The 57,061-nt window shown below is 60.5% G+C and carries 49 protein-coding genes (1 of these 49 cut by a window edge); 28 read left to right on the top strand and 21 right to left on the bottom strand.

Annotated elements, in window-relative coordinates; translation table 11 throughout:
• Positions 1-350 precede the first annotated feature (350 nt).
• Complete coding sequence (gene porX, locus EI291_RS19320; protein WP_125423930.1) at positions 351-1,916, bottom strand: T9SS response regulator signal transducer PorX; 1,566 nt, start codon at positions 1,914-1,916, stop codon at positions 351-353.
• A gap of 350 nt (positions 1,917-2,266) precedes the next feature.
• Between porX and EI291_RS19325 the strand changes: the two genes are divergently transcribed.
• From EI291_RS19325 to EI291_RS19350, 6 genes are all read left to right on the top strand, one after another.
• Positions 2,267-3,496: an HD domain-containing protein gene (locus EI291_RS19325; protein WP_125423931.1), complete on the top strand. Its 1,230-nt coding sequence runs from the start codon at positions 2,267-2,269 to the stop codon at positions 3,494-3,496.
• A 112-nt stretch (positions 3,497-3,608) separates the two neighbouring features.
• On the top strand, positions 3,609-4,649 hold the full coding sequence (lpxD, locus tag EI291_RS19330; RefSeq protein ID WP_125423932.1) for a UDP-3-O-(3-hydroxymyristoyl)glucosamine N-acyltransferase: 1,041 nt from the start codon (positions 3,609-3,611) through the stop codon (positions 4,647-4,649).
• Between the two features lie 113 nt (positions 4,650-4,762).
• Positions 4,763-6,154: a bifunctional UDP-3-O-[3-hydroxymyristoyl] N-acetylglucosamine deacetylase/3-hydroxyacyl-ACP dehydratase gene (locus EI291_RS19335; protein WP_125423933.1), complete on the top strand. Its 1,392-nt coding sequence runs from the start codon at positions 4,763-4,765 to the stop codon at positions 6,152-6,154.
• 99 nt (positions 6,155-6,253) lie between these two features.
• A complete protein-coding gene (lpxA, locus tag EI291_RS19340; protein ID WP_125423934.1) occupies positions 6,254-7,054 on the top strand; it encodes an acyl-ACP--UDP-N-acetylglucosamine O-acyltransferase in 801 nt (266 codons plus the stop codon).
• Positions 7,055-7,159: 105 nt separating this feature from the next.
• A complete protein-coding gene (locus EI291_RS19345) occupies positions 7,160-7,792 on the top strand; it encodes an ABC transporter ATP-binding protein (protein ID WP_125423935.1) in 633 nt (210 codons plus the stop codon).
• Positions 7,793-8,004: 212 nt separating this feature from the next.
• Positions 8,005-8,364 (top strand): hypothetical protein, encoded by a 360-nt coding sequence (locus EI291_RS19350; RefSeq protein WP_125423936.1) that lies wholly within the window; start codon positions 8,005-8,007, stop codon positions 8,362-8,364.
• 218 nt (positions 8,365-8,582) lie between these two features.
• On the opposite strand, the gene EI291_RS19355 is transcribed toward EI291_RS19350, so the two are convergent.
• Positions 8,583-9,344 (bottom strand): DUF4197 domain-containing protein, encoded by a 762-nt coding sequence (locus tag EI291_RS19355; RefSeq protein WP_125423937.1) that lies wholly within the window; start codon positions 9,342-9,344, stop codon positions 8,583-8,585.
• A gap of 230 nt (positions 9,345-9,574) precedes the next feature.
• Positions 9,575-10,393: a DUF4197 domain-containing protein gene (locus EI291_RS19360; RefSeq protein ID WP_125423938.1), complete on the bottom strand. Its 819-nt coding sequence runs from the start codon at positions 10,391-10,393 to the stop codon at positions 9,575-9,577.
• Positions 10,394-10,492: 99 nt separating this feature from the next.
• Between EI291_RS19360 and EI291_RS19365 the strand changes: the two genes are divergently transcribed.
• The 3 genes from EI291_RS19365 to EI291_RS19375 all read left to right on the top strand — a co-directional run bounded on the left by EI291_RS19365 (position 10,493) and on the right by EI291_RS19375 (position 13,943).
• The gene (locus EI291_RS19365; RefSeq protein ID WP_125423939.1) at positions 10,493-11,764 is read left to right on the top strand and encodes a competence/damage-inducible protein A; all 1,272 of its coding nucleotides are present in this window, start codon (positions 10,493-10,495) and stop codon (positions 11,762-11,764) included.
• Positions 11,765-12,129: 365 nt separating this feature from the next.
• The gene (locus EI291_RS19370; protein WP_125423940.1) at positions 12,130-13,536 is read left to right on the top strand and encodes a dihydrolipoamide acetyltransferase family protein; all 1,407 of its coding nucleotides are present in this window, start codon (positions 12,130-12,132) and stop codon (positions 13,534-13,536) included.
• A 197-nt stretch (positions 13,537-13,733) separates the two neighbouring features.
• Positions 13,734-13,943, top strand: a complete 210-nt coding sequence (locus EI291_RS19375) for a hypothetical protein (protein ID WP_125423941.1) — start codon at positions 13,734-13,736, stop codon at positions 13,941-13,943.
• Positions 13,944-14,122: 179 nt separating this feature from the next.
• Here the strand turns inward: EI291_RS19375 and EI291_RS19380 are convergent, their stop codons facing one another.
• The 3 genes from EI291_RS19380 to EI291_RS19390 all read right to left on the bottom strand — a co-directional run bounded on the left by EI291_RS19380 (position 14,123) and on the right by EI291_RS19390 (position 22,155).
• The gene (locus EI291_RS19380) at positions 14,123-16,720 is read right to left on the bottom strand and encodes a TonB-dependent receptor domain-containing protein (RefSeq protein ID WP_125423942.1); all 2,598 of its coding nucleotides are present in this window, start codon (positions 16,718-16,720) and stop codon (positions 14,123-14,125) included.
• 399 nt (positions 16,721-17,119) lie between these two features.
• A complete protein-coding gene (locus tag EI291_RS19385; RefSeq protein ID WP_125424012.1) occupies positions 17,120-19,165 on the bottom strand; it encodes a S9 family peptidase in 2,046 nt (681 codons plus the stop codon).
• A gap of 359 nt (positions 19,166-19,524) precedes the next feature.
• Positions 19,525-22,155: a valine--tRNA ligase gene (locus EI291_RS19390; protein ID WP_125423943.1), complete on the bottom strand. Its 2,631-nt coding sequence runs from the start codon at positions 22,153-22,155 to the stop codon at positions 19,525-19,527.
• A gap of 277 nt (positions 22,156-22,432) precedes the next feature.
• Here EI291_RS19390 and EI291_RS19395 point away from each other — a divergent pair, with 277 nt between their 5' ends.
• From EI291_RS19395 to aat, 3 genes are all read left to right on the top strand, one after another.
• Positions 22,433-23,374 (top strand): carbon-nitrogen hydrolase family protein, encoded by a 942-nt coding sequence (locus EI291_RS19395; protein WP_125423944.1) that lies wholly within the window; start codon positions 22,433-22,435, stop codon positions 23,372-23,374.
• 90 nt (positions 23,375-23,464) lie between these two features.
• On the top strand, positions 23,465-24,628 hold the full coding sequence (locus EI291_RS19400; protein WP_125423945.1) for an N-acetyl sugar amidotransferase: 1,164 nt from the start codon (positions 23,465-23,467) through the stop codon (positions 24,626-24,628).
• Entirely contained in the window at positions 24,628-25,299 is a 672-nt protein-coding gene (aat, locus tag EI291_RS19405) for a leucyl/phenylalanyl-tRNA--protein transferase (RefSeq protein WP_125423946.1), read from the top strand. The genes EI291_RS19400 and aat overlap by 1 nt, the downstream gene beginning before the upstream one ends.
• A 230-nt stretch (positions 25,300-25,529) precedes the next feature.
• Here aat and EI291_RS19410 read toward each other — a convergent pair whose 3' ends face one another.
• Positions 25,530-25,880, bottom strand: coding sequence for a 4Fe-4S dicluster domain-containing protein (locus EI291_RS19410; RefSeq protein WP_125424013.1), 351 nt, complete (start codon positions 25,878-25,880; stop codon positions 25,530-25,532).
• 166 nt (positions 25,881-26,046) lie between these two features.
• On the opposite strand from EI291_RS19410, the gene EI291_RS19415 reads away from it, so the two are divergent.
• Positions 26,047-27,072 carry an acyl-CoA reductase gene (locus tag EI291_RS19415; RefSeq protein WP_125423947.1) on the top strand — a complete coding sequence of 342 codons (1,026 nt, stop codon included), beginning with the start codon at positions 26,047-26,049 and terminating at the stop codon, positions 27,070-27,072.
• 225 nt (positions 27,073-27,297) lie between these two features.
• Positions 27,298-27,609, top strand: coding sequence for a hypothetical protein (locus EI291_RS19420; protein ID WP_125423948.1), 312 nt, complete (start codon positions 27,298-27,300; stop codon positions 27,607-27,609).
• Positions 27,610-27,772: 163 nt separating this feature from the next.
• Here the strand turns inward: EI291_RS19420 and EI291_RS19425 are convergent, their stop codons facing one another.
• The 8 genes from EI291_RS19425 to EI291_RS19460 form a co-directional block, all read right to left on the bottom strand.
• Positions 27,773-28,645 (bottom strand): nucleoside phosphorylase, encoded by an 873-nt coding sequence (locus tag EI291_RS19425; RefSeq protein WP_125423949.1) that lies wholly within the window; start codon positions 28,643-28,645, stop codon positions 27,773-27,775.
• Between the two features lie 135 nt (positions 28,646-28,780).
• Positions 28,781-29,743 carry an oxygen-dependent tRNA uridine(34) hydroxylase TrhO gene (gene trhO, locus EI291_RS19430; RefSeq protein WP_125423950.1) on the bottom strand — a complete coding sequence of 321 codons (963 nt, stop codon included), beginning with the start codon at positions 29,741-29,743 and terminating at the stop codon, positions 28,781-28,783.
• 80 nt (positions 29,744-29,823) lie between these two features.
• Positions 29,824-30,456: a NeuD/PglB/VioB family sugar acetyltransferase gene (locus tag EI291_RS19435; protein ID WP_125423951.1), complete on the bottom strand. Its 633-nt coding sequence runs from the start codon at positions 30,454-30,456 to the stop codon at positions 29,824-29,826.
• Between the two features lie 106 nt (positions 30,457-30,562).
• Positions 30,563-31,834, bottom strand: coding sequence for a hypothetical protein (locus EI291_RS19440; RefSeq protein WP_125423952.1), 1,272 nt, complete (start codon positions 31,832-31,834; stop codon positions 30,563-30,565).
• 60 nt (positions 31,835-31,894) lie between these two features.
• Entirely contained in the window at positions 31,895-33,172 is a 1,278-nt protein-coding gene (locus tag EI291_RS19445; RefSeq protein WP_125423953.1) for a DUF2851 family protein, read from the bottom strand.
• Between the two features lie 157 nt (positions 33,173-33,329).
• Positions 33,330-33,974, bottom strand: a complete 645-nt coding sequence (locus EI291_RS19450; RefSeq protein ID WP_125423954.1) for a LolA family protein — start codon at positions 33,972-33,974, stop codon at positions 33,330-33,332.
• Positions 33,975-34,093: 119 nt separating this feature from the next.
• On the bottom strand, positions 34,094-37,054 hold the full coding sequence (locus tag EI291_RS19455; protein ID WP_125423955.1) for an FtsK/SpoIIIE family DNA translocase: 2,961 nt from the start codon (positions 37,052-37,054) through the stop codon (positions 34,094-34,096).
• Positions 37,055-37,208: 154 nt separating this feature from the next.
• A complete protein-coding gene (locus EI291_RS19460) occupies positions 37,209-38,945 on the bottom strand; it encodes a DUF6044 family protein (protein WP_125423956.1) in 1,737 nt (578 codons plus the stop codon).
• 115 nt (positions 38,946-39,060) lie between these two features.
• Here EI291_RS19460 and EI291_RS19465 point away from each other — a divergent pair, with 115 nt between their 5' ends.
• Positions 39,061-39,486, top strand: coding sequence for a hypothetical protein (locus EI291_RS19465; protein WP_125423957.1), 426 nt, complete (start codon positions 39,061-39,063; stop codon positions 39,484-39,486).
• A gap of 19 nt (positions 39,487-39,505) precedes the next feature.
• Here EI291_RS19465 and xerD read toward each other — a convergent pair whose 3' ends face one another.
• Positions 39,506-40,408, bottom strand: coding sequence for a site-specific tyrosine recombinase XerD (gene xerD, locus EI291_RS19470; protein WP_125423958.1), 903 nt, complete (start codon positions 40,406-40,408; stop codon positions 39,506-39,508).
• A 195-nt stretch (positions 40,409-40,603) separates the two neighbouring features.
• Here xerD and aroQ point away from each other — a divergent pair, with 195 nt between their 5' ends.
• From aroQ to EI291_RS19485, 3 genes are all read left to right on the top strand, one after another.
• Positions 40,604-41,050 (top strand): type II 3-dehydroquinate dehydratase, encoded by a 447-nt coding sequence (aroQ, locus tag EI291_RS19475; protein ID WP_125423959.1) that lies wholly within the window; start codon positions 40,604-40,606, stop codon positions 41,048-41,050.
• A gap of 155 nt (positions 41,051-41,205) precedes the next feature.
• A complete protein-coding gene (locus EI291_RS19480; protein ID WP_125423960.1) occupies positions 41,206-42,273 on the top strand; it encodes an aminotransferase class V-fold PLP-dependent enzyme in 1,068 nt (355 codons plus the stop codon).
• A gap of 97 nt (positions 42,274-42,370) precedes the next feature.
• A complete protein-coding gene (locus EI291_RS19485; protein WP_125423961.1) occupies positions 42,371-42,931 on the top strand; it encodes a MarC family protein in 561 nt (186 codons plus the stop codon).
• A 76-nt stretch (positions 42,932-43,007) separates the two neighbouring features.
• On the opposite strand, the gene EI291_RS19490 is transcribed toward EI291_RS19485, so the two are convergent.
• Positions 43,008-44,195, bottom strand: a complete 1,188-nt coding sequence (locus EI291_RS19490; RefSeq protein ID WP_125423962.1) for a cation:proton antiporter domain-containing protein — start codon at positions 44,193-44,195, stop codon at positions 43,008-43,010.
• A 109-nt stretch (positions 44,196-44,304) separates the two neighbouring features.
• Here EI291_RS19490 and EI291_RS19495 point away from each other — a divergent pair, with 109 nt between their 5' ends.
• Positions 44,305-45,543 (top strand): BaiN/RdsA family NAD(P)/FAD-dependent oxidoreductase, encoded by a 1,239-nt coding sequence (locus tag EI291_RS19495; RefSeq protein WP_125423963.1) that lies wholly within the window; start codon positions 44,305-44,307, stop codon positions 45,541-45,543.
• 18 nt (positions 45,544-45,561) lie between these two features.
• Here the strand turns inward: EI291_RS19495 and EI291_RS19500 are convergent, their stop codons facing one another.
• Positions 45,562-45,837: a hypothetical protein gene (locus tag EI291_RS19500; RefSeq protein ID WP_125423964.1), complete on the bottom strand. Its 276-nt coding sequence runs from the start codon at positions 45,835-45,837 to the stop codon at positions 45,562-45,564.
• A gap of 204 nt (positions 45,838-46,041) precedes the next feature.
• On the opposite strand from EI291_RS19500, the gene EI291_RS19505 reads away from it, so the two are divergent.
• Complete coding sequence (locus tag EI291_RS19505) at positions 46,042-47,493, top strand: diadenylate cyclase (protein ID WP_125423965.1); 1,452 nt, start codon at positions 46,042-46,044, stop codon at positions 47,491-47,493.
• A 110-nt stretch (positions 47,494-47,603) separates the two neighbouring features.
• Here the strand turns inward: EI291_RS19505 and EI291_RS19510 are convergent, their stop codons facing one another.
• Positions 47,604-48,593 carry an aldo/keto reductase gene (locus EI291_RS19510; protein ID WP_125423966.1) on the bottom strand — a complete coding sequence of 330 codons (990 nt, stop codon included), beginning with the start codon at positions 48,591-48,593 and terminating at the stop codon, positions 47,604-47,606.
• 99 nt (positions 48,594-48,692) lie between these two features.
• Here EI291_RS19510 and EI291_RS19515 point away from each other — a divergent pair, with 99 nt between their 5' ends.
• The 4 genes from EI291_RS19515 to EI291_RS19530 all read left to right on the top strand — a co-directional run bounded on the left by EI291_RS19515 (position 48,693) and on the right by EI291_RS19530 (position 50,770).
• Complete coding sequence (locus tag EI291_RS19515) at positions 48,693-49,163, top strand: DUF4112 domain-containing protein (protein WP_125423967.1); 471 nt, start codon at positions 48,693-48,695, stop codon at positions 49,161-49,163.
• Positions 49,164-49,245: 82 nt separating this feature from the next.
• Complete coding sequence (locus EI291_RS19520) at positions 49,246-49,653, top strand: hypothetical protein (RefSeq protein ID WP_125423968.1); 408 nt, start codon at positions 49,246-49,248, stop codon at positions 49,651-49,653.
• Positions 49,650-50,333, top strand: a complete 684-nt coding sequence (locus EI291_RS19525) for an SCO family protein (protein WP_240635606.1) — start codon at positions 49,650-49,652, stop codon at positions 50,331-50,333. Before EI291_RS19520 ends, EI291_RS19525 begins: the two co-directional genes overlap by 4 nt.
• Positions 50,334-50,386: 53 nt before the next feature.
• Positions 50,387-50,770, top strand: a complete 384-nt coding sequence (locus EI291_RS19530; protein ID WP_240635607.1) for a c-type cytochrome — start codon at positions 50,387-50,389, stop codon at positions 50,768-50,770.
• A 148-nt stretch (positions 50,771-50,918) separates the two neighbouring features.
• Here the strand turns inward: EI291_RS19530 and EI291_RS19535 are convergent, their stop codons facing one another.
• Positions 50,919-52,322, bottom strand: a complete 1,404-nt coding sequence (locus EI291_RS19535) for an alpha/beta hydrolase family protein (RefSeq protein WP_125423971.1) — start codon at positions 52,320-52,322, stop codon at positions 50,919-50,921.
• Between the two features lie 243 nt (positions 52,323-52,565).
• On the opposite strand from EI291_RS19535, the gene EI291_RS19540 reads away from it, so the two are divergent.
• The 3 genes from EI291_RS19540 to EI291_RS19550 all read left to right on the top strand — a co-directional run bounded on the left by EI291_RS19540 (position 52,566) and on the right by EI291_RS19550 (position 55,387).
• Entirely contained in the window at positions 52,566-53,585 is a 1,020-nt protein-coding gene (locus EI291_RS19540; RefSeq protein ID WP_125423972.1) for a sensor histidine kinase, read from the top strand.
• Complete coding sequence (locus EI291_RS19545; protein ID WP_125423973.1) at positions 53,582-54,307, top strand: LytR/AlgR family response regulator transcription factor; 726 nt, start codon at positions 53,582-53,584, stop codon at positions 54,305-54,307. The genes EI291_RS19540 and EI291_RS19545 overlap by 4 nt, the downstream gene beginning before the upstream one ends.
• Before the next feature lie 99 nt (positions 54,308-54,406).
• Entirely contained in the window at positions 54,407-55,387 is a 981-nt protein-coding gene (locus EI291_RS19550; RefSeq protein WP_125423974.1) for an enhanced serine sensitivity protein SseB, read from the top strand.
• Positions 55,388-55,512: 125 nt separating this feature from the next.
• Here EI291_RS19550 and EI291_RS19555 read toward each other — a convergent pair whose 3' ends face one another.
• Positions 55,513-56,049: a DUF2062 domain-containing protein gene (locus tag EI291_RS19555; protein ID WP_240635608.1), complete on the bottom strand. Its 537-nt coding sequence runs from the start codon at positions 56,047-56,049 to the stop codon at positions 55,513-55,515.
• 106 nt (positions 56,050-56,155) lie between these two features.
• Between EI291_RS19555 and EI291_RS19560 the strand changes: the two genes are divergently transcribed.
• Positions 56,156-57,061 carry the 5' portion of a YihY/virulence factor BrkB family protein gene (locus EI291_RS19560; protein ID WP_170172729.1) on the top strand. Its footprint extends 39 nt past the window's final position, so 906 of the gene's 945 nt are visible here — the first part of the coding sequence; the start codon lies at positions 56,156-56,158; its stop codon lies off the right edge, out of view.

Here is a 57,061-nt window from a genome sequence, read left to right on the forward strand (position 1 = left end):
CTGCCGGGCTCCGGGCTCAGTCAGCGCCTGCGCCACGCGCTGGCGCAAATCCATCGAATACGCTTGCATATACCTGCTTACGTACGCTAGGCGACGGCAGCTACACCGTTCATGAATCCGCTATAGTAAACGGCATCTTGCAGCCTGCGTCATTCCAGATACAGGATTTTCCATCAGATAGCATCTATCAGCTTCAGGTGATACAACCGAAAAAGGCTGCAAAGCTTTTTGGCCCGAATACTTGGAATGGAGTTGTCATTATTACTACACCCCGTGCCAGCGTAACCACCAGAAAACAGAGAAGGCCGGTCAACTGACCGGCCTTCTCTGTTTTGTAAGCTGCTACACATCTACCCTTTCGGGCTGAGCACCACGTACGGGATAATGCATTCCTCCAGGGAAATACCGCCGTGCTGGAACGTGTCCTTATAGTAGTTCACGTAGTAGTTGTAGTTGTTGGGGTAGGCGAAAAAGTAGTCGCCCACGGTGAATACGTAGGCGGTGCTCACGTTTTCGCGGGGCAGGAAGATGCGCTCCGGCTTGCGCACGGTGTACACGTCGCGGGAGTCATCGAAGCCCAGGTTCTTGCCGTGCTTGTAGCGCAGGTTGGTGTTCGTGTTCCGGTCGCCCACAATCTTGTAGGGCCGCTTCACCCGGATGGTGCCGTGGTCGGTGGTGATGATGAGCTTGCCCTTGCGCTCCGAAATCTGCTGGAGCATCTCGTACAGCGGCGAGTGCAGGAACCACGATTTGGTGATGCTGCGGTACGCCGACTCATCGGCCGCCAGCTCCCGGATCATGGCCATGTCGGTGCGGGCGTGGCTGAGCATGTCCACGAAGTTGTAGACGATGACGTTGCACTTGTAGTTGTTGTGCAGGTTGGCCATTTTGCCCAGCAGGTCTTTGCCGGCCTGCAGGTTGGTGACCTTGTTGTAGCTGAACTTGTGCTTCTGGTTGGCCTTCTGGAACATGATTTCCATGAACTCGGCCTCGTGCATGTTCTTGCCTTCGTCGTCGTCGTCCCACACCCACAGGTTGGGATACTTCTTCTGGATTTCGCCCGGCATCATGCCCGAGAAGATGGCATTGCGCGCGTAAGCCGTGGTGGTGGGCAGAATAGAATAGTAGGTTTCCTCCGAATCAACGGTGAACAGCTCGGCAATGATAGGCTCGAGTACCTTCCACTGGTCGTAGCGCAGGTTGTCGATGAGCAGGAAGTACACGGGCGTGTCGCCGGTATCCTTCAGCATCGGGAACACACGCTCCTTAAACAGCTGGTGCGACATGAGCGGGGCATCTTCGTCGCCGTTCACCCAGTCTTCGTAGTTCTCCGTGATAAAGCGGCCGAAATACGTGTTGGCCTCGTCCTTCTGCATGTTGAAGACTTCGGCCATGCTCTTGCCCTCCGTCTCGTTGATTTCCAGCTCCCAGTACACCAGCTTCTTGTACACATCAGCCCACTCCGAGGCCGACAGCCGGTCGGAGAGCTGCATGCCCAGCTGGCGGAAGTCGCGCTGGTAGCCGCTGTTGGTAGCTTCGCTGACGAGGCGCTTGTTGTCGAGCACCTTTTTCACCGACAGCAGAATCTGGTTCGGGTTGACGGGCTTGATGAGGTAGTCGGCAATTTTGGCCCCGATGGCCGATTCCATGATGTGCTCTTCCTCGCTCTTGGTAATCATGACCACGGGCACGGTGGGGCGCACGGCTTTGATTTCGGTGAGGGTTTCCAGGCCGGTCAGGCCGGGCATGTTCTCATCCAGAAATACGATGTCGTAGGTCTTTTCCTGAATTTCCTCAATGGCATCGGCCCCGGAGTTTACGCCGGTTACCTCGTAGCCTTTGTCTTTGAGAAACAGAATGTGGGGCTTCAGCAGGTCGATTTCATCATCGGCCCAGAGTATGCTGTATTGTTGCATAGGGGGAACTTGGGGTGTAGCACCGGGCACTACCCGGCGCGTCATTAAACGCACTTCACGAAATACAGATACCAGTTCCTGCGCAGTAGCTGCAAGTAGTGGCTGCAAAATGCAACTGAAGTTTCGTAAGTAGCTTTACTCCCAATCCGTAGTTTTTGATTTAAAAAATTCGCGCCGTCCTATACTTCGCCCCAACTCGGCGGTAAAGTAGCCGAAAAATGTCGACTTCACCGGGCGTTGATCCGGCCCTTAATCGGGGCGAACTGGTGTAGTAACAACACAGAACCTACTTTCCCGTTCCTTTTCGCTGGGTTTTGGCTGGTTTCCAGGCCCCGGTTTCTCTCCTTCTCATGAATAAAAAGAAAATCTTCAACGACCCGGTGTATGGCTTTGTCACCATCCCCACGGAGCTGTTGTTTGACCTGATTGAGCACACCTATTTCCAGCGCCTGCGCCGGATTCAGCAGCTGGGCCTCACCATGTTTGTGTACCCGGGGGCGCTGCACACGCGCTTTCACCACGCCCTGGGGGCCATGCACCTGATGACGCTGGCTTTGCGCACGCTCAAGGACAAAGGCGTGAAGATTTCGGCCAAGGAAGGTGAGGCCGCCATGGCGGCCATTCTGCTGCACGACATCGGCCACGGCCCCCTCTCCCACGCCCTGGAGCGCAGCATTTTTGATGATGTGCACCATGAAGCCATCAGTCTGCACCTCATGCGGAAGCTCAACGCCCAGTTTGGCGGAGCCCTCGATCTGGCAATTGCCATCTTTGAAGGCACCTACGACCGGCCGTTTTTCCACCAGCTGGTAAGCAGCCAGCTGGATATGGACCGGCTGGATTACCTGAACCGGGACTCGTTTTATACCGGCGTGCAGGAAGGCCGCCCCGGCGCCGACCGGCTGATTAAGATGCTGACGGTAGTGGACGAAAAACTGGTGTTGGAAGAAAAAGCGGTGTACAGCATTGAGAATTTTCTGGTAAGCCGCCGGCTGATGTACTGGCAGGTGTACCTGCACAAAACCGTTACATCGGCCGAGCAGATGGTGATTCGGATTATGGAGCGGGCCCGGGATTTGGTGCGGGCGGGCGTGCAGGTGCCAGCCTCCCCCAACCTGCACTTTTTCCTCTCGCGCAACGTCACGCAGCAGGAGTTCGAAAACGACGACCAGATTCTGCGCCGCTTCACCCGCCTCGACGATACCGACGTGTGGGGCGCAGTGAAGCTCTGGGCCGACCACCCCGACAAGGTGCTCAACTACCTGGCTCAAAGCCTGCTCGATAGGCACCTGTTCAAAATCACGCTCCAGACCGAGCCATTCGACGAGGAGTTTCAGCTGGGCATCGTGGACCTGATTGCCGAGCATTTCCGCCTGCCCCACGCCGATGCCGCCCAGCTCATGCTCACCGGCCGCATCAGCAACAACGCCTACGACATCGGCGGGCAGGACCCGATTGACGTGCTCACCAAAAGCGGCCGGGTAGTCAATGTGGCCGAAGCCTCCGACTTGCCCAACATCCGGGCCATCAGCCAGCGCGTGGAAAAGCACTACATCTGCTACCCGAAGGAGATTCTGTAAGCAGTGCTTAGTGCTTGGTGCTTAGTGCCTAGTTTGTTCGGCCAGACCTCCTTGCCCGATTCTAAGCACTAAGCACTAAGCACCAACCCCTATTATTTTCTACTTTTGCCCGATGGAATTTACCGTAGGCCAGATAGCAGAAGTGCTGCGCGGAGCAGTTGAAGGCGACGCCACTCAGCGCATTGACCGACTTGCCAAGATTGAAGAGGGCCAGGCCGGCTCCCTGTCGTTTCTGGCCAACCTCAAGTACGAGCACCACCTCTACACCACTGGGGCCACGGCCGTGATTGTGAGTCGCACCCTGGAGCTGCGCCAGCCCACTACAGCGGCCCTCATCCGGGTAGATGACCCCTATACCAGCTTCACCACGCTGCTGGAATTCTACCAGCAGGCCACGCGCACCGGCAAGCGCGGCGTGGAGGAGCCAGCCTACATGGCCGCCAGCGCCCGCATCGGCGAGAACCACTACCGCGGGGCCTTTTCCTACATCGGTGAGAACTGCGAAATTGGGCAGGACGTGGTGATTTTCCCCCACGTGTTCATCGGCGACCGGGTGAAGATTGGCGACGGCACCATTCTCTACGCCGGGGCTAAAATCTACGCCGAAACCGTCATCGGCAACCGCTGCACCATTCACGCCGGGGCCGTTATCGGCTCCGATGGCTTCGGCTTCGCGCCCCAGCCCGACGGCTCCTACCGCACCATTCCGCAGATTGGCAACGTGGTACTGCAGGACAACGTGAGCATCGGGGCCAACGCCACCATCGACTGCGCCACCATGGGCTCCACCGTCATCCGCGAGGGAGCCAAGATTGACAACCTCGTGCAGATTGCCCACAACGTAGAAATTGGCCGCCACACAGTAGTAGCGGCCCAGACGGGCATTTCGGGCTCCACCAAAATCGGTGACTTCTGCGTGCTGGCCGGCCAGACGGGCATTGCCGGCCACCTGAGCCTGGCCAACCGCACTACCGTTACGGCCCAGTCGGGCGTGGGCAAATCCATCAAGGAAGAAGGCATTCTGCTGCAGGGCTCCCCCGCCTTCCAGCTGCGCGACAGTCTGCGCGCCAACGCCATCTTCCGCCACCTGCCCGACCTGGAGCGCCGCCTTACTCAGCTGGAGCGTGCCCAAAGCGCAACGGAAAAGCCCTAGCTTTGCAGTCTATTTGAGTTGTCAGTTGCCAGTTGCCAGTTGTCAGGCCATCCTGTTTTCCCCCGATGACCTGACAACTGGCAACTGGCAACTGGCAACTGACAACTCAGAAAATGAACGACAAGCAACATACCATCAAGGCCCCCGTGACTGTGAGCGGCATCGGCCTGCACACGGGCGTACAGGCCACCATGACGTTTTGCCCGGCCCCTATCAACCACGGCTACAAGTTTCAGCGCGTGGATTTGCCCGGCCAGCCCATCGTGGATGCCGACGTGGACAACGTAGTGGACCTTTCCCGCGGCACCACCATCGAGCAGAACGGTGCCCGCATCAACACGGTGGAGCACACGCTGGCGGCCCTGGTAGGCTTGCAGATTGATAACGTGCTGATTCAGCTCGATGGCCCCGAGCCGCCCATCATGGACGGCAGCAGCTACGAGTTCATCAAACCTTTGATGGAAGCGGGCCTGGAGGAGCAGAACGCGCTGCGCAACTACTTTGAGATTCCCGACGAAATCCGCTACGTGGACAACGCCCGGGCCGTGGAAATTGCCGGCCTGCCGCTGAACTCCTACCGCCTCACGGTGATGGTGGACTACAACTCGCCGGTGCTGGGCTCCCAGCACGCCTCCCTCACCCACATCGACCAGTTCACCTCCGAAATTGCATCGTCGCGCACGTTCTGCTTTCTGCACGAGCTGGAGGCCCTCTACAAATCAAACCTCATCAAAGGCGGTGATTTGAGCAACGCCATTGTGGTGGTTGACCGCGTGGTGAGCGACGAGGAGCTGGACGAGCTGGCCACCATGCTGGGCAAGCCCAAGGTGGCCGTGAAGAAAGAAGGCATCCTCAACAACGTGGACCTGCGCTACAAGAACGAGCCCGCCCGCCACAAACTCCTCGATTTGGTAGGCGACCTGGCCCTGGTAGGCCGCCCGCTGAAGGGTCAGATTCTGGCCGCCCGGCCTGGCCACGCGGCCAACGTGGCATTTGCCAAGCGCATCAAGAAGAAGATGATGGAGGCCCACACCAGCCCGGTGCCGGTGTACGACCCCGCCCGCGAGCCGGTGATGGACATCAACAAGATTGCCGCCACCCTGCCCCACCGCTACCCCTTCCTGCTCATCGACAAAATCATCCATCTGGATGAAACCACGGTGACGGGCGTGAAAAACGTGACCTTCAACGAGCAGTTTTTCACCGGCCACTTCCCCGGCAACCCCGTGATGCCCGGCGTGTTGCAGATTGAGGCCATGGCCCAGACCGGCGGCATTCTGGTACTGAACACCGTGCCCGACCCCGAAAACTACTGGACGTATTTCCTGGGCATCGAAAACTGTCGCTTCCGGCGGATGGTTAAACCCGGCGACACGATTCTGTTCAAATGCGAGCTGACGGCCCCCATCAAGCGCGGCATCGCCAAAATGAGCGGAAAAGCCTTCGTCAACGGCAAAGTGGTCATGGAAGCCGAAATGTCGGCCAGCATCGTGAAAAAGAATTAAAAATTAAAAATGAAGAATTAAAAATGGCTCTTAATCAACTCGTTAAGCCCCATTTGCTTCAGCTTTTAATTCTTAATTTTTAATTTTTAATTGAAAAGAATGAACCAGCCGCTCGCCTATATTCACCCCGAAGCCAAGATTGCCCAGAACGTGGTAGTGGAACCCTTCACCACCATCGACAAGGATGTGGAAATCGGGGAAGGCACCTGGATTGGGCCCAACGTTACCATCATGGCGGGGGCGCGCATTGGCAAAAACTGCAAGATTTTCCCGGGGGCCGTTATTGCGGCCCAGCCCCAAGACCTGAAGTTTGCCGGCGAGAAAACCACCGTGCACATCGGCGACAACACCGTAATCCGGGAGTGCGTGACGGTGAACCGCGGTACCGTGGACAAGCTCAAAACCGTTATTGGGGCCAATTGCCTGCTGATGGCTTACGTGCACGTGGCCCACGACTGTGTAATTGGCGACAACTGCATTCTGGCCAACACGGTGCAGGTGGCGGGCCACGTGGAAATCGGGGATTACGCCATTGTGGGCGGGTCGTCGGCCATCCACCAGTTCGTGCACATCGGGGCCCACGCCATGATTTCGGGCGGCTCTCTGATCCGCAAGGATGTGCCGCCCTTCGTGAAGGCCGGCCGCGAGCCGCTCACCTACGTGGGTATTAACAGCATCGGGCTGCGCCGCCGCGGGTTCTCCGACCAGAAGATTGCCGAAATTCAGCAGCTCTACCGTCTGCTGTTCCTGAGCGGCCTTAACAACGCCGCCGCCCTCGACCAGATTGAGCTGGAGCTGGCCCCTTCCCCGGAGCGCGACGAGGTGGTGAACTTCATCCGCAACTCCGGCCGCGGCGTTATCAAAGGCTACTCCCGCGGCACCAGCGGCGGCGGGGAATAGGTTGTAGAAACAAGATTTTCAGAGCTTAGAGCTTGGCTTACGTTCTGCACAACGTGCACCAGAACATGAGCTAAGCTCTAAGCTCTTCTTTCTAAGCTCTAAAAAATGCAGATTACCGCCACGGGCCTGAGCAAGCGGTTTGCCCGGGAATGGATTTTCCGGGACCTGACGCACACGTTTCGGGCGGGTACAGCCACGGCCATTCTGGGGCCCAACGGTGCGGGCAAAAGCACGCTGCTCAACACACTGTCGGGCCAGCTGCTGCCCACGGCGGGTACCCTGGTGTACGAGCTGCAGGGGCAGGCTGTTGCCGTTGAGGATGTGCCCGCTCGCCTAGCTTACGCCGCGCCCTACCTGGAGCTGATTGAGGAGCTGACCCTCACCGAGCTGATCCGGTTTCATACCCGCTTTAAGCCGCTGCGGCCGGGCCTCTCGGCCGAGGAGCTGATTACGCTGATGTACCTGGAGAAATCCCGCCACAAGCTGGTGCGCGACTTTTCCAGCGGCATGAAGCAGCGACTCAAGCTGGCCCTGGCCCTCTACGCCGACGCCCCCCTGCTACTGCTCGACGAGCCCACCACCAACCTCGACCGGACCGGCGTGGCCTGGTACCTGGAGCACGTGCGCGCCACCCTGGCCGGTCGCACGGTGCTAGTATCCAGCAACGTGCCCGAGGAGTACGACTTCTGCACCGAGCAGCTCAACATTACCGATTTCGGGGCCCGCGCGGCCCGGTAGCCGGATTTTGCAGTGAACTGCGTATTTTTAGTTTGCACCGGACCTAAAAACGGCCGTTGACAATCAGCCTGCTGGCTCAGAATACCGGGCTGGCGGCTTCTTCTCCGGCAGATGCTGCAACCTTTGGAAGCCTCCGGTACGTATCTTCGCAGCCGAAACGCAGCCCCGCTTTCACCTCGAATTTTTCACTCTTTACCGCCCCTAGCAAGGCCATGAGACAACACGACGACCTCGACGACGACCTCTTCGATGACGATGAGCTAGATAACTTTGCCGCTACCGGCGGCAGTGCTACCCGTGGCAACTCCGAAGACCAGCTTTCGGCCAAGTACGCCGATTACCTGATGTGGCGCGACACCGGCTCCTCGCACGATGAGGCCCTGGACCTGGCCAACATGACGGAAGACGAGTACGCCACCGCCGAAGCCACCGAAGACCCCGACGGCAGCAACGGCTTCAGCTCCCTCGACGACCTCGACGACGACGACTTCTCCGACGACGACACCGACGAGTACGGCAGCAGCGGCAGCTCCCGCAACAGCCGCCGCAACTCCGACTACGACGACTACTAATGCTTAATGTGGTGAATGTGACTGGAATGTGAGCAATGTGCGAAATGCATATTGCTCACATTCCTTCACAGGCACCCACCAAAAAGGCCCGTCTTCCTGCCGGAAAACGGGCCTTTTTGGTGTAAGCAATAGCGCGAACTTTGTAGTTCGCGTCCCCGCACCGTTTGAACGATTATCATTCTGGGGCGCGGACTACACAGTTTGCACTACTATCGTGCTTATTTACGGCCGAAGACGCGGCGCAGGATTTCGGTGGTGCGGGCAACGGGGTTTTCGCGGATGTTGGCCTCCTCTTGGGCCACCAGCGTGAACAGGCCGTCGATGGCTTTGCCGGTGGCGTACTGGTTGAGGTCGGTCTGCACGGGCGTTACCAGCGGAATGCGGTTGTAGCGGGTGGTCAGGTCGGTGTAGTAGCGGGTGGCTCCTACTTTATCGAGGCTCTGCTGGATGATGGGCCGGAAGGCCGTGGTGAGCTGCTCGGTGGTGGTGCGCTTGAGGTAGTTGGTGGCGGCGTCCTTCTCTCCGGTCAGGATGCCCCATACGTCCTTAAAGGTGAGACTTTTGATGGCCGCCAGAAAGATGGGTTTGGCGCTCTTGGCCGCATCCTCCGCGCCCCGGTTCAGCGTCAGCTCAAACCGGTCTACCTGGCTGCCCAGCCCGATGGAGCGCAACGTGTTGGCCACGCGCTGGGCATCGGCGGGGAATGGAATCCGGATCAGCCGGTTCAGGTAGAAGCCGTCCTGCTTGGAAGCCTGGTCGGTACCTTTGCTGACGCCCTGCGAGAGCGCCTCGCGCAGGCCCTGAGCGGCCTCCTGCTGCGTGAGGCTGCCGGTGCCGGTACTGCCGGTTGGGGAGGTAGTGGTTTTGGGCAGGGTGGTTTTGAGAATATCCCCCAGCTTCGGGAACTTCACCTGCGCGGCGGCAGAAAGCTGCAGCCCCAGCAGCACAACGGGCAACGCGAAAAAACGGCGGTAGTTCATAGCAGAAGGAATGAGCGGCAAAGGTACTGCCGGCACTTTTGCAGAAACCGGACCACTTTTGAGAGAGTGGAAAGTCAAAGAGGGAAGTGAAAGCGGCGCTGTCATCCTGAGCGGAGCGAAGGACCTTATTACTCAAGAACGAGTAGTTCAAACAGCCATTTCAACGTGATAAGGTCCTTCGCTCCGCTCAGGATGACAGGCGAAACTTTGAGCTTTACATCCTCCTCAACCTACTTCCCGCCGAAAACGCGCTTGAGCAGGGCGCTGCCCTGGGCGGCGGGGTTGGCGCGGATGCGGCCTTCCTCGGCGGCCATGAGGGCGAACAGGCCATCCACGGTTTTTTCGGTGGCGTAGGGTACCAGTTGGGGGTTGAGGGGCGTGACGAGCGGAATCTTGTTGTAGCGGGCTACCATTTCGGCGTAGAGCTTGGTGGCTCCGGTTTGCTCCAACGACTGCTGCACCGTGGGCTGGAAGGCCGTGCGCAGGTCGGCGGCGGTTTTCTCGTAGAGCAGCGTGGTAGCTGCGTCCGACTCCTTACTGGTGGCCAGCGTGAGGGCATCCTGCAGGCTCAGGTTCTGCACCGCGTTCAGGAAGATGGGCTTGGCTTGGCCGGCGGCCGTTTCGGCGGCACGGTTCAGGGCCACTTCAAAATTATCGACCAATGCCCCGGCCCGCAGCTTGCGCAGCGTGGCGGCCACCAGCTCGGCCTCGGGCGGGAACGGAATGCGGATGTCGGCGTTGGCGTTGAAGCCGTCGGTTTCGCCGCCCTGGGCCACGGCTTTGGTAACGGCCTGGGTGAGGGCCTCGCGCAGGCCGCCGGTGGCTTCATCGGCCGTGAGAGGCACGACTACGGGCGCTATTACTTTGGTAGCGGCGGTGGCTTTGGTGGTAGTCGTGGTCTTTTTGACAGGCGTCGTTTTCTTGACCGGGGTGGTTTTCTTGGTGGTCGTAGTGGTCTTTTTCGTGGTAGTTTTGGTTTGGGCGGCGGCTAGCTGGGCGGTGGCCAGCGTGAGCGTGAGGCCCAGCGCGAGGGTACGGAGGGGAGTCATACGGAAAAAATCAGGTAAACCCAGACGCCAGTGTGGCGTTGTTAGCGGGCGAGGTGCCAATATTGCGCCAAATCCGCTACTCTACCTAACCTTCTCCCCATGCCCCTCATTCCCGACGTTGAAATCATGACTATTGGCGACGAGCTGCTCTACGGGCAAGTCATCGACACCAATTCGGCCTTTATGGGCCAGGAGCTGGGCAAACTGGGCCTGCGCGTGCGCCAGATTACCAGCGTCTCCGACCGGGCCGACGAAATTGTAGCCGCCCTCGACCTGGCCCGGCAGCGCGCCCAGGTGGTGCTGATGACCGGCGGCCTCGGCCCCACCAAGGACGACCTCACCAAGCACGTGCTGGCCCGCTACTTCGGCACCGAGCTGGTACTGCACGAGCCCACCCTGCGCCATGTGGAAGGCATCTTTGCCCGCTTCAACCGGCCCATGCTGGAAGTAAACCGCCAGCAGGCCCTGGTGCCGGCCAACTGCACAGTGCTGCACAACGCCTTGGGCACCGCCCCCGGCATGTGGTTCGAGGACCAGGGCACCGTGTTCGTGAGCATGCCCGGCGTACCGTTTGAGATGAAAGGGCTGATGACCGACGAGGTGCTGCCCCGCCTGCGCCAGCACTTCCAGACGCCCGCCATTGAGCACGTAGTGGTGCAGACGGTGGGCCTAGGCGAATCGTTCCTGGCCCAGCGCATTGAGGACTGGGAAAACCGCCTGCCCGCTAACGTGAAGCTAGCATACCTGCCCTCTTTGGGCGGCGTGCGCCTGCGCCTGACCGGCCACGACGACGGCCAGCCCGACCTGCGCGCCCGCATAGAAGCCCTGCTGCCCGAGCTACGCACCTTGCTCGGCGAGCATATCTTCGCCGAGGGCGAAATCAACCTGGAAACGGCCGTGGGCAACCTGCTGGCCGAGCGGGGCCTCACGGTGGGCACCGCCGAAAGCTGCACCGGCGGCCTGCTGGCCCACCGCCTCACCAGCGTGCCCGGGAGCTCCCGCTACTACCAGGGCAGCATCATTGCCTACTCCAACGACATCAAGATGCAGGAGCTGGGCGTGAAGGCCGAAACGCTGGCCGCCCACGGGGCCGTGAGCGAGCCGGCCGTGGCCGAAATGGCTGAGGGCCTGCGCCGCCGCCTGGGCGTGGATGTGGCCCTGGCCACCAGCGGTATTGCCGGCCCCGACGGCGGCACCGACGCCAAGCCCGTGGGCACCATCTGCATTGCCTACGCCGACGCCCGCCACACCGTCACCCGCCAGATCAGCTTCAATCGTGGCCGCCAGCTCAACCTGGAGTACACCACCACCGCCGCGCTGAACCTGCTGCGGCTCGAAGTGGAGCGGTTGGAAGTCAAAGAGCAAAAGTAAAAGGTCAAAGCCCTGCCGATTGGAAGTCTAAGTAAAAAACCAGCATCCTGCTGGCTGTAGGTCTTTTCAAAATGTGCTGACCACAAGGCTTCTGACAGCTTTATAGGTCGTCATGCAGAGCGGAGCGAAGCATCTCGCGTGCTGACCCAAGGAATGGCATGCCAACGGCAGTAGGCCAAATGCTTCGCTCTGCTCTACATGACGTGTTGTTGGTTTACTACCTGCACCATGCAGGATGCCCGGCAGGGCTTTGACTTTTTACTTTTTCTCTTTGACTTTATCCCCTATCCACCTCATTCACCATTTCACTTACCTTTGGGCTCCGAAACCCACCCCCACCCTTTTCCCTAAACTACCCCAACCGCATGGCACGAGTGGAAATGACGATGCCCAAGATGGGCGAATCCATCATGGAAGGCACCGTTCTGAAATGGCTCAAACAAGTAGGCGACACCATCGACCAGGACGAGTCGGTGCTGGAAGTAGCCACCGATAAGGTGGATACCGAGGTGCCAGCCCTGCACGCCGGCGTACTCCAGGAAATCCTGGTGCAGGAAGGCCAGGTAGTAGCCGTGGGGGCCCCCATTGCCGTAATTGAAACCGACGCGGCCAGCGCCGGCACCACCGCCCCGGCCGCTGCCGCCGAGGCTCCTGCGCCTTCCGTCAACGGCGCCGAGAAGCCTGCCGTGCCTTACCTGCCCGAAGCCCACGACCCGCAGGCCAACGCCGCCCAGGCCGTAACCGCCCAGCCCCAGGCCGGCCGTTTCTACTCGCCCCTGGTGCTGAGCATTGCCCGCGAAGAAGGCATTTCGATGGCCGACCTGGAGTACCTGCCCGGCACTGGCAGCGAAGGCCGCGTTACCAAAAAAGACATCCTCGATTACGTAGCCGCCGGCAAGAAGCCGCTGACCCAGGCCGCCGCACCCGCTGCTGCGGCCCCGGTTGCAGCTGCCCCCGCTGCCCCGGCTCCGGTAGCTGCGCCGGCTGCTCCAGCTCCGGCTGCTGCCCCGGTTGCCGCCGCCAGCACGTCGCAAACGGCCAAAGCCGTGCCTTCTATCAGCGGCAACCAGGAGTTGCTGGAAATGGACCGCATGCGCAAGATGATTGCCCAGCGCATGGTGGACAGCAAGCGGATTTCGCCCCACGTTACCTCCTTCGTGGAGGCCGACGTGACGGACATCGTGAACTGGCGCAACAAGCACAAGGATGCCTACAAGAAGCGCGAGGGCGAAAATCTCACCTTCACGCCCATCTTCATCCAGGCCATTGCCCGCGCCATTCAGGACTTCCCGATGATCAACGTGTCCATTGAGGGCGACTACATCATCAAGAAGCGCGACATCAACGTGGGCGTGGCCGTGGCCCTACCCTCCGGCAACCTCATCGTGCCCGTGATTCACAACGCCGACCAGCTGAATCTGAACGGCCTGAGCAAGAAGGTAAACGACCTGGCCAACCGGGCCCGCGCCAACAAGCTCAAGCCCGAGGACTTGGAAGGCGGCACCTACACCGTGTCCAACGTGGGCTCGTTCGGCAACGTGATGGGCACGCCCATCATCATGCAGCCGCAAGTGGCCATTATGGCCGTGGGTGCCATCAAGAAGAAGCCCGCCGTCATCGAAACCCCGCAGGGTGACCTGATTGGCGTGCGCCACTTCATGTTCCTGAGCCACAGCTACGACCACCGCGTGGTGGATGGCTCGCTCGGCGGAATGTTCGTGCGCCGCGTGGCCGACTACCTCGAGCAGTTCGACCCCAATACCAGCATCTAGAGCTTAGTGCTTAGTGCTTAGTGCTTAGTGCTTAGTGCTTAGTGCTTAGTGCTTAGTGCTTAGTGCTTAGTGCTTAGAGTGTATGCAAAAGGCCCCGCCGTGGTTACGTGGCGGGGCCTTTTTGCGGCGCGAAGCCGTACTTTTGCCCGGTGGCCGGGTTTTGTTTGCTGGCTTGCTGTTGATTTTTTCTTCCCGTTATGAATAAAACTCTGCCTTTGGTAGCCCTGCTCATTGCCCTGGGCCTGATTCTGTTCCTGTACCAGCGCCTGCGCACCACGGAGGCCGCCCTGGAAATGGCCCAGCGCCGCTTCTCCGACTGCGAGCAGGTAAACTTCCAGCTCCAGAACCAGCTCACCCAGGCCACCCGCGGCCGCGCCGTGCCTGATAGCCTGAAAGTAGGCCGGTAGGCAATACTCTCAAAGCACATTACCCGCAGCCATCCGGCTTTCACGCAGCCCCCGACTTTCCCCCTACACAAAAAGCCCCTGACGTACGAATACGTCAGGGGCTTTTCGTTGGCTTGAGGCTTTGTGCTGTGCAAAGGAAGGATTGCTTCGGCTCTGCCTCGCAATGACCATTTCACTGCCTAGGGCCGGCCGCCGCTGGGGCCTTGGGCGGGCGTAGCACCGGCACCGTTGCCACCGTCGCCGCCTTCTTTCAGGTCGTCGTTGTTGATGGAGCGTTTGCGCTTGGGCTGGGCCATGCTCATTTTGCCGATGCGGTAGCTCAGGTTCACGCGGAAGCCCGAGCGGCGCAGCACATTCACGCTGTACTGGTCGAGCACCGGGGTACTGATGGAGCTGCGAATTTTGTTGGTAGGCGTGAAGAAGTTATCGGCCCCGAAGCCGATGCTGCCTTTCTTATCGGCAAAGTCCTTCTTCAGGCCCAGGCTGTACACCCCGAAGCCGCCCTGGTAGCCCTGCAGCTGCACCTGCCGGCCGCGGTAGAAGCTGAACGCCTGCACGCCCCAGCCCTTGGTGAAGGTGTAACCGCCCATCAGACGGCCGCTGGCTACCCAGCCCTGGTTGCTGGCCGCGTACAGCACGTCGGATACGTTGTTATTCAGGGTAGCGTAGTACACATCCAGGCCGCCGCCCAGCGTGAGCTTGTTCTGGATGTTCACGTTGGCATTCACGCTGCCGCCGTAGGCGTTTTCGGTGCCGATGTTGGCGTACGTAGTCCGGATGAGGGCCCCGTCCTGGGTGCGCACCGGCTGGATGGAGCCATTGGTGTTGCGCGCAAACGTGGAGAAGTTCAGCGAGGTCTGCTTGATGAAGGTGCTGTAGCCCAGCTCAAAGTTGTTGGTGTACTCGGGCTTCAGCTCGGGGTTACCCTCCGTGTACTGCAGCTGGTTGCCCGACTGCCGGTTGGGGTTCAGGAACTGCAGCGAGGGGCGCTGAATCCGGTAGTTGTAAGCGGCTTTGAGCACGTTGCCGTTGGCCAGCTTGCGTGAGAGGTTCACGCTGGGCACCAGCACCCCGTACGACGGAATGGAGGGCGCATTCTCGGTGCGGAAGTCGGCCGAGATGGTGGTGTACTCGTAGCGCGCCCCGGCTTTCAGGGTGTAGCTTTTGAGGAAGCTCTGGGTGTACGAGAGGTAGGCCGCCGCAATGTTCTGGTTGTAGTCGAACACGTTAGAAAGCGTGGTGCCGGTCTGCCGCTGCCCGTTCAGGAAGGTGGTGTAGTCGCTGTTGACGCGGCGCATGATGTCCTTGGCCCCGAACTCCAGCAGTTGGGTTTTGCTCAGGGGCGTCTGATAATCGGCCTGCAGCGTGATTTCCTGGTTGTAGCTGTCGTTGAGGTTGCGGCGGTAGTCGCCGGCGTTTTCCCCGCTCAGGGTGGTGTTGGTGAAGTTGTTGGTGCGGGTGTTGCGGCTGTACTGGGCCAGCAGGCTGAACTCACGCTGGGGCGTCTCGAAGGTGCGGGTGTAGTTGAGCGTGGCATCCAGGGTGTTCGAGTTGTCGAGCACCTTCACATTGCTGATGCGGTTGGTGAGCGAGTCGCCCAGCACCGGCCGGAAAAACGTGGTCTGCGAGGCCAGGTCGTCCTGATAGTTGGAGCCGTTGCGCAGGCCCAGCTGCACCGAGGCCGAGAGGAAGTTATACTTGTTGATGTCGTAGTCCCAGCCCAGCGAGTAGCGCCCGAACACGTTCTGCTGGCGCGTATCGGCCGACTGCACGGTGCGCGTGAGCAGCTGGCGGTTGGCAATATCGTTGCCGGTGATGCCGTAGGTACTCTGCTCGTTACGGAACGAGCCGGGCGTATTGTACTGGGCCCGGCCGCCGCCGCCCAGCGAGAAACCCATCTTGCCTACCCGGTACGAAGCATTCAGGCCCAAATCGGAGCTGCGCAGGCCTGCGCTGCTGCGCAAATCCAGCGTAAAGCCCTGCAGGTTGTTCTGCTTGGTCACAATGTTGATGATACCGCCCGAGCCTTCGGCGTCGTACTTGGCCGAGGGCGAGGTAATCACCTCCACGGTCTTGATCTGGTCGGCCGGAATCTGCTTCAGCGCGTCGGCAATACTGTTGGCCGAGATGGTGCTGGGGCGGTTGTTGATGAGCACCCGGATGTTCTGGCTGCCGCGCAGACTCACGTTGCCGTCGAGGTCCACCGAGAGGTTGGGCACGCGCTTAAGCACGTCGGTGGCGTCGCCGCCGCGGGTGGTTTCGTCCTTCTCGGCGTTGTACACGGTACGGTCCACCTTCTCCTCCACCAAACTGCGCTGGCCTTCCACCCGCACCTCACCCAGCGCCTGCGCCGACGATTCCAGGGCCACGGTGCCCAGGGCCACGGTGTTGCCGGCATCGGTAATCACCACACCGGTTTTCTCCACCTGCTTGTAGCCGATGAAGGTAACCTGCACGGTGTAGGTGCCCGGCCCAATGCGCGGAATGGTGAATTTACCGTTGTCATCAGCGGCGGTGCCATCCACGGGCTTGCCGGTGGCAGGGTTCACCAGGGCCACCGTGGCGAAGGGTACGGGCTGCTTGGACGTAGCGTCGGTGACGGTACCGGTAATGCGGCCCGTTCCTTCCTGCGGAGCTATGGCCGCCCCGCCGGCCCCGGCCGGTCGGGTTGCGCCAGCCGGACGCGCGGCCCCGTTGGGAGGCATACCGCCGGGCATTTGGGCTAGCACCGCGTGGCTGCCGGAAAGGAGAAGAATCGGAAGGAATAATTTTTTCATGTGCGAGAGGGGAAGCGTCTATCAGCCGGCCAGCTACTGGTCCGCAGGGACCAATAAGCCGTGTATCGATGCAAACCTATATTCTGCGGCTTCACCCCCGAAACGAAGCCGACCAATTGGCTGATTTCTGCGGCGGAGCCCGAAGAAAGGTCGAGCGAATACTGAGTAACCGCAGCCACAGACGCAAGTTTGCCCCTGAGGTGGCACCAACGCCCGAATATTTATCAGGTTTCCAGCCCGCCGGAAACGCAGAACGCCCCTCTGGCTACCGGAGGGGCGTTCTGTCGTAGCGCGCAGCTCCGCTTCGCGCACGAGCCGCAGGCGAGTTCCTACGCGTAAGCACTACACGCCTGTTACTCGCTCCGCTCGTGCGCGAAGCGGAGCTGCGCGCTACTGGTGCTAGGCCTTCACGCCCAGCAACAGCAGCATAAAGGCAAATTGCCGAGCCGTATCGTGGATGGATTTGAAGCGGCCCGAAGCCCCGCCGTGGCCGGCGGCCATGTCGGTGTGGAGCAGCAGCAGGTTCTGGTCGGTTTTCACGGTGCGCAGCTTGGCTACCCACTTGGCCGGCTCGAAGTACTGCACCTGCGAGTCGTGCAGGCCGGTGGTCACAAGCATGTTCGGGTAGGCCTGGGCTTTCACTTGGTCGTAGGGCGAGTACGAGAGCATGTAGTCGTAGAACTCCTTCTGGTTAGGGTTGCCCCATTCGTCGTACTCGCCGGTGGTCAGCGGGATGCTTTCGTCGAGCATGGTGGTCACCACGTCCACGAAGGGCACGGCCGCCACTACGCCCTTGTAGTATTCGGGGTGGTTGTTTACCACCGCGCCCATCAGCAGGCCGCCGGCCGAGCCGCCCATGGCAAACAGCTTATCGGCGGAGGTGAATTTCTGGTCGATAAGGAATTTGGAGCAGTCGGTGAAGTCGGTGAAGGTATTTTTCTTCTTGAGCTTCTTGCCGTTCTCGTACCACTGCCGGCCCATTTCCTGCCCGCCCCGAATGTGGCAGATGACGTAGGCGAAGCCCCGATCCAGCAAGCTCAGGCGGGCGGCGCTGAAGGTGGCATCCATGGAGTAGCCGTAGGAGCCGTAGGCGTACTGCAGCAGCGGGGCCGAGCCGTCCTTCTTGAAGCCCTTCTTGTACACGATGGACATCGGGATTTTGGTACCGTCGGTGGCGGTGGCGTACACCCGCTCGGTCACGTAATCCTCCTTCTTGAAGCTTCCGAGCACGGTTTGCTCCTTCAGCAGCTTTTTGCTGCGGGCGTTCATGTCGTAGTCGAAGGTGGAGTTGGGCGTGGTGAGCGAGGAGTAGCCGTAGCGCAGCACGGGCGTATCAAACTCGGGGTTGATGCTGATGGCGGCCGTGTAGGTGGGCTCCCCGAAGTTGAGGTAGTGCTCCTGCTTGTCCTTCCACCGAATCACGCGCAGCTGCAGCAGGCCCTCCTTCCGCTCGCCCAGCACCAGGTAGTCCTTGAACAGCTCCATGTTTTCCAGGAACACGTCGGGGCGGTGGGCAATAACCTCCTGCCAGGCCGTTTTGGCGGTGTTCTTCACCGGCGTTTTCAGCAGCCGGAAGTTGGGCGCCCCGGCGTTGGACAGCACGTAGAAGTCGTTACCAAAGTGCTCCACCTCGTACAGATGGTCAGCCTCGCGGGGCAGAAACACCTGCAGCGCCGCCGTGGGCTTGGCGGCCTCCACGTACCGCACCTCCGACGACATGGTGCTGCCAATGGTCAGGAACACGTACTGCCGCGACTTGGAGCGGTGCACCCCGATGCGGAAGGTGTTGTCCTTCTCCTCGTACACCAGCTGATCCTGGCTGGGGTCGGTACCCAGGGTGTGGCGGTAAAGCTGGTAGTCCAGCAGCGTACCGGGGTCCTTGCGGGTGTAGAAGACGGTTTTGTTGTCGGCGGCCCACACGGCGTTGCCGCTGGTGTTCGGAATCTGCTCGGGGTAGAGCTGGCCGGTTTGCAGGTTGCGGAAGCGCAGCGTGTAGAGGCGGCGGCTCACCACATCCTCGGAGTAAGCCAGCACCTGGTTGTCGTCGCTCACCTCGAAGCCCCCGATCTGGTAGTAGGCCTTGCCCTTGCCCAGTTCGTTGGCGTTGAGCAGAATTTCCTCCTTGGCGCTCAGGCTGCCCTTTTTGCGGCAGTAAATCGGGTACTCGGCTCCGGCCTCGAAGCGGGTGTAGTAGTAGTACCCATTATCCCGGTACGGCACCGACTCGTCCTGCTCCTTGATGCGGCCCTTGATTTCTTGGAACAGCTTTTCCTCCAGCCCCTTCACCGGGGCCATTTGCTGCTCGAAATAAGCGTTTTCAGCGTTCAGGTAGCTGATGACTTCGGGGTTCTCGCGCTCATTGAGCCAGTAGTAGTTGTCGAGGCGGGTGCCGAAGGGCGACTTGAGTTCTTTGGGCTTGAGAGCCGCAACGGGAGGTTTGGGCATAGTGGCAGTAGTGCTTTGGGCGAAAACCACGCCGCTGAGCAGCAGGCCCGCGCCCGTGAGCCAGGTGTATAAGGAATTCATAGCGCAACAAGTCAACCAGGGAAAAGGATGCGCTAAAGAAACGGGGAATTTGTGAAGGGCGGCGGCAGAGGCCGTAAAAACGGCAGAGTGGTTCGGTAAGCCAGACTAGAGCTAAAAAGCTAGTTCCCCTCCTTGGAAAGGAGGGGCTAGGGGTGGTTGACCTTGCGTTGGAACGGCGTTTAGAATTAGCTCTAAAATCGTTCTGACGCTCATCATCCACCCCTGGCCCCTCCTTTCCAAGGAGGGGAACCAGCTTTTAGTTTGGCAATTACTGCGCGCTACAGCGCCGCCAGGCTTTGCTCCAGGGCCGTGATTTTGGCTTCGGCATCGGCCAGCTTCTGCCGCTCGCGCTCCACCAGGTCGGGCTTGGCATTGGCCACGAACTTCTCGTTGGCCAGCTTTTTCAGCACCGAGTCGCGGAAGCCCTGGGCGTATTCCAGCTCCTTGGTCAGGCGCTCCTTCTCGGCCCCGAGGTCAATCTGACCTTCCAGCGGCACGAAGAACTCCGCGCCGCCCGCCACGAAGCCCACCGAGGCCGCCGGCGCTTCCGTCACTACCGATACCTCGGTGAGGGCGGCCAGCTTGCGGATGATGCCGTCGTAATCGGTCAGCAGCTGGGCGTCGTCGGTTTTGGCAGCCAGGGTCAGGGGCTTGTTGGGGCCCAGGCCCTTCTGGTTGCGGATGGTGCGCACGCCGCCCACAATGGCCAGCGCCTTTTCCATGCGGGCCAGCACCTCGGCGGCACCCGCTACGGGCTGGGCCTTGGGCCAGGCAGCCACGCACACGTACTCCTTGGGGCCGCGCTCCTTCAGCTCGTGCCAGATTTCCTCGGTGATGAAGGGCATGAACGGGTGCAGCAGCTTGAGCAGGGTTTCGAGGAAACCGGTGGTCAGGCGCAGCGTTTCTGGGTCGATGGGAGCCTGGTAGGCGGGTTTGATCATCTCCAGATACTCCGAGCAGAAGTCGTCCCACACCAGCTTGTACACCGTCATCAGCGCGTCCGACATCCGGAACTTCTCGAAGTGCTCGTCCAGCTCGGCAATGGTGGCGTTCAACTTGGCTCCGAACCACTCCACGGCCTTCTCGTTGGGGAAGGGCAATGCGGCATCCACCTCCCAGCCCTGGGTGAGACGGAAGGCGTTCCAGAGCTTGTTGCTGAAGTTGCGGCCCTGCTCCACCAGCTTTTCGTCGTAGAGCAAGTCGTTGCCGGCCGGGGCCGAGAACAGCATGCCGGTCCGGACGCCGTCGGCCCCGAACTGCTTGATGAGGTCCAGCGGATCGGGCGAGTTGCCGAGCTGCTTGCTCATCTTGCGGCCCTGGGCGTCGCGCACGATGCCGGTGAGGTACACGTTGCGGAAGGGCACCTCCTTGCGGTACTCCAGACCGGCCATAATCATGCGGGCCACCCAGAAGAACAGGATGTCCGGCCCCGTCACCAGGTCGTTGGTGGGGTAGAAATAGTTGACGTCGGCGTTGTCGGGGTCTTTGAACCCATCAAACACCGAAATCGGCCACAGCCACGACGAGAACCAGGTATCCAGCACGTCCTCGTCCTGGCGCAGATCCGAGAGCTGCAGGTCAGCGTTGCCGCTTTGCTCGCGGGCCTGGATCAGGGCCTCCTCGGCGGTGAGGGCCACCACGTAGGTGCCGTCGGGCAGGTAGTAGGCCGGAATCTGCTGGCCCCACCACAGCTGCCGCGAAATGCACCAGTCGCGCACGTTCTCCATCCACACCCGGTAGGTGTTCTTGAACTTGGCCGGGTGCAGCTTCACGGTATCGTTTTCCACCACGTCCAGGGCCGGCTTGGCCAGGTGCTCCATTTTCAGGAACCACTGCATGCTCAGGCGGGGCTCAATGACGGCCTTGGTGCGCTCCGAGGTCTGCACGATGCTGGCGTACTCCTCCACCTTCACCAGGTGGCCGGCTTCCTCCAGGTCCTTCACGATGTTGCGGCGGGCCGCAAACCGGTCCTGGCCCACGTACAGCACGGCTTTCTCATTGAGCGTGCCATCGTTATTGAGAATGTCGATAACGGGCAGGTTATGCTTCACGCCCAGCTCGTAGTCGTTCAAATCGTGCGCTGGCGTCACCTTCAGCGCACCTGTCCCGAAGTCGATGCTCACGTACTCGTCCAGAATCACTGGAATTTCCCGGCCCAACAGCGGAATCCGCACTTTCGCCCCGTGCAGGTGCGTATAGCGCGAGTCGTTAGGGTTCACCGCCACCGCCACGTCAGCCATGATGGTTTCGGGCCGCGACGTAGCCACGGTCAGGAACTGACCCTCCTGCCCTACCACTTCATAGCGCAAATGGTACATCTTGGCCATCACGTCCTTAGGAATCACTTCCTCGTCGGAAAGGGCCGTCTGGCCCAGCGGGTCCCAGTTCACCATGCGCACGCCGCGGTAGATCATGCCCTTCTGGTGCAGGTCCACGAATACGCGCAGCACGGCCTCGGTCAGCTCGGGCTCCATCGTGAAGCGCGTCCGGTCCCAGTCGCAGGAAGCGCCCAGTTGCTTGAGCTGCTCTAGGATGATGCCGCCGTACTTCTCCTTCCACGCAAAGGCGTGCTCCAGAAACTGCTCCCGCGTGAGGTCCTTCTTCTCGATGCCCTGCTCCTTCAGCAGCGCCACCACCTTGGCTTCGGTGGCAATGGAGGCGTGGTCGGTGCCGGGCACCCAGCACGCTTCCTTACCCTGCATGCGGGCCCGGCGCACCATCACGTCCTGAATGGTATTGTTGAGCATGTGGCCCATGTGCAGCACACCCGTCACGTTGGGCGGCGGAATCACCACGGTGTAAGGCTGCTTGCGGGGGTTGGCTTTGGCTTTGAAGAAGCCCTGCTCCTGCCAGCGCTGGTACCATTTGGCTTCAACGTCGGCGGGGGTATAGGTTTTGGCGATGGACATCGGCGGGAAAGTCTATTCAGATACGGGCGCAAAAGTAGGCAATTCGGGCGGGGGCCGGAAATCGGGGGATACCGGAGCCAAGCAAAGCTTCCCATCGACGGAAAGGGGCCGATTAAGCTTGTTTTTAAGCCCCTCGGCGGGCCTTAACGGTTTCGTAATATCAGAAACGCTATTTTTGGAGCTTCAACCTCGACTATTGGCTTTACCAGCTTATCCGCTCCGCATCTATTGAAGTAGTTCTACCCGGTTTCACCTCTCCTAAAGTTGATGCGTGCGTATGGCTCTTTTTTCCTTCCGTAGATCATCTGCTGCCCCGGCTTCCGTTGCGGCCCAGGCACCGGTCCCTCCCGTTCCGGCCACGGCCACTTTCGCCGGCTCCATCCGGGTAGGCATGGGCCAGCTGCTGGTAGAAGGCGGCGAGCCGGAGCGCAACCTGGAGCGGGCCGAGCACATGATTGCCGAGGCCGCCGGCCAACAGTGCGACGTAGTGCTGCTGCCCGAAACCCTGGATTTTGCCTGGACGCACCCCAGCGCCCTCACCGAGGCCCAGCCCATTCCCGGCCCCTACTCCGACCGGCTCTGCCAGGCGGCCCTGCGCCACAACCTCTACCTCTGCGCCGGCCTCACCGAGCGCGCCCCCAATGGCCGCAACTACAACGCCGCCATTCTCATCAACCCCCAAGGCGAAATCATCTGCAAATACCACAAGATTAACCTGCTGGAAGTAGAGCTGCCCTTCTACGCCGTGGGCCAGACGCTGAACGTGGTGGACACACCGTTGGGCAAAATCGGGGTAAACATCTGCGCCGATAACTTCCTCGACGGCCTGCCCATCGGGCACACGCTGGCCCGCATGGGGGCCGAGTTCATCCTTTCCCCCTCGTCCTGGACGGTGGACTACTCCATTACGGAGGAGCACGACCCCTACCGCGAGAAGTGGATCAAGCCCTACTCCATTCTGGCCCAGCTCTATAACGTGTCGGTGGTGGGCACTACCTCCGTCGGGTACATTGTGGGTGGGCCCTACGAGGGCAAGAAGAGCGTGGGCTGCTCTTTGGCCGTGGACGCCAGCGGCATCCGGGCCCGGGGCACGTTCAACGAGTTTGCCGGCGACTTGGTAGTAGCCGACCTGCCCCGGCCCGTACGCCCCGAGCAGGGCACCCAGATCGGGCAGATGCTGCAGCGCAAGGGCTACCCGCTCGACCAGCTGCCGGCCTGATTCACCGACTTACCGGCCCCCTCCACCCCTAATTTAATCAGAGATTAATTCCAGAAGCTGACCTTCTTGACAGCTTCTGTTCCGCATACCATGACCGAACCTTACCAACAATGTACCCGCTGCATCATGGATACCACCGTTCCCGGTATCCGCTTTGATGCCGCGGGCGAGTGTAATTTCTGTGCCTTGCACGACAAGATGGACCGCGCCTTCCCGCTGGGGGAGGCCGGGGCACGCCACGTGCAGGAAATGGTGGCCGACATCAAGAAGCTGGGCCAGGGAAAAAAGTATGACTGCGTGCTGGGCGTGAGCGGCGGCCGGGACTCCTCATTTACACTCTGGTACTGCGTTGTGAAGCTGGGCCTGCGCCCCCTGGCTGTACACTTCAACGACGGCTTCGGCAACCCCGTGGCCGGCGAAAACATGACCAAGGCCTGCCGTAAGCTGGGCGTGGAAATGCGCACCATCACCTCCGACTGGCGCGAATCCAAGGACCTGAAAATTGCCTTCCTGAAAGCTTCCGTGCCCGATATGGAGGAAGGCACCGACGTGGGCATTGCCACCGCCCTGTACGGCGTGGCTGCCAAGGAAGGCATCCAGCGCATCGTCATCGGGCAGTCGTTCCGCACCGAGGGCATTGCCCCGCTGAGCTGGAACTACCTCGACGGCAAGTACCTGAAGGCCGTGCACAAGCAGTTCGGCACGGTGCCGCTGCGGCCCTGGAAGCCCGCCGACCCGGGCTTTCACCTGGATATTAAGGAAATGTTCTACTACGCCTTCATCCGCCGCATCAAAACCGTGACCCTGCTCTACCACGTGAACTACGTACGCGCCGACGTGGACCAACTACTGGAGCGGGAACTGGACTGGGTGAACCCGGGAGCCCACTACTTCGACGACCTGTACCAGAGCGTCATCTACTACCTCAACCGCACCAAGTTCAACATTGACCGGCGGCTGTTCAACTACTCGGCCCTGGTGCGCTCCGGCCAGATGCCGCGGGAAGTAGCCCTGGAACGGGTGCGGCACGTGAACAAGATTGAGGATCAGAAGGTCATCGACCTGTGCATCAAGCGCCTGGGCCTCACCCGCCAGGAATTCGATGGGATTGTGGCCGCACCACCCAAAACCTTCCGCGCCTACCCCAACAACTACGAGCTGATCCGGCTGCTGAAGTGGCCCATCAAGCTCCTGAGCCAGTTCCGCCTCATTCCCGAATCGGCCTACGATAAGTACTTTAACTGCGGCACCTAATGCTCCTGCCCTTCCCCGCCGACCCCGATGCCGCCGCCGACGACTCCCTGGAAGGCTTGGTACTGGCCGGCGGGTCGGCCACCGTTGAAAACCTGGTGGCGGCCTACAGCCGCGGTATTTTTCCGTGGCCGGTGCCAGGCTGGCCGGTGCTACCGTGGTTCTGCCCGCCCCGACGCGGTATTCTGCGGCTGGAGCGCCGGCACGTGGGCCGCACGCTGGCGCGGGTGCAGCGGCAATCCACTTGGCGCATCAGCTTCAATGAGGCGTTTGAGCAGGTGATGCGCGCCTGCCGGCAGCAGCCCCGCCCCGGCCAGGATGGCACCTGGATTACGCCTCAGCTGCTGCGCGGCTACAAGGCCCTGCACCAGGCCGGTTACGCCCACAGCGTGGAGGTATGGGACGGCCCGGAGCTGATTGGCGGCCTGTACGGCGTTTCGGTACGGGGCGTGTTTGCAGGCGAGAGTATGTTCCACTTCCGCCCCAACGCCTCCAAGCTGGCCCTGCTGGCCCTCACCGATACGTTGTTAGAGCAGGGCGCGCGCCTGCTCGATATCCAGCAGCTGACGCCCCACCTGGCCGCCCTCGGGGCCGAAGAAGTAAGCCGCCAGGAATTTCTGGCCTTACTATCCCAGGAGCAAGCCGCCGGCCGTACCCTCCGCTTTCCGGCCTGATGCGGCCACGCTCCGGTCCGATGGCGCAGCCGTCCGACCGGCTGGCTGCGTGCTGGCATATGAACAACGGAACCGCCCCGGGCCCGGACGACAACCGGTCGGACGGCTGCGCCGTCGGACCGGAGCGGCCTAGCGCCACAAAAAAAGCCTCCCCAATGGGAGGCTTTTTTTGTGGAAGCACACGAATCAAAAAATCCGTGCAATCCGATCAATCCGTCTAAATCCGTGATTTAGGCTTCCTGGTGCAGCCACTGCTTTTTGCTCAGCAGCTTATCCTGGGATTCGCGGTAGTCCGGGTCGTCCACGCAGCAGTCTACGGGGCACACGGCGGCGCACTGGGGCTCCTCGTGGAAGCCCACGCACTCGGTGCACTTATCCGACACGATGTAGTAATACTCGTCGGAAATGGGGGTTTGCGGGGCCACGCCCGATACCACCTTGCCGCCGTCCTGCTGCACTTCCTTCAGGCTGGTGCCATCGGCCCAGCGCCAAGCGGCGCCGCCTTCGTAAATGGCAGTGTTGGGGCATTCCGGTTCGCAGGCACCACAGTTGATGCACTCGTCGGTTATCATGATGGCCATAGCCTCGGTCGTCGTTAAAAAGTAGAAAATCGAATCAGAGAGAGTACGCAAGCCGCCGGGAGCAGGATGCGGCCGGGCAAAATTAGGGATTAGCCGTACACAGTTCAGTAATTTCGCGCCGCTGATTTTGTTTTTCTGCCTTCCGGCTTTTATCCCCCCTGCTTTTATGCTTCACGCCGACCGCCTTGCCGCTTTTGTAGCCCTGGGCCAGCGCCTCTCGGCCCTGGTTTCCGATGACCATTCCGAGGAGCTGACCGAGCTGGCCGCCCGCGCCCGCAACCAGAACCCGTGGTTCGATCGGCCCAACGTGCTGGCGGCCCTGCGCGGCATTGCCCACCTGCTAGCCGAGCCCACCCTAAGCACCTGGGCCGCCCGCTACCCCGCGGAACCCACCACCCCGCGCCTGATTGGGGTAGTGATGGCCGGCAATATTCCGCTGGTAGGCTTCCACGATGCGCTGTGCGTGCTGCTCGCGGGCCACGTGCTGCTGGCCAAGCTCAGCAAAGACGACACGCTGCTGATGCGCTGGGTGCTGAATGAACTCACGCGCTTGGAGCCCCGCTTCGCCGACCGGATTCAGTTGGTGGAGCGCCTGAACGCGGCCGATGCGTTTATTGCCACCGGCTCCGACAATACGGCCCGCTACTTCGAGTATTACTTTGGCAAAAAGCCGCACATCATCCGCCGCAACCGCACCAGCCTGGCCGTGCTTACGGGCCGGGAGTCGGACCACGACCTGGGGCTGCTGGGCGAAGATATTTTCCGCTACTACGGCCTAGGCTGCCGCAACGTGAGCAAGCTCTACGCCCCCGTCGGCTACGATTTCACGCCCCTGCTTGATGCCCTGCAGCCCTGGCACCATGTGCTGGAGCACAACCGCTACCAGAACAACTACGACTACAATAAGAGCATTCTGCTGGTGAACCGGGTGCCCCACCTCGATTCGGGTTTCCTGCTGCTCACCGAAAGCGCCCAGCTCGTTTCCCCCATTTCGGTGCTGCACTACGCCACCTACACCAGCGAGGTGGACCTGCTCGACCAGCTCACCGACGTGGCGGCTCAGACGCAGTGCTTGGTTTCGGCGAGCGGGCTTTATCCGGGCAGCTTCCCCTTCGGCCGCGCCCAGCAGCCCGCCGTGTCCGACTACGCCGACGGCGTGGACACCATGAATTTTCTGGCGCAGCTTCTATAGCGTAACTTCCTGATGGTGCAGGAATTGCCGCGTAGGCAACGCAGCAGAGCCACATTTCAGGCACGATTGTAGGTGTACCTTAGATGGAATTGTTGCGTACACTCGTTCAGTTTCGTGCACATTTCTGCGGCGGCAAGCCGGCAGCAATGTTCATCTGTTCTCCATTTGGCTTGCCGTACGCTGTGACGGAATTTCTCCACTCACCGCTATTATTCTGCTCTGACGATGATACCTGAACTCAAGCCGACCGACGCTGCCATTGAAACCATCGAGAAGGAAAGCATTTCGACTCTTCGCTTCTCGAACGAGGATGTGCTGACCGACCCCGCCGCCATCAAACGCCGCCGCCACGACGCGGAACGGGCTGCCACGCTGGGTAACGCCTACCACGGCAAGCTCGACATCTACTTCCAGACGGCCGATGGGGCTGTAAAACGCGTGTACACCACCATCTGGGCCATGCACGAAGAATACCTGACGCTGAAATCCGGCATTGCCCTACCCCTGCGGGCCGTGCTCAGCTTCGACTTCTATTAAGACCACCAAGTCCACGGATTTTGTAGCTGATTAACCCGCCCAGTAGGGCCAATACGCTGGTTACTACTTTACCCATACATAAAGAAAAAGGCTTGCTGGTTAGCAAGCCTTTTTCTTTTACTGGAAATAAATCGTCCACAAAATCCGTGGAGAATCCGTGGTCTTAGAGGCGGTCCAGGGTTTTCTGGATCAGGTCGTTTACTACCTGATCGGAGTTGGCCGCAAACTCGCCGGTGGCGCGGTTGGCCACAATGGCGTTCAACGACAGCACCTCGTGGCCCAGCATGCGGCCCAAGGCGTAGTAGCCGGCCGTTTCCATCTCGAAGTTGGTGAGACGGAACTCGCCTTCGGCACTCTGGTGGCGGAATTGCTGGAACTCCTGAATCAGGGTGGGCAGGCGCAGATCTAGGCGAAGCACCCGGCCCTGGGGGCCGTAGAAACCGGGGCAGGTGAGCGTATTACCCTTCACCATATCGAAGCCCAGCTGCTCACGCAGCAAATCGGAACCCCGCACGCAGTATGGGCGGTAGGGCAGCTGCAAGGCTTGCTGGATGCCGGTGGCCACTTCTACTTCTAGGCCGGTTTCTACCAGCGGGTAAAACTGCATCAGCGAATCCAGACCCACGGCGTGCTCCGAGGCCAGCATGGAGCCTACCGGAATATCGGCCTGCAGGGAGCCGCTGGTGCCCACCCGCACAATACGCAGGCTGATGCGCTCTTCCAAGGGGCGCGGCTCGCGCGTTACCAAATCCACGTTTACCAGCGCATCCAGCTCATTCATCAGAATATCAATGTTATCGGTACCCATGCCGGTGCTGATAACGGTGATGCGCTTGCCCTTGTAGTAGCCCACGTGCGTCACGAATTCGCGCTTGTGGATTTTGGTTTCGATGGAGTCGAAGTGCTGGCTAACGGACGGCACCCGCTCCGGGTCGCCCACCGTGATGATGGTTTCGGAAAGGTGGTCGGGCAGGAGGTTCAGGTGGTAGATGCTGCCGTCCTTGTTCAGGATCAGTTCCGATTCGGCGATGGGCATGGGTGGGGAATTATGAATTAAAAATTATGAATTAAAAATTAAACGTGACAGACATTAATAAATGGGCAATCCGAAAAGCAAGCGCACCTAAGTTGCTTATGCGTTTCAACAGTGGCCATTTTTAATTCTTCATTTTTAATTTTTAATTCCTGACGGGGCGCGGTACGAGAGCAGACCCTGCTCGGGGTTGTAGTGGTTGCTCAGCTTGGGGTAGGTGCCGGTGCCGTCGTAGGGACGCTTATCGGGGTGCTGCTGGCAGGTGGCGGAGCAGGCGCCGTCCAGCTGCTCGGCGCAGGCCTCGCACAGCGGTACGTGGGCGTTGCAGTGCGGGTTGGCACAGTTCACCATCCGGTCGGAGGGCGTGTGGCAGTGGTGGCACTGGCTGATGATGGTTGGGTTGACGCTGTTCACATCTACCGCCACCCGGCCATCAAACACGTAGCATTTACCATCGAAATCCTCACCGCCGGCTTCCAGCCCATATTTGATAATGCCACCGTGCAGCTGGTACACATCCTCGAAACCCTGTTCCAGCAGGAAAGCCGAGGCCTTCTCGCACTTGATGCCGCCGGTGCAGTAGGTCAGAATTTTCTTGCCCCGGTACTGCTCCAGCTCCTGCACCTTCTCGGGGAACTCGCGGAAGTTTTCAATATCCAGCGTCACGGCGTTTTTGAAGCGGCCCAGGCTGTGCTCGTAGTCGGAGCGTACGTCCAGCACCACCACGTCGTCCTGGTCCTTCATGGCCCGGAACTCCTGGGGCTCTAGGTGAATCCCGGTCCGCTCGTAGGGCTTGATATGGGGCAGTCCCACGTGCACGATTTCCGACTTCACGCGCACGTGCAGCTTCTGGAAGGTATGCGCCGGGGCCTCTTCTACCTTGAATTCCAGCGCCGCAAAGCGCGGGTCGGCCTTAATCAGGCGCATGTATTCCTCACAGTCGGCACGGCGGCCCGATACGGTACCGTTCAGGCCTTCGGCGGCCACAATAATGCGGCCCAGCAGGTTCAGCCCCAGGCACAGCCGGTGGTGCTCCTCCCGGAACTGCTCCGGATTCTCGATGGGCGTGTAGCAGTAGTACAGTAGAACGAGGTAGTCCATTTTTTATAGAAGTAAGCTATTAGAATTGAGAACTGAGACATCTGTAAAGGAGTCTGGTTCTCAGGTCTAAGTTCTTGGCTCTAAACTTTCTGAGCGGGGTTGCCGAACACGGTTTGGCCGGCAGGTACGTCGGCTACTACCACTGAGCCAGCGCCCACGCGGGCTTTGGCCCCGATTTTCACACCGGCTACCACTACGGCTCCCGCCCCGATGAAGGCCAGCTCCCCTACCTGCACCTCGGCGTTGAGAATAGCGCCGGCACCCAGCTGGGCGTAGTCGCCCACCTCAGCCTTCACATCCACCACGGTATTGGCCCCCAGGATGCAGCCGTCGCCGAGCTTGGCAGTACCGGCCACCACGGCGTTGGCCCCGATGAGGTTGCCATGGCCCAGCCAAGCGTGCGGCGATACGCTGGCGCGCTGGTGAATGGCGTTGACGGGAGCTACGGTGTACTCCTCGCGCAACATGTTGGTGAGGCTGCGGCGGCTGGCCGTGTCTTCGGTAGCCACGAATACCTCGCACTTCTTGCCCAGCAGCTTCAGCAGCTCCTTATCATCGGTGTTACCCATCACGGGCACATCGTTGAGCTCGGTGTTTTGCAGCTCGGCTTTATCATCGAGCAGGCAGTACACAACTACATCATTGCTCTGAAAGGCATCAAGAGCAGCAGTGCCAACTGCCTGCGCGCCCAGGATGATTACGGGATTTTCCATTGGTAGAAAAAACGGCCGCAGCGCGGCCGGTGAGTGTTCGTAAACGGCTGCAAAGATACGGGTAGCCTGTTAGTTTCAGGATGATCTTTCTCAACCGGAGTGCAGCCTATAGCCGGAGCCGCCGAAGCAGGCGGGCGGCGTAATCGTTTTGCAGGGCTAACAACAGCAGAAATGGCAAAAAAGTAACCCGATACCGGTTAAGCGTGCCCAAATTGGGCGTAGTAAGACCCAGCAATGCCGCCAGAATGACGCAGTAAAGCAACAGGGCCAGCACCAGCCCGAATGGTAATTGCCCGGCTTTGCCCCATGCCCCAGCCCAACCTGCTACTACCACCAGCACCAGCAGCGCCAGATTCTCCAGGCCCGCCACAACATACAGCACCGTGCCGCCCTCCCATGGCCACGGCCTCGAGAGAGTATTGAATACCGCCACGGGCGTGTGCTGCATGACGCTTTCAGTGGTGGGCCGCAAATCCGGATACTCCAGGTGGGGGCGCGTACGGGAGGATTTCAGCAAGTCGGAATAGTTACGTTGTAGCTGCGAAGTGAACTTATTGGCTCGAAATACCGGACTTACTTCGCTGGCCGCCCAGGCTCCGCTGAGCAGAATGCCAACCAGTACAATCGTCTGTCCTATGCGAGAACGAGCGGCACCCAGGCGGTGCAGGACCAGCACGCCCGCCAGGCCAACCAGCGTACCAAACAGCACAACAGCGAAAAAATACCGCATTTTGAAATGCAGCAAGCCCACGGCCACCAGTGCCGGTATGGCCCACGCGTGCCGCTGCCGGCCGCTGTAGCCGAGGTGTATCACCAGGGCCAGCACCAACGCCCCACTACCTACCAACAGACTCTCCTTAGTCAGCCCGGAGGTCCAGTAAACTACTGTGGGCCAGATCAGGAAGGCTACGACTCCGGCCCCAGGGGTGGCGGCGGGCCAGTACCGCTGCAGCTGCCGCACCAGTTCCCACCCACCTACAAAGCTAAATAGCGAAAGATAACAGCCATTGAGCAGCGCATTACCCCCGCTGGCCAGGTTCAGTACCGACAACAGCTTTATCAGGAAGAAGGTATTGGACAGCCCATGGAAGACCAGTTTCCACTGCCCCCAGTGAAACTCATCCTGCAACAGCATCATCAGCCATTGATGGGGTGCGTGCCGCAGCTGGTCGGTCATTCGGCCCGACCACAGCATAAAATACCGGGCATCTTCGCTTATCAGCCACACCGAAAGAATGGTAGCCAGCAGCTTGAGGGCCAGTGTGGGCAACACCCACCGGCCCACTACCGGCAACGGCCTCACGCGGGGCAGCCATTGCCAAAACAGCCACAGCAGCCCGGCATTCAGGCAAAGCGCAAGAAGCAGGTTCAGTATCAACGGCAGATCAGGTAAGCCACGCCCAAAGGTAGCGGGGCGGGCGCGTATCCCCACATGCGGCTACTGGCGCAACAGCCGGGCCCCAATACCACAGGCCACGCAGCGGCGCGGCGCGCAGTAGCCCCGCTGCAGCGCCAGCAGCCCCTGCGAGTCGGCGGCGGTTTGATTGCGGAAGCCAGCGGCTTCGTACGGATCCGTCAGGTGGTTGTGCTCGGGCGGCAACTGGTCCAGTAGTGCCACGGCGGCTTCTACCTGTTCTGGGTTGCCCACGGAGCGCGCGTACGCCACCCGCAGCGGCAATACTACGTTGGTAATCAGCAGATGTATGCTAGCCCGACCCAACATTGCGCCTTTGCCGGGCTTGCCCGGCCGGGTGTGAGTTTGCCAATACGCGGGCAGCGGGGCCGTGAAGAACTGCTCCAGGGCCCGCACATCAGAGGCCGTCAGCAGCGCATCGAACAGCGTGGGCCGGGCATGCAGCAGCGCCATTAGCTGCACGAGGCGCACGGTCGGGAAGTTAGCCGGCCGCAGCCGCAGGAAGTTCCACTCGTGGCCGGCCAAGGCAGAACCGTGCAGGTTGTACTTGTGCTGCAGAAACGCGTATTCTGTGCGCAGCTGTTCCACATACTCGTCGGTAGAAGCATCCTGCAAGAAGCCCGCCTGCCCAAATACCAGCGCGGCCAGCTGGAGAGCATCGTGCCGGTGCCGACGAATCAGGCTTAGGGGAAGCGCACGGGCCAGCCGGCTCATGGGGTCGGCATTCTTCTTAAACCCGAAGGCTTCGGCCAGCACATACCAGGCTGTGGCCTCCCAATCCTGCGCCAACCCGGCATGCAGCTCCGCAATCCGGTCGGTTTTCTGCTCCACCCGTTCCAGCAGCGTGCGGCCCAGCATCATGGTGCGCGTCAGCTCCGGCACCTGGTTCAATAATGGCGCACAGGGCAGCGGGGCCTCGGTGGGCTGGTTGCTGAGCTGCTCGTACGCTGCCAGCAGGCCGGGCGCCAGCCGGGTCGCCAGCGCCAGCGTCGGAATATCGGAGCCGTTGGTGCGCTGCACCGGCACATCGGCGGAGTACACCACATGCAGAATTACCTGGTCATACTTGGCATCCTGCTGGTGCTGGTGGCGGTGCCAGTCGGAGGCGCGCAGGTGAATTTCCACGGCTCCGTTCCACTCTACCTCTCCCAGCTGCAACCGGGCATTCAGGAAATCGGGACCGGCATCGGGGTTGCGGTGGCCGGGGCGCAGCACGGTAACGGGCTGCCCATCCTCGGTCAGCAAGTCTGTTTTATCGAAATACTGCTGCTGCCATACGTAGTGCAAAAAATCTTCCTTCATACCAGATACTTGTAGCTATAGAGATGCTACTCAGTGAGCTTATTGAATTTGAGCCGCTGAGTGAGAAGCAATAAGCTATTAGTTCGGCTATAAACCAAACCGGCCCGCCCCTGCTGTAGTAGCAGAAGCAGGCCGGTCAACATGGCAGCGCAGAGGCTTAACGAAGGTCAATCACCTTTACGCCTTTGTACTTGCTTTTATCGAAGTTGAAGGTGGTAGCATCAATGGGTACGTTGGGCTGGAACTTGCTGATGCGGTAGGTGTAGCGGTTGCCGTTCTTTTTGAACATCTGCCAGCTTTTCACCGCTTTATCCACGCGGCCTACTTTCAGGCGCACTTTGTACACGGGGTTGTTGCGGTCCTCGGGCGAGAGTTCAATTACGTCCACTACTTCGCCGCCTTCCTTAGCCTCCTGCACGTAGGCATACTTGTAGCCTTTTTTGTACAGCGTATAAATCTGGGAGGGAGAAATTTCCTGATCCTCAGGCTCGTAGTCCGAGATATTGACCTCGTTTTCGGCCTTCATGTACGTCCACATCGTCTGGCCGTTGTTGATGACCTCCTGGCCGCTCATCTTCAGCCGAAACTTCTGGCCGCTCACGGTAATGTCGCCGCTCAGATTCTCTTTCACCTTGGCCGCATCGTTTTCCAGCGTCTGGGTGAAAGTAGCCTTGAAAGCCTTCATCGCCTGATATTTGGCGCTCATCTGGTCCAGAATTTTACCGGCCTTAGGGTCCTGCTGGGCCGTGGCTACAGAAGTCAGCGACACGGATAAGGCGAGCAGGGCGAGATACTTTTTCATTGCAATGGTTGGTGGTGAATTGGGAGTAGTGAGTACAGAGACGGAAGAAACGGCACTTTGTTTACAACAGATTTCCGGTACCGTTGATTTTCGCGTCTTTTCCAGAGGCATCCTCACTCCTATTTCTGTAGGCTGTTCAACAACTGTTCCAAACTGTATTCGTCGGGAATTAATACTTCGCGGGCTTTGCTGCCCTCAAACGGGCCCACAATACCGGCGTGCTCCAGCTGGTCGATCAGGCGGCCGGCGCGGTTGTAGCCCAGCTTGAGCTTACGCTGAATGAGGGAGGTACTGCCCTGCTGATGCAGCACAATTACGCGGGCGGCCTCCTCAAACATGGAGTCCCGGTCGCTCATGTCAAACTCGTCGGCGTCGCCGTTGCCGCTGCCGCTTTCCCCAGGTACTTCGGGCAGCTCGTAGGCGTTGGGGTAGCCCTGCTGCTCGCCCACGAAGTCGCAGAGGCGGTCCACCTCGGGCGTATCGATGAAGGCGCACTGCACCCGGATGATATCCGAGCCCTGGGAAATCAGCATGTCACCCTGGCCGATGAGCTGGTCGGCCCCGCCGGCATCCAGGATGGTGCGGGAGTCGATTTTGCTGGTCACCTTGAAGGAAATCCGGCAGGGGAAGTTGGCCTTGATGATACCCGTAATAACGTTCACCGAGGGGCGCTGGGTGGCCACAATCAGGTGAATGCCGATGGCGCGGGCCAGCTGGGCCAGGCGGGCAATGGGCGTTTCCACCTCCTTGCCGGCAGTCATCATCAGGTCGGCCAGCTCATCAATTACCAGCACAATGAAGGGCATGTAGCGGTGCCCCTTCTTGGGGTTGAGGCGGCGCTCCACAAATTTGCGGTTGTACTCCTTCAGGTTGCGGCAGCCGGCGTCCTTCAGCAGGTCGTAGCGCCGGTCCATCTCCATGCACAGAGAGTTGAGCGTGTTCACCACCTTTTTGGTGTCGGTGATGATGGGCTCCTCCGACTCGGGCAGCTTGGCCAGGAAGTGGCGCTCAATCTTGTTGAAGATGCTCAGTTCCACCTTCTTGGGGTCGACGAGCACAAACTTGAGCTGCGAGGGGTGGCGCTTGTAGAGCAGCGAGGCCAGAATCACGTTCAGGCCCACCGATTTACCCTGGCCCGTGGCCCCGGCCATCAGCAAGTGCGGCATTTTGGCCAGGTCCACCACAAACACCTCGTTGGTGATGGTGCGCCCGAAGGCAATGGGCAGATCCATTTCGGTGCTGATGAACTTATCGGTGTTGAACACCGAGCGTATGCTCACCATCTCCTTTTTGGTATTCGGCACCTCAATACCGATGGTGCCCTTGCCCGGAATGGGGGCAATGATGCGGATACCCAAAGCCGCCAGGCTCAGGGCAATATCGTCTTCCAGGCTCTTGATTTTGCTGATGCGCACCCCGGCGTCGGGCACGATTTCGTAGAGCGTAACGGTGGGGCCGATGGTGGCCTTGATGCTGGCTATATTGATGCCGTAGTGGCCCAGCGTCTCGACAATGCGGTCCTTATTGGCTTCCAGCTCTTCCTTGCTTACCTGCGCCTTGGCTACGCCGTAGTCGTTGAGCAGCTCGAGGGTGGGATACTGGTAGCGGGGCAGGTCGAGGGTGGGGTCGTATTCGCCGGTGGGCATAGCCTCCTCGGCCTCATCTTCTTCGGCAATTACGGCCATATCAGCGCCAGCGGAAGGGTCCAGCTCGGCCGGGCCGGTGGTAGCATCCTCCACTTCAAACGACAGGCCGCTCACCACGGCCGACACCGGCGCTACGGGAGCAGACGGCATGGGTAGCGGGGCATCATCATCCGCTAAATCGGCCAAGGACAATGGCGTGGGCACCGTCGGCAGAGCCGGCGCCGGTACTGATACCGGCTCGGCGGCAGGCACTTCAAACGAGAAGCTGGGTCCGCTGGCCACCGGAGCTGCCGCTGCAGCCTCCGCCGCAGCGGTAACGCCCAGGGGCAGTGCCGAGGCGGCCAGACCTCCGGCAGCCACCGTGGCCGAAGCCGCCGCCGCTACCGGCGCAGCTGCCGCGGCAGCAACGCTGAAGGCAGGAGATGCAACCGGGCCGGTGCGCTGTGGCACCACATTAACGGTTTCCTCCTCTGCTACTGCAGGCTGGGGTGACGCGGCCAGCGGGCCTACTTTTTTGAGGGTAATACCCAGGGCCGGCTCTTCCTCTTCATTCTCATCAACCCAGGGAGCGGCATTGGAAGCGGGATAATTGGTGGCGAAGGCCGGAGCATTGAATTCCGCGCTTTCTTCTTCCTCGTCGCCGGCGCTACGGCGCAGGTTCAAGTTGAGACTGGTGACGTTGAAGAAGAAGACCACAAAGGAAATCAGCACAAACGCCAGCAGCAGCACCGTGCCCCAGCCGATGAGGCTATCCAGGAAAAAGGCCGTTTCGTAGCCGATGCGGCCACACAGAAAGTCCAGACCATGGGCCAGAGTGGGGTCCACTTCGGGGCTCTGGATGCTGAGTACCACGTAGCCCAGCAGTACGCTCAGCCACACCATCGTAAATAGGCACAGGGCCAGCACATACGTGAATGACACGCCCGCCCGCCGGAACACAATTTTGTAGCCCAGGAAAAATACGATGGGTATGGCCGCAAACGCCGCTACCCCAAATCCGTTCTGAATCAGGAACTGAGCTGTGAGAGCCCCAATGAGCCCAAGCCAGTTGCTGGTTTCCTGACCGGCCTCCCGCACGGGGGTGCTGCTCACACTTTCCGTCACGCTCTGGTCGGCATGGCCCGTGAACAGAAAGGAAATGAAGGCAATGGTCAGGTAAATGGAGCCAATCAGAAAAAAGAACCCCAGGAACAGCTGAAAGCGCCGGTCACGCAGGAAGTCGAACAGGCCGCCCAGCTTTACGGCGGGTAGCTTGAGGGGCTTACGCGGGGGTTTGGGAGCGGTGTTCCGGGGCTCGTTCCGACGACTTTCCCGGGCAGGCTCGGCTGCCGGACGCGGTTGGTTGCGTGCGGTTTTGGGCTCGGCTGCGGCGCGGGGCTCGTTGGAACGGCCGGGGGCCGCGTCAGGTTGTTGCTTGTAGGTATTTTTAGCCATCAGAATACTCGCCAAAGACCAAATCTAGGCATAAATACAATGGGTGGATTGCGGAGCGGCCGGATTGTTGCGCAAGTGGATTGCGGAACCGCTACCGCGGAGGAAAGGCTACGCTGGTTACCTTCCGTGCTACCCCGCGCAGCAATCCGGTCCTTTACCGTTTCACCACATACACCCATACCTGCCAGTAGGCCCCGGTACCGGTGTAGTGCCCAAACAGCCGCAGTTCACTTTGCTCCGGCCGGGCCAGCCGGGCCGCCGACAGCACGTACTGCCCTCCCAACTGGCGAAAAGCGGCAGCGTTGAAGGTCCAATGTTGTACCACATGCTCCGGTAACGCACCCACCCGGAAGTTCTTGCCCAGCTCCGCCGAAAACAGGTAGCACCGGTTGCCCCAGGCATCGAAGTAGGTGCGCAGCGCCGCGTCTTTGGCCAGCTCGCCCGCTGTCAGCTGCCGGAATTGGTGCTTATAGGCCAACGGGTAGTTGTTCTGATAGGCATCCAGGGTGTAGAAGTTGTTGAGCGAAGCCACGGCTGGCGGCATTCCCAGGCAGGCCACTCGGTAGGCAGCCGGTAACTGGCCGGTTTGCTGCTGAATATCGGTCTGAATCTGGTGGAACAGCGCCGGGGCCACAAAGGCGGCATAGGTGGGCTCGGTGGCTGGCAGATGGCCCAATTGCCGACGCACATTTAGCGTCCACTCGGAGTTCATGCCCAGGCCCACCGCCAGCTGTAACACGGCCAGCGCCCACACGGCGCGGCTGGCGGGCAGGTGGCGCAGCGCCAGTACCAGCACCCCAAACCAAGCCAGAGGCGTCAGGAAATGAAAACGGGTAAAGTTGAAGGCACCAAGCGCGGGCACCATCCGCTGCACTGCCCCAATGAGCGTCGGGTAGAAGCCGCAGAATACAGCCAATAGCATCAACAAAATCATGGCAGCCGCCAGCTGCCGGCGCAGCCGCTTCCGGATGGGGCTGTCCGGCAGCAGCGTGACAGCGGAGCCAGCGGCCAGTAGCGGAGCCAAGCGCGCGAAAGCACTGGCGTGGTACTGGCCCAGCAAAAAGTACCGCACCGATGCAATCAGCCCCGCTCCTACCCCACCCGGAGTCAGCCGGGCGTAATCAAACTCCAGCCGGTGCGGGACAAACTGCCGACTGATCAGCACCGAAACCACCAGCGGATACTCTACCACCAGGTAGCCCAGGGCCAACACTACCAGTCCCAGCACGGCCCGCCAGGCTATACGCCGGGTCCGCCAGGCATCGTAAGCCAAAGCCAGACCGGCCCCGGCCAGTACGAAGAGGCCAGCCAGTACCAGGCTCGACCACAGCGCAAACCCCATCAGCACCAGATAACTGGCCACCGGCCGCCGGCCGGCCCGGAGCTGCAGCAGGGCCCACACCACCCAAGGCTGGCCCAGCACCGAAACGCCATACGCCGTATAGGTGGGCAATACGGCCCAGGCCAGGGCCAGCACCGCGCACAAGCCCGCCTGCCCGCCCCCCGGCAACCCGAACCGGCGCAACACCAGATACATGCCCAACAACCCCACCAAGCGCACCAGCAGCTCGTGCAGCAGATAGGCCGGCAAAGGCGGCAGCAGGGCCATAAGGCCCACCAGCGGCTGCAGCCCCGGCCGCAGCGCGGTGCGCGGCAACCCGTGCATCAGATGCGGCACCACAGTTTGCGGGCGGTAATCCAGCGCTTTGCCTTCCTGCACCAGCACGTAGGGCACGGCCAGTTCGGTATCCAGATTATCATCAATGAGAATGTAGGTATGGCCGGCCGGGGCAACGTATGCCAGGCTAAGCACCAGCAGGACCAGCACGGCCCACACCAACGGCCCCAAAGACTGCAGACGCACGAAACGAACTGCCTCAGAAGCAGACATAGAACAGGGTAAATAAAGGCCGCAGACCGACAAAAATAGCAGTTCTATAACTCCACGACATCCCCGGCGATATTTCTGCGTTCAACTGAGCAGTAACCTATATTGCAATACTACTATGAAACAAATACTACTCACCAACCCCAACGAATCCGTGTATTGCCAGCTTACCTACGATGCTTCCACCCAGTGGCTGCGAGTAGTATGGAATGGGCATGTGGGACCTGACCTGGCCATGCGGGGTGCTGTGGCAAGCCTGGAAATACTCCGGGAGTATCACTGCCTTTATCTCTTTAACGACAACAGTCGCCTTGAAGGACCTTGGTTCGACTCCGTATACTGGCTTTCCCACGAGTGGGGTCCGGCGGCGGCCAAAGCTGGTTTGCGCTATGTGGCGCACGTGACCCGGGCCAACAATTTTGCTACATCCTTCACGGCTACTCCGGTTCACCAACTGTTCAACCAGTTTGAAATTCAGATTTTTGACCAAGCCGGTGAGGCTCTGGACTGGCTACGCAGCTGCCAGGCGCAGGAGCAGCTCTGACCTGCTGCTCAGAGCTGCTTCAGCTGCGCGGGTGAAACTCCGTAATTATCTGGCGCAGATAGTCCCGGTCGAGGTGGGTGTAGATTTCGGTGGTGGTTATGCTTTCATGGCCCAGCATTTCCTGCACGGCCCGCAGGTCGGCGCCGCCTTCGATGAGGTGCGTGGCAAAGCTGTGCCGGAAGGTATGCGGGCTGATACTCTTGCGGATACCGGCTGCCTCGGCGGCACTTTTGATAATGGTGAATACCGATACCCGGGAAATAGCGGAGCCCCGCTTGTTCAGGAATACCATGTCCTCGTGGCCCGGCTTAATATCCTGGTGAGCCCGGATTCCCTGCAGATACAACCCCAGGTGCTTCAGCGCGTCGCGCCCGATGGGCACAAGGCGCTCCTTATTGCCTTTGCCCGTCACGCGCACAAACCCCTGGTCGGCGTACAGGTTGGAGAGGCGCAGGCCCGTCAGCTCACTCACGCGCAGGCCGGAGCTATAGAGCACTTCCAGCATGGCCCGGTTGCGGGTTCCCTCCGGCGTACTCAGGTCGATACCGCTGAGAATCTGCTCAATTTCGGGGTAGCTCAGGGTATCCGGCAGCTTGCGGCCGGTTTTGGGGGCATCCAGCGTATCGGTGGGGTCGATGGCCAGTAAATCCTCCATAATGAGGTAGCGGTAAAAGGCCTTGATGCCCGATAATGTGCGGGCCTGCGAAGTAGCCTCCATGCCCAACCCACCCAGCCAAGCCAGAAAGTCGCGCAGAATACGGGTAGTTACCTGTTGAGGCGAGGCCGGCAGCTTCTCCAGCTCCAGGTACTGGCGCAGTTTCTCCACGTCGCGCACGTAGGCCTCCACCGAGTTGGCCGACAGCGACTTTTCCAGCTGCAGGTAGCCGGCAAACTGCTTGATGGTGATGGACCAGGTAGACATGTTGGGATAGTGCTTGGTTGTTAGTGCCGAGTGCCTGGCATTCGAGCATCGACAAAGGCAAAGCGGGTGTAAAACTTCGCTTTACTTGCAGTGCTGCCGTAGCTTGCGGCAACAGTTGCTTCCGCAAGCTACAAACTCTGCCTTCTGTCTGCCTTATACTCTCCAGGTACCTGGCACTAACACCTAAGCACTAAGATGAAAATCCTCCTCCTGAACGGCCCAAACCTGAACCTGCTGGGCCGGCGCGAGCCGGGCATTTACGGCACCCGCTCCTTCGATGAATACTTGCCCGAGCTGCGCGAAGCCTTCCCGCACTTTGAGCTGGAATACTTTCAGAGCAACCATGAGGGCGAGTTAATTGACAAGCTGCACGAAGTAGGTTTCAGCTACCACGGTGTGGTGCTCAATGCCGGCGGCTACACCCACACCAGCGTGGCCCTGGCCGATGCCATTGCCGCCATTGGCACGCCGGTAGTAGAGGTGCATCTGAGCAATCTGCATGCCCGGGAGGAGTTCCGGCAGCGCAGCCTCATCGGGCGCAACTGCATCGGCAGCATCAGTGGGTTCAAGCTGGAGAGCTATAAGCTGGCCCTGCACTACTTCGATGGACAGCGGCCCAAGCGGGTTGGGTTTAAGGTGTGACCAGCACGCTATTCCAAAAGTTTCCTGAACAGCATCGGTAGCACCTGCTTCAGCCTGGGCCAATTTCCGGCCGCAGCGCGTGGTTCTTTTTTCTACACAAACTAAAGCACGGCGCTACTACTTTTACGTTCTCCTTCCTTTAGCCTTTCCAACCTATGTATACATTCAATCCAGGTCCTTCTCAGGTGTACCCGCAGGTACGCCGCTACCTTCAGGATGCCTTTGATGAGGGCTGGCTCTCGGCTCCGCACCGGGGGGAGCGGTTTGTACAGCTGATGCGCCAGACGGTACAGGAGCTGAAAAACAAGCTCAACGTCCCGCAGGACTACACGGTGTTCTTCATGAGCTCAGCCACCGAGTGCTGGGAAGTGCTTACCCAAAGCCTCACGCCTACCAAAAGCTTCCACCTCTACAGTGGCGCCTTCGGAGAGAAGTGGTATGAGTACGCCAAGGCCCTGCGCCCGGCCAGCACGGGCGTGCAGTTTGGCCTCGATGAAGTGCCCGATGTACACAATCTGCCCGGCCTCGACCTAGAAACAGACCTGGTGTGCGTTACCCAGAACGAAACCAGCAATGCCACTCAGCTGCGCGACGGGGCCATTCTGAACCTGTACAACCGCCTGCCCAGCAACGCGCTGCTGGCCGTTGATGCCACCTCTTCCATGGCCGGTATTCAGCTGAAATTCATCAAGGCCGACATCTGGTACGCCTCGGTGCAGAAGTGCTTTGGGCTGCCGGCGGGCCTTTCGGTTATGCTGTTGTCGCCGAGGGCGGTGGAGCGGCTGCGGCGCATCAATGAGCGGAGCCACTACAACTCCCTGACGGCCCAGTACGAGAAGATGCTCAACTTCCAGACCACCCACACTCCCAACGTGCTGGGTATCTACCTGCTGAGCCGCAGCCTCGCCGACCGGGCCCCCATCAAGGCCGTGCACCAGCACCTCACGGACCGGGCCCAGAAGCTTTACGACTACTTCGACCAGGCCACCCAGCTCACGCCCCTGGTCACCAACCCCGAAACCCGTTCCACCACGGTTATTGGCCTGCAGGGTCCGCCCGCCCTCATTGAGGAGGTGAAACGCCGCGCGTTAAGTCAGGAATTGCAGCTGGGCAGCGGCTACGGCACCTGGAAGCCGACCAGCCTGCGCATTGCCAACTTCCCCGCCATTCCCGATGCCGCTTTCGAGCAGCTGGTGCAGTTCTTTGCCCGGGAATTTGCCTGATTAATTATGAGTGATGAGAGTTGAATTATGAATTGGTTAAGTCGCTTCTGAACGACCAACTTCAACTCTCATCATTCATCACTCATAATTCCACCGCATGTTCAGCCTCAAGGAAATAGCCTCCGTTACGCTCACGCTGTTTGCCATCATTGATATTCTGGGTTCCATTCCCATTATCATCCAGATCCGGCAGCGGGAAGGCGGCATCAATGCCGAGGTAGCCACCCTAGTGGCCGGGGCCCTGATGGTGGCGTTCCTGTTTCTGGGCCAGAGCATCCTGAGCCTGTTCGGGGTTGACTTTCAGTCGTTTGCTTTGGCCGGGGCGGTTATCATCTTCCTGATTGGCATGGAGATGATTCTGGGTGTGGAGCTGTTCAAGCACAACCCACTGGCCGCTACAGGCTCCATTGTACCGCTGGCATTTCCGCTCATTGTGGGCGCCGGCACTATGACGACGCTGCTTTCCCTGCGGGCCGCCTACCAGCTACCCAACGTGCTGGCCGGTATTCTGGTAAACCTCGTGTTCGTGTACCTGGTGCTGAAAAGTTCCGCCTGGATTGAGCGCAAGCTGGGTAAGGCCGGCGAGGATATTCTACGCCGCGTATTCGGCGTGATTCTGCTGGCCATTGCCATTAAGCTGTTCAAAGCCAATTTTTAGGGAAGCTTAGGAGCCAAGAGCTAGAAGTCAGGGAACCAGACGTACACCTTCCAGCTCCTGACTCCTGACTTCTTCCCTAATACTCCCCTAGTTCCGGCTCCTGACGACTCATGAGCAGGCCCACCATCATCAGCACCCCGGTCAGCAGGATTACCACGAACAGAATGTTCTCACTGACCTCGCCAATAAGGTGCTTTTCCGGAATGCTGTAGAACAATAGCACCGTAATCAGGCCTTTGGGGGCAATGAACAGCTCCGGAATCAGGTCGGTGCGGGCAATGTAGCGCAGGTACACAAACCGGATAGCTGTAAGGGCCGCCACTATGAGTACGCCCTGAAATAGCAGCTGCGGGCTCAGCACATTGCTGAGTGTGATGCTGAAGCCGAACAGCAGAAAAAAGAACGTGCGGATCAGAAAGGCCGACTCAGCCGTGATGCTCCGCAGCTGGTGCACTTCCTCGCTCAGGCGCTCCGGCCGGAACCAGCGGCGCAGCGGCCCCTTCAGGAAGTGCTCGGCATTGTTCACGGCCAGCCCGAATACCAGCACCAGCACCAACGACGACAAGTGCAGCTTCTTGGCCAGGCTGTAGAGCAGAATCAGAAAGGCCAGAATCAGGAAGAACTTCACGTGCAGCCGAATCCGGTCGAGCAGGAAGGCCAGGGCCGCCGTGCTGAGAACCGCCACCACCAGCACCGCCAGCACATCGGCCCCGAACGTAAGCACGGAAGCTCCCTGGGCAAAATTGTTCTGCAGGGCAAAGTTGAAGAACATGATGCCCAGGATATCGGAAAACGTGCTTTCATACACGATAAACTCCTGTTTCTCGCCCTGCAGACTCGCCACGCTGGGAATAGCAATGGCGGAGCTGATAACGGCCAGCGGAATAGCATTTATCAAGCAACTCTGGAAGCTCACGCGCAGCCAGTAGTGCAGAATCAGGGCAATGACCACCGCCTGCACCACCAGAATCAGGGCCGCCGCGAAAAAAGACCGACGAATCAGTGGGGCTTTGGCGCGGCTGATTTTCAGGTCGAGCGCGCCTTCCAGCACAATCATAATCAGCCCGATGATGCCGAATATTTCCAGGACCACCTTGGGCACCAGCAGCGTAAAATCGAAGTAGTCTGCCGTTTGCCGCAGGGCAATACCCGCCAGCAGCAGCATCAGCACCGAGGGCACCTTGGTGGCCCGCGCTGCCAGATCGAACAGGTACGAAAGGATGACGGCCAGACTCAGCCCAATCAGAATAGAATACGAACCCATGCCGTGTAGATAAGCCCAACAATTGCTTCGGCTATACGCATATGCCATCTGCATGGCCGCTTTTGCCGTTTTTTCCCGGATTCGCGTCCCCTGCTAGTACCTTTGCCGGATGCAGCGCCTTACTTCTCCAACTGTTGCCATTATCGGCGGCGGCCCGGCCGGCTTGCTGGCCGCGCAACACCTGACCGAAGCCGGGTATCGGGTGCAGGTGTTTGAAGCACAGGCTACCCTGGGCCGGAAGTTTCTGGTAGCCGGCCATGGCGGCTTCAACCTGACCAATGCCGAGGAAGGCACGCAATTCGCCGCCCGCTACGGTGCGCAGGCCCAGGACTTTACCCGATACCTGCAGGCCTTCTCCCCTGCTCACCTGCGGGCCTGGGCCGCTGAGTTAGGCATCAGCACGTTTGTGGGCACCAGCGGGCGGGTGTTTCCGGAGCCGGAGCACAAGCCGGCCCACCTGCTGCGGGCGTGGCTGGAGCGGCTCCGGAACCTGGGGGTGGAGTTGCACACCCGCCACCGCTGGCTGGGCTTTGCGCCTGATAATGGTCTGCGCATCCGTCACGAAGTAACGGGGGAAGAATTGTTGATCCGGCCGGATGCAACGCTGCTGGCCCTGGGCGGCGCCAGCTGGGCCAAAACCGGCTCCGATGGTCAGTGGCTGCCAGTACTGGAGGCGGCGGGAGTGCACTGCGTGCCATTTGCTCCCAGCAACTGTGGTGCAGAGGTTGCCTGGTCGGCCTATTTCAGGGAAAAGGTGGGCCGCCAGCCGCTCAAGAACGTGGCGCTCAGCTGCGGCCCCCATACTGTGCGCGGCGAAATCCTGCTGACCGATTACGGACTGGAAGGCACGCCGGTGTATGCCCTCACGCCGCACCTGCGGGCCGTGCTGGCCGTTGGCACACCGGCCTTCCTGCACCTAAATCTGAAACCCGACCTCCCCCCCCGGCAGCTGACGGAAAAACTCAGCCGACGCCGGGCCGGCAAATCCTGGGCAGCGTTTCTGGCCGATGCGCTCCGGCTCCGCCAGCCGGTACCAACGTTGCTGCGGGAGCTGGGGCCCGCCGTATTTCCAGCCGACGCCAGCCTGGTAGAGAAGCTACTGACTCAGCTGCCCATTCCAGTGGCCGGGCTGCGCCCACTCGATGAGGCCATCAGCACGGCGGGCGGCGTGGCCTGGGCGGCTGTGAATAACCACCTGATGCTGCGTAGCCGCCCAGGCACGTTTGTGGCCGGCGAAATGCTGGACTGGGAAGCGCCCACTGGCGGCTATCTGCTACAAGGCTGCTTCAGTACAGGGGCGTGGGCCGCGCAGGGTATCCGGCACTGGCTGGCAGAAACTGGCCGGTAGAATCGGCGAACAGTTTGTTTAATGGTTTTCCTCGTGCGCAGCTTTTTCGGCGGCAGCCAGAATGGCCCGGGCTTCGCGTAGCAGGCGTTGCCCCTGGTTCATTTCCTGTTGCAGAATCAGGGCGAACAGCACGAAGTAGGTTAGTATCGGTAACACCATCCCCAACGCAAACCAGAGCCAGAAGGAGCGGCCGTGCGTGTAGGCGCAGTAGCCACAGGTAAATGCCACCATAGCAAGCCCGGCCACCAGTACCAGCAGCAACAGCACTCCAAACAGGTGGGCTACATCTACCATAATAGTGTCACAACAGAAAACAACGTGGAGAATATACGGAATAGAGCCGGATTTTTGTGCTTTTCCTCCTGTTATAACGCGCTTCCTGCCAGGTTGTTTTGCTGACTTTATTGTACGATTCCTTCCTCCTGGCACCACCGGGCAGCGGCTTTTTCCGTACTTGGAGAATTCTGCCCGTATTTCCTCTTTCGCTTATCCTCCCTTATGTGGGAAAATCAAAGTTTGTTCCGCGTTTCGGCGCAGTTGTTTGCCGATGGCGTTTTCAATTTACTTGACCGGACCCTGAAGCCGGAGGTGTTTCTGCTGGGGCTGGCGTCGGCCCGTGAAACCGATGAGCCCGAGGCCATTGTGGTGGAGCCTCGCATGCACCGCTACCAGCCCCACGATTTCGCCAGTATTAAAGCCCGGGCCGCCGCCATGGAGCCTGATGGGCCGCGTGAAGTGGTGTACCACCTGCATCCTCTCGACCACGACCGGTACGAGAAACAGCGCTGGTATGACCTGTTGCGCCGCGCCACGGAACACTCCCTCACCGATTTGGTCACCAGCCGGCAGGAAGGACGCATCAGCTTTTGCTCGCAGCCGGTAACCGTAGGCGGCTACTTGGTTGTCATCGTACTTCAGCTGAGTGCCGAAGCGTACCACAGCTATTATGCTCTGCCGGGGCCCACCGGCCCTACCCGACCGGCCTCGCTGCTGGCGGCTACGGTACAGGAAGTGCTGCAGGATGCCTCCCGGGCCCTGCGTGAATCGGACACCGACGACGACCGGCCGGTGCTGGACCGTGACTACAATGAGGTACTGCGGGCGGCTGGCCGCCGCTTCATGCTACGGGCTGCCGCCGGCTCCCATGGCCTCTACGACGCCTGCAACGGAGTGGCTGCCCTACGCCATGAAGGCGACGAAGGGGTGGGCACCATGCTGGTTTCCCGCCGCAACCACCAGGCCGTAGTACCAGTCCTGACGCTGGAATCCCCGATTCCGCTGCGCGACTACCGCCGTATCCGGAAGCTGCTGGAACTGAGCGAAGACCGAAACTCCCTGATTACAGATGCCACCGACGTATTCGGGCTGGGGTATCTGATTGAGCCCACCGACCCGCAGTACGAGCCCCTGTTCACGGTGCACTTCACCAAGCACTACAGCTGGGAGCTCAGCCACGACGGCCAGGTGATGATGAAAGTGGTTTCGAATACGCCCCGCCTGCCCCAGGGTACCGTGGATGAGAATAACTTCACGGAGGCTATCCGGCGGGTATTTCCAGCCGTGGATACGGCCGGTATTGCATACCTCTGGGAACTCACGCTCAAAGCCACCACCCAGTCCAACGGCACTATTCTGCTGATTTCAGAAGGTGCCGCGCAGGAAGCTGCCCGCCTTACCCGCCAGTGCTTCCGGGTTGCGCCGCGCCTGATGACGCCTTCCGTGCTGCGCCTCGTTACCAATATTGATGGAGCCGTGCTCATTGACCCCGCTGGCACCTGCTACGCCATTGGCGTTATCCTTGATGGCCTAGCCACTGAAAAAGGAGACTCCAGCCGAGGCTCACGTTACAACTCAGCCCTTCGCTACGTAGAAAGCAGCCGCTACCCCGTATTGGCCGTTGTGGTCAGCGAAGATGGCTGGATAGACCTTCTCCCGCCGGTGCGACGGTAAGAGAGCAACTGAGTAGCGGCGTAACGGAGTACCTGTTCTGACGTTACTGCCACTTGGGGACTGACGTGAGAACAGGTACTCCGTTACGCCGCTACTCAGTTGCTCATCCCCTATCCGTTCACGCTGCCCATCATTGCCTCAGGGTAGCGCTGGCCGGCGGCGGCGTGCTGCGGCGCAATCTGGTTGATGCGGGCCAAGTCCTCCAGTGACAGGATGATATCAGCGGCTCCCAGATTTTCCTCCAGATAGGCCACCCGCTTAGTGCCGGGAATCGGTACGATGTCTTCGCCCTGGGCCAGCACCCAGGCCAGAGCCAGCTGCCCGGCGGTACAGCCCTTCTCCACTGCCATTTCCCGGATGCGCGCCACCAGATCCAGATTCTTCTGAAAATTCTCCCCCTGAAAGCGGGGCGTGTGCCGCCGGTAATCATCCGCCGCCAGATCCTCGAAGCGCTGAATCTGCCCGGTCAGAAATCCTCTTCCTAAGGGCGAATACGGCACGAAACCAATACCCAGCTCCCGGCAGGTGGGCAGAATTTCATCTTCCGGGTCGCGGCTCCACAGCGAGTATTCCGTTTGCAGGGCCGTGATGGGGTGTACCGCGCTGGCCCGGCGTAGGGTATCAGGGGCCGCTTCCGATAAGCCCAGGTATCGGACTTTCCCTTCCTTCACCAGCTCTGCCATGGCCCCTACCGTTTCCTCAATGGGCGTACCGGGGTCAACCCGGTGCTGGTAGTACAGGTCGATATAGTCGGTGCCCAGGCGTTTCAGAGAGCCTTCCACGGCCTGCCGCACGTACTCGGGGCGGCCGTTGATGCCACGCTTGGCGGGGTCGTTCGGGTCGCGCTGAATTCCGAACTTGGTAGCTACCACCACTTGGTCGCGTTTGCCTTTCAGTGCCCGTCCCAGCAGTTCCTCATTGGTGTACGGGCCGTACATATCGGCGGTATCGAAAAAGGTGACACCCAGATCCAGGGCCCGGTCAATGGTGCGCAGGCTTTCCTGCTCGTCGCGGCCGCCGTAAAAATCGGACATGCCCATGCAGCCCAGGCCTAGTATCGATACTTGAAGCCCTTGTGAGCCCAGCGTGCGGGTTTTCATACGTAGTGCGTTGAGTGAAATGAAATTGACAGTCATTCCCGACTGCGGAAATACTGTACGCACCGTATACTCGCTCCGTTACTCTTCCTGTTTACGCGCATGCCAGCTTCTACCTTCGACCAAGACAACCGCCTGCTCTGGGTTGAGCGGATCTCTCACCTGCTCGACAGCCAGTTTCGGGTACCCGGCACTACCTGGTGGTTTGGTCTCGACCCCATTATGGGCCTGATTCCGGTGGTGGGTGGGCTACCCTCCCTGGCTATTTCCGGCGTCCTGATTCTGACCATGATGCGCCATGGGGCCAGCGGCAGCCTGGTTGTGCGCATGATTGTGAATGTGGTGCTGGATGCGCTGATTGGCTCTATTCCGGTGGTAGGCAACATCTTCGACTTCGCCTATAAAGCCAACGACCGGAACGTGCGCCTGCTGCGCGCCCATTACCAGGAAGGCAAATACCAGGGCAGCGGGCGGGGGCTGATAGTATTGCTTGTGCTGGTATTACTGGCGCTGGCCGCGGGCGTAGTGTGGGGCAGCTGGGCTTTATGGCACTGGGCCGCGGCCCGCTGGTAGGTCCGGCACACAGTTGGTTGGCGGATAAACCAGCCAGTGCCACGGTTTCAGGTGTTCCTGTTGTAGCTTTGCAGCCGTGAAAATGCTCCACCTTGCCCCCCTGTTGCTGTTGCTGCCCGCCTGCCTTTCGCTGCAGAGCGAAGAACAAAAAGCGGAAGCCGCCGAGAAAGCCGTACTGGCCCGTCACGATGAGCTGATGGCCCAGATGGACCAGCTCTACACCCTGCGGCAGCAGCTGCAGCAGACCGCCCACTCCGATACGGTGGCCGCCGGCCGACAGCGCCGGGCGCTGCTGGCCGCAGAAGCGGGCATGATGTTCTGGATGCACCACTACCGCCGCCCGGCCGATACCCTTACCGCCGACAGCCGCTTAGCCTACTATGGTATGCAGCAGCAGCGCATTGATTCCGTGGGCCGGCTGTTTCGAAGCAGTCAGGATTCCGCCAAGGCCCTGTTGAGTACCGTTTCTGCCCCATCTTCTGCCAAATGAAGTCCTCTTCCCTGTTTCTTCGCGCCGCTGGCGCGAGCCTGCTGATTTTTGGGAGCCTGCTGCCGCTGGCCTGTTCTACTGACGGCTCCGCCTCGAAGCCGGAGCGGCTACCGGTGCTGGGCCTGAAGCACAACGCCCCCACCAGCCCCGGCGATACGCTGCCCGACCCGGTGCCGGCCTTCCGCCTGACCAACCAGGAAGGCAAGGAGATTACCAACCAGACGTTTGCCGGCAAAGTGTACGTCACGGACTTCTTCTTTGCTACCTGCCCCAGCATCTGCCCCAAAATGCAAAGTGAGCTGCTGCGCGTATATAAGCAGTTTGAAGGCAACCCCAACGTATTGTTTCTGAGCCATACCATTGATCCGGCCCACGATTCTATTCCCGTGTTGCGGGATTACGCCGAACGCCTGGGCATCAAGGACGCTTCGCGCTGGCATTTCGCCACGGCTCCCCACGATACCATCTTCAGCCTGGCCCGCGCTTACATGACCGGCGCCCAGGTAGACCGCACGGTGCAGGGCGGTTTCGCTCATAGCGGCACGTTTGCACTGGTCGATTCCAAACGCCGCATCCGGGGTGTTTACGATGGAATGGAGAAGACGCAGGTGGATCAGCTGATTCATGACCTGCCTATTCTGCTGAAGGAAGAAGCCGAAACCACTATAGCTGCCAAATGAGCTGCCCGGCCAGTTCTATTATAGCACGCGTTGCCTTGCTGGCAGCCGTTTCAGTGACTGGCTTGTTGAGCCTGGCAGGCTGTTTTACGGAGCGTCAGAACGAGGGAGCCCAACTATATGCCTCCCACTGTGCCAACTGCCACGGCGACCAGGGCCAGGGGCTGCAGCGCCTGATTCCGCCGGTAGCCGGGGCCGACTTTGTAGCCCAGCGCCGGGCCGATCTGCCCTGCATCATCCGCAAAGGCCTGAAGGGGCCTCTGGTAGTGAATGGCGTGAGCTACAACCAGGTGATGCCCGGGCATGAAGACCTCACCGACTCCCAGATTACCAACCTGCTGAACTTTCTGCAGACGCACTGGGGCAACAAAAATCAGCCCTACACCATCCGCGAAGCTTCCGACCTGCTGGGCCGCTGCAATGGTTCGGACGGGCAATAGACAGGTAGTCAGATAACAACATCTGTCATCCTGAGCGCAGCGAAGGACCTTATTACGCGAGAACAAACCATTGCTTCGGTTTCATGTTCTCGTGTGATAAGGTCCTTCGCCACGCTCAGGATGACAGGTCAACTATCTAGCTGCCCATCTACTTCACCTGCTGGTTCAGCCAGTTGCCGATGACCTGGAGGGCACTGGGGGCGAAGGTTTCCTCGATGGTGGCGTACTGGCTGGTGCCGGCGGAGTCGGTCTGGAAGAGGTGGTTGAGGTTTGGCAGCGTTTGCACGGTGGCGTGGGTATTATGAGCGGCGCGCAGGCCTTGCTCGATGGCGGGCAGGTTTTGGTCGGCGGCTACCTGCAGGTCGTGGCTGCCGTTGAGGGCCAGCACGGGGCATTTCACCTTGGAAAGATAGGTAGCCGGATCTGTGAGCAGGAAGCTGCGCATCCAGGGCGAGGTCAGGGGTTTTACTTGTTTCTGGGCTACCTCGGCGCTAATTCCGGGAATTTGCTGCTGTACTACGGAGGCCAGCTTGCCGGTCAGCGCATCAGCGCTGAGCGTAGCGGGCTGCCGGCGCAGCCCGGCAAACAGGGCCTGGTGCAGCCGCCGATTCTGGCCGATGGCAGCCGAATCGGCCCCGGCGGCGCGGGCCAGGTCGGCCTGCTGGCGCAGCAGTACCGCGTCGCCGGACACGCCTGGGCCGGCCAATGACACTACAAAATCGGGGCCGGCGGGCTGGGCGGCGGCCTGCCAGGCAATCAACCCACCTTCGCTGTGCCCGATCAGGCCCACCTGCTTGTGGCGGATATCGGGGCGGGTGCGCAGGTAGGCCAGGGCCGCCTGGGCATCGGCGGTAAAGTCGGCGGTCAGTGCCCCGGCAAACGTGCCGCCCGACTGGGCCGTGCCCCGGTCGTCGTAGCGCAACACGGCAAAGCCCTGGCGGGTTAGGTAGTCGGCCAGCACCAGAAAGGGCTGGTGGCCGAACACGGTTTCGTTGCGGTCCTCAGGGCCCGAGCCGCTCACCAGCACCACCGCCGGGAACGGCCCCTTACCAGCGGGCAGCGTGAGCGTACCGGCCAGTTGAATACCGGCTTTGGAGTTGGAGAAGGTCAGATCCTGGCTGCGGTACGGGAAGGGCGCCACCGGTACCTGGGGCCGGCGGGGCGCGGCACTAGCCTCGGCCGACGCCGAGCTGCGGCGCAGTGTGAGCGGCAGCTGCATACCGCCCTGGTACCACATGCCGGCCACCGACTGCCCGTCGGCCGCGAACCGGCCGGCAAACCGGCCCTGAATGTTATCGGCGCGCAGCAACAGGCTGTCGTGGCGGACTACGGTGCTGCTTAGGGCCAGGTCCTGCAGGCCTTGCTGGGGCACTGAGAGCAGGCCTTTAAGGGTGTTACCATTGCCGCTCAGCGCTACTACGGTTCGCAGGTTGGTACCCTGCACACTCAGGCTGCCCTGCCAGAGGCCGGCGAGGTCGGTGGTTTGGGCGTTGGCCGCGGAGGCAATAAACAAGGCGGCGGCAGTGGCGAGGTGGCGGAACGTGGGGTTCATAGCAAGTAAGATAAAAGGGTTAGGGAGACGAAGGGGGAAATCAGCCCCCGGGGCCTGCTGGCTGGCCGGAGAACTGATACAAAGGTGCCCGCCAGAAGGCCCCGGCCCTAAAGAGAATGATGAACCCCGCCCGGCCGCTGACGACCGAAGCCCCGCGGCTGATGAACGTGGTTTGTCCCGGGCATTTGGGCGCGGCCCGCCGGCCCGATACCTTCGCAGAGCAGGTTTCAGCTGCGTCTTACTATGAACTCAACATCCCCTTCCTTTCCTCGGGCCCGGGTCAGCTGGCCCTGGCTGGCACTCCGCGACGCCTTCATCTGGGGGCTGCTGCTGTTCCTGCTGTGGCGCACCCTGCCGTTGGTACCCAATGGCAACCTGGCCCAGTTGCAGCACGCGGTACTGGTCACGGTGGGGCTCAGTATGGTAGCGGTGTACGGCAACAACCTGGGGCTGATACCCTATTTGTTCGACCGGGGCCGCTACGGCTGGTACGCGCTGGCGCTGCTGGGCTGGACGCTGCTGCTGCACGTAGCAGGCCGGTGGCTATGGCCGGAGGTGCACGTGGCCCGCCATCAGCCCGCCGTCAACTGCCTGTTCACGATGCTGATAGCCATGGGGCTGCTGCTCATCTGGCGGTCGGTGGCGCAGCACCGGCAGCGGCTGCAGCGGCAACTGCTGGAGCGGGAGCAGCAGCTGCGGCTGCTGGAGGCGCAGGTGAATCCGCACTTTCTATTCAACACCCTTAACAGCCTCTACGCCCTCAGCCTCACCCAAAGTCCCCAAACACCCGATATGCTGCTGGCCCTTTCGGGACTGATGCGCTACCAGCTGGAAAGCACGCGCCGGGCCCAGGTGCCGCTGAGCGAGGAGCTGGACTACCTGCGCAGCTACGTGCAGCTGCAGGAGCTGCGCCTGGGTCCGCGGTGCCCGGTGCACCTCACCCTGCCGTCCGAAACCGCAACGGCCGGCTTCACCATTACTCCGCTGCTGTTTCTGGCCCTCATCGAAAACGCTTTTACTTACGGTACCCGCCGGGCCAGCGGTAGCTTCGTGGAAATTAGCCTCACGCTGCACCAGCAGCAGCTGCGGCTAGAGCTGCGCAACGCCCTGCCCCCGCCCACCGACGCGGGCGGCGGGGCCGGCACCGGCCTGAGCAACACCCGCCAGCGGCTGGCCCTGCTTTACCCCGGCCGTCATCACCTGCACGCCGCCCCCACCCCCGACTATTCCGCCTTCCTCACGCAGCTTACCCTCTCGCTATGACCCCGCTTCAGGTTCTGATTGTCGATGACGAGCCCCTGGCCCACCAGGTACTGCAAACCTACGTGGAGCGGGTGGCCCACCTGCACGTGGCCGGCCACTGCTACACGGCCGTGGAGGCCCTCACCTTTCTACATAGCCAGCCCGTGGATGTGGTGCTGCTGGACGTGCAGATGCCTGAAATGAGCGGCCTGGAGCTGCTACGCGCCCTGCCCCACGCCCCGCACGTAATCCTGACCACCGCCTTCAGTGAGTTTGCTCTCGAAGGCTACGAGTACGGCGTGGTGGATTACCTGCTCAAGCCTATTCCGTTTCCGCGCTTTTTGAAGGCCATTGCCCGCCTGCCCGCCCCGGCTCCGGCCCTGGCGGCCGCGCCACCATCACCGGCAGTGCCCGCACCCGCCACCCCCGCCGCCCTGCTCCTGCGCGACGGCCCCACCACCCACCGCATACCTCTGGCCGATATTCTGTACCTGGAGGCCTATGGCAACTACGTGAAAGTACATACCCCTACCGGCCGGCTGGTAGTACCCGATACGCTGCGCCGCCTGCTCTCGGAACTGCCGTCGGCTCGGTTCATGCGGGTGCACAAGTCGTTTGTGGTACCGCTGGAACGTGTTGAGCAGCTGCAGGGTAACCAACTCACGGTGGGTGGCGCCCTGGTACCACTCGGGGCCGCCTTCCGCCAGGAGTTTCTGCGGCACTGGCAAGGTCCCGCAGCCTGATATTGGCTCCGGATTATGCGGTCAGGACGGGTTCTGCACCTGAAATGTGCATCTTCCCCTAAACCTGCTTAGCTTGCATCTTCATCTGTTTGTTTTGTTATGGGTCTGTTTGACTTCCTGAAAAAGAAAGACGAGGGCACCCCGGCCCCCGCTCCCACCCCCGCTTCCGGTACTCCCGCCGCCGCCGAAGCTGCTCCTGAGGCTGAAAAGCCATCCGGTCCGCGCTACAAAGGATCCAACTACCAGATGCCAGCGGCCCCGGCTCCGGCACCCGTTCCCACTATTCCGCCAGCGCCCCCAATTCCGCTGCCGGGCGTAGACGGCGGAGCCCCCCAACTACCCGATTTTCAGCCGCTCAACATCCTGGAGCAGCTGCTGATGCAGGCGGCCGTAGAGCCGCAGTTCCGTACCCCCTTCTACCAGGCTCTGCTGGGCGAGGAACTGACAGTAGTAATGGCCGCCAAGGAAGGTCAGGAACCCGGCGAGATAACGCCCACCGAAGGCATGGAGATTCAGCTTCAGGCTTTGCACGATGGTAAAATTGCCGTCTTTACTGCCCCCGAGCGTATTCATGACAATGGTGCGGTACCCGAAGGCAGCGTAACCTTCCTGCGCCTGCGCGGCCACGATTTCTTCACGATGGTGAAGGGAGCCGACTGCGCGTTGAACCCCTTCTCGGCCGTAGGCAAGCTGCTGGAAGCCGCCGAAATTGAGGCCCTGCTGGCAGGGCAGCTGTTTGAGGCCATGCCCCAGCAGGACATGCAGGTATCTCTGCACCAGCCGGAGCCCGCTCCCACCGAGCTGATGGACTCTTTGCGTGAGTACAGCGCCACGCAGCCCGCCATTCGGGCAGTGTACCTCACGGAAATGCGCATGCAGCATAACCCCCAGGAAAGCCGCCTGCTCGTCGCTTTTGATACGGAAGAGAAGGATCCGGCCTTCCTGCAGGACCTGGGCCCCGTTATTCAAGGCAAAATCGGCGAAACCCAGTTCGTGGATCTGATGCTGATTGACCCGGCCTCGGAAGAGCCCCTGGTGCAGTACCTGCTTACCACTGAGCCGGTATATCAGCGAGCTTAGAGCTTAGAGCTTAGAGCTTAGAGTATATGTAAAAGCCCCCGCAATGGTTATTGCGGGGGCTTTTTTTTGGGGGGGGGATAAGTAATCAGGCCTGCCACACAGCTGGTGCGTAGCGGTTTCGGTCTTCAGGCTATTTGTTCTTCCGGAGCGGTGCGCTTGCTCATCACGCGAGTCAATATCGGCCGCAGCACAAAATACAGTACCGGGCCCAGTACCAGAAAAGCCCCGGCCCAGAGGGCCAGCGCCCCCACAATGGCATGCCACAGCAGCTTCAGCGCCGCTACCCAGTCGTGCCCGAACAGGTACTGCAGCTTCTCCAGGGTAAGCGGTGGGCTATGCGCCCCCCAGAGCCGGGCCCCCTGGCTCATGAACGGAATAATCAGGAGCAATTGCACGGGGCTCCACAGATGGGCAATCAGCAGAGTAGCGGCCACATTCAGGCGCAGCCGAATAGCGGCAGATGTCGCCAGCAGCGTGGTGATACCCAGCATGGGCACCAGTCCGGCCGCTGTACCCAGCACTACCGTCAGGGCCAGCTGGTGCGGCGTGAGCCCCTGGCGCAACAGGTTAAGCACCGGCTGCACTATACGACGGCGCCACCAGCTTGGCGGGGGCTCAGGAGCAGAAACGGCTACGGGTGGCGGAACGGAGGGCGGCAGCACAGAAAGACCAGGGGCAAAAAATGTGGTGGGCGATGCAAAAACCGGTTGCTACCTTCGCAACTCGACTTCTGTTGGGCAGCGCGCCAGCAGGTTGTACGCGCTTCCCATGACAAAAGTACACCAGTCCGAGTACGCCGGGCGCCACTTCTTCCTCGATTTCGTAATTCTGCTGCGCCGGGCGGCCCGGGAGTTTGCCGCCAATGACCCGCTGCGACTGGGCGCGGCCACGGCTTTCTTCACCACGTTTGCCCTGCCACCCATTGTCATCATCCTGATTCAGCTACTGGGCTCCCTGTATTCCCGCTCGCAGGTGCGGGTGCTGCTGCTCAGCAAACTCTCGCATTTGCTGGGTTCTTCGGCGGCGGGGCTGGTAGAGCAGATTCTGCAGAACGTGACCAACGTGGAGCGGAGCCGCCTGGTGACGTGGCTGGGCTTTGGGTTTCTGGTGTTTATTGCCACTACCCTGTTCGGCGTCATTCAGAACTCGCTAAACCAGCTATGGCAGGTGCGGGCGCGCCGCAGCACCGGACAGTTTCGCAAAGTACTGAAAGAACGTAGCCGCTCCCTGGGCTTGCTGCTAACTACCGGCCTGCTCTCCATGCTGGCCTTTCTGTCGGACGCGGCGCTGGCATTTCTGGCCCATTACGCCCACGATTTTGGCGCGGTGTTCAGCTCTGCGCTGTTCAAAATCGGCAATCAGCTCTTTTCCCTGCTTATCCTGACGGCCTGGTGCGGCGTTACCTTCCGCAACCTCAGCAGCGCCAAGGTGCCCCCCAAAGCCGTGTGGCGCGGTGCCCTGCTCACGGCCATCCTCATTGACTTGGGCGAAAACGTGCTGGGCTTTCTGCTGGTACCGCGCAACCTGGGCCCCATCTACGGCCCCGCGTCCAGCATTGTGCTGGTGCTGCTGTTCGTGTTTTACTCGGCCATGATTTTCTACTTCGGGGCCTGCTTCACGAAAGCCTACGCCCATTACGTGGGCCTCGACATTCGCCCCAAGAAATCCGCTATC

This window comes from Hymenobacter rigui, from assembly GCF_003944715.1.
GTDB lineage: Bacteria > Bacteroidota > Bacteroidia > Cytophagales > Hymenobacteraceae > Hymenobacter > Hymenobacter rigui.

Coding starts and splice junctions, on each gene's coding strand:
- porX (WP_125423930.1), bottom strand. CDS start 1,916: ATGCAACAATACAGCATACTCTGGGCCGATGATGAAATCGACCTGCTG.
- EI291_RS19325 (WP_125423931.1), top strand. CDS start 2,267: ATGAATAAAAAGAAAATCTTCAACGACCCGGTGTATGGCTTTGTCACC.
- lpxD (WP_125423932.1), top strand. CDS start 3,609: ATGGAATTTACCGTAGGCCAGATAGCAGAAGTGCTGCGCGGAGCAGTT.
- EI291_RS19335 (WP_125423933.1), top strand. CDS start 4,763: ATGAACGACAAGCAACATACCATCAAGGCCCCCGTGACTGTGAGCGGC.
- lpxA (WP_125423934.1), top strand. CDS start 6,254: ATGAACCAGCCGCTCGCCTATATTCACCCCGAAGCCAAGATTGCCCAG.
- EI291_RS19345 (WP_125423935.1), top strand. CDS start 7,160: ATGCAGATTACCGCCACGGGCCTGAGCAAGCGGTTTGCCCGGGAATGG.
- EI291_RS19350 (WP_125423936.1), top strand. CDS start 8,005: ATGAGACAACACGACGACCTCGACGACGACCTCTTCGATGACGATGAG.
- EI291_RS19355 (WP_125423937.1), bottom strand. CDS start 9,344: ATGAACTACCGCCGTTTTTTCGCGTTGCCCGTTGTGCTGCTGGGGCTG.
- EI291_RS19360 (WP_125423938.1), bottom strand. CDS start 10,393: ATGACTCCCCTCCGTACCCTCGCGCTGGGCCTCACGCTCACGCTGGCC.
- EI291_RS19365 (WP_125423939.1), top strand. CDS start 10,493: ATGCCCCTCATTCCCGACGTTGAAATCATGACTATTGGCGACGAGCTG.
- EI291_RS19370 (WP_125423940.1), top strand. CDS start 12,130: ATGGCACGAGTGGAAATGACGATGCCCAAGATGGGCGAATCCATCATG.
- EI291_RS19375 (WP_125423941.1), top strand. CDS start 13,734: ATGAATAAAACTCTGCCTTTGGTAGCCCTGCTCATTGCCCTGGGCCTG.
- EI291_RS19380 (WP_125423942.1), bottom strand. CDS start 16,720: ATGAAAAAATTATTCCTTCCGATTCTTCTCCTTTCCGGCAGCCACGCG.
- EI291_RS19385 (WP_125424012.1), bottom strand. CDS start 19,165: ATGCCCAAACCTCCCGTTGCGGCTCTCAAGCCCAAAGAACTCAAGTCG.
- EI291_RS19390 (WP_125423943.1), bottom strand. CDS start 22,155: ATGTCCATCGCCAAAACCTATACCCCCGCCGACGTTGAAGCCAAATGG.
- EI291_RS19395 (WP_125423944.1), top strand. CDS start 22,433: ATGGCTCTTTTTTCCTTCCGTAGATCATCTGCTGCCCCGGCTTCCGTT.
- EI291_RS19400 (WP_125423945.1), top strand. CDS start 23,465: ATGACCGAACCTTACCAACAATGTACCCGCTGCATCATGGATACCACC.
- aat (WP_125423946.1), top strand. CDS start 24,628: ATGCTCCTGCCCTTCCCCGCCGACCCCGATGCCGCCGCCGACGACTCC.
- EI291_RS19410 (WP_125424013.1), bottom strand. CDS start 25,880: ATGGCCATCATGATAACCGACGAGTGCATCAACTGTGGTGCCTGCGAA.
- EI291_RS19415 (WP_125423947.1), top strand. CDS start 26,047: ATGCTTCACGCCGACCGCCTTGCCGCTTTTGTAGCCCTGGGCCAGCGC.
- EI291_RS19420 (WP_125423948.1), top strand. CDS start 27,298: ATGATACCTGAACTCAAGCCGACCGACGCTGCCATTGAAACCATCGAG.
- EI291_RS19425 (WP_125423949.1), bottom strand. CDS start 28,645: ATGCCCATCGCCGAATCGGAACTGATCCTGAACAAGGACGGCAGCATC.
- trhO (WP_125423950.1), bottom strand. CDS start 29,743: ATGGACTACCTCGTTCTACTGTACTACTGCTACACGCCCATCGAGAAT.
- EI291_RS19435 (WP_125423951.1), bottom strand. CDS start 30,456: ATGGAAAATCCCGTAATCATCCTGGGCGCGCAGGCAGTTGGCACTGCT.
- EI291_RS19445 (WP_125423953.1), bottom strand. CDS start 33,172: ATGAAGGAAGATTTTTTGCACTACGTATGGCAGCAGCAGTATTTCGAT.
- EI291_RS19450 (WP_125423954.1), bottom strand. CDS start 33,974: ATGAAAAAGTATCTCGCCCTGCTCGCCTTATCCGTGTCGCTGACTTCT.
- EI291_RS19455 (WP_125423955.1), bottom strand. CDS start 37,054: ATGGCTAAAAATACCTACAAGCAACAACCTGACGCGGCCCCCGGCCGT.
- EI291_RS19460 (WP_125423956.1), bottom strand. CDS start 38,945: ATGTCTGCTTCTGAGGCAGTTCGTTTCGTGCGTCTGCAGTCTTTGGGG.
- EI291_RS19465 (WP_125423957.1), top strand. CDS start 39,061: ATGAAACAAATACTACTCACCAACCCCAACGAATCCGTGTATTGCCAG.
- xerD (WP_125423958.1), bottom strand. CDS start 40,408: ATGTCTACCTGGTCCATCACCATCAAGCAGTTTGCCGGCTACCTGCAG.
- aroQ (WP_125423959.1), top strand. CDS start 40,604: ATGAAAATCCTCCTCCTGAACGGCCCAAACCTGAACCTGCTGGGCCGG.
- EI291_RS19480 (WP_125423960.1), top strand. CDS start 41,206: ATGTATACATTCAATCCAGGTCCTTCTCAGGTGTACCCGCAGGTACGC.
- EI291_RS19485 (WP_125423961.1), top strand. CDS start 42,371: ATGTTCAGCCTCAAGGAAATAGCCTCCGTTACGCTCACGCTGTTTGCC.
- EI291_RS19490 (WP_125423962.1), bottom strand. CDS start 44,195: ATGGGTTCGTATTCTATTCTGATTGGGCTGAGTCTGGCCGTCATCCTT.
- EI291_RS19495 (WP_125423963.1), top strand. CDS start 44,305: ATGCAGCGCCTTACTTCTCCAACTGTTGCCATTATCGGCGGCGGCCCG.
- EI291_RS19500 (WP_125423964.1), bottom strand. CDS start 45,837: ATGGTAGATGTAGCCCACCTGTTTGGAGTGCTGTTGCTGCTGGTACTG.
- EI291_RS19505 (WP_125423965.1), top strand. CDS start 46,042: ATGTGGGAAAATCAAAGTTTGTTCCGCGTTTCGGCGCAGTTGTTTGCC.
- EI291_RS19510 (WP_125423966.1), bottom strand. CDS start 48,593: ATGAAAACCCGCACGCTGGGCTCACAAGGGCTTCAAGTATCGATACTA.
- EI291_RS19515 (WP_125423967.1), top strand. CDS start 48,693: ATGCCAGCTTCTACCTTCGACCAAGACAACCGCCTGCTCTGGGTTGAG.
- EI291_RS19520 (WP_125423968.1), top strand. CDS start 49,246: ATGCTCCACCTTGCCCCCCTGTTGCTGTTGCTGCCCGCCTGCCTTTCG.
- EI291_RS19525 (WP_240635606.1), top strand. CDS start 49,650: ATGAAGTCCTCTTCCCTGTTTCTTCGCGCCGCTGGCGCGAGCCTGCTG.
- EI291_RS19535 (WP_125423971.1), bottom strand. CDS start 52,322: ATGAACCCCACGTTCCGCCACCTCGCCACTGCCGCCGCCTTGTTTATT.
- EI291_RS19540 (WP_125423972.1), top strand. CDS start 52,566: ATGAACTCAACATCCCCTTCCTTTCCTCGGGCCCGGGTCAGCTGGCCC.
- EI291_RS19545 (WP_125423973.1), top strand. CDS start 53,582: ATGACCCCGCTTCAGGTTCTGATTGTCGATGACGAGCCCCTGGCCCAC.
- EI291_RS19550 (WP_125423974.1), top strand. CDS start 54,407: ATGGGTCTGTTTGACTTCCTGAAAAAGAAAGACGAGGGCACCCCGGCC.